Annotated in this window: 40 protein-coding genes (1 of these 40 running past the window's edge); 27 read left to right on the forward strand and 13 right to left on the reverse strand. The window is 74.2% G+C overall.

Translation table 11 applies throughout. From position 1 onward, the window contains the following. The 8 genes from NPS70_RS06335 to NPS70_RS06370 form a co-directional block, all read left to right on the forward strand. On the forward strand, positions 1 to 118 hold the end of the coding sequence (locus NPS70_RS06335; RefSeq protein WP_256523014.1) for an ATP-dependent DNA ligase. Its footprint begins 830 nt before the window's first position; only the last 118 of its 948 coding nucleotides appear in the window; the start codon falls outside the window, past its left edge; its stop codon occupies positions 116 to 118. Between the two features lie 92 nt (positions 119 to 210). Further along, on the forward strand, positions 211 to 642 hold the full coding sequence (locus NPS70_RS06340; RefSeq protein ID WP_256523015.1) for a DUF4440 domain-containing protein: 432 nt from the start codon (positions 211 to 213) through the stop codon (positions 640 to 642). A gap of 339 nt (positions 643 to 981) precedes the next feature. Continuing rightward, entirely contained in the window at positions 982 to 3,075 is a 2,094-nt protein-coding gene (locus tag NPS70_RS06345; RefSeq protein WP_256523016.1) for a PBS lyase, read from the forward strand. Between the two features lie 61 nt (positions 3,076 to 3,136). Further along, a complete protein-coding gene (locus NPS70_RS06350) occupies positions 3,137 to 3,475 on the forward strand; it encodes a zinc-ribbon domain-containing protein (protein ID WP_256523017.1) in 339 nt (112 codons plus the stop codon). A 202-nt stretch (positions 3,476 to 3,677) separates the two neighbouring features. After that, positions 3,678 to 5,060, forward strand: a complete 1,383-nt coding sequence (locus NPS70_RS06355) for an FtsW/RodA/SpoVE family cell cycle protein (RefSeq protein WP_256523018.1) — start codon at positions 3,678 to 3,680, stop codon at positions 5,058 to 5,060. Further along, positions 5,057 to 6,514 (forward strand): penicillin-binding transpeptidase domain-containing protein, encoded by a 1,458-nt coding sequence (locus NPS70_RS06360; protein ID WP_256523019.1) that lies wholly within the window; start codon positions 5,057 to 5,059, stop codon positions 6,512 to 6,514. The genes NPS70_RS06355 and NPS70_RS06360 overlap by 4 nt, the downstream gene beginning before the upstream one ends. Before the next feature lie 61 nt (positions 6,515 to 6,575). Continuing rightward, the gene (locus NPS70_RS06365; protein WP_256523020.1) at positions 6,576 to 7,652 is read left to right on the forward strand and encodes an amidase; all 1,077 of its coding nucleotides are present in this window, start codon (positions 6,576 to 6,578) and stop codon (positions 7,650 to 7,652) included. Next, positions 7,649 to 8,167 (forward strand): DUF3291 domain-containing protein, encoded by a 519-nt coding sequence (locus tag NPS70_RS06370; protein WP_256523021.1) that lies wholly within the window; start codon positions 7,649 to 7,651, stop codon positions 8,165 to 8,167. Before NPS70_RS06365 ends, NPS70_RS06370 begins: the two co-directional genes overlap by 4 nt. A gap of 108 nt (positions 8,168 to 8,275) precedes the next feature. Here the strand turns inward: NPS70_RS06370 and NPS70_RS06375 are convergent, their stop codons facing one another. Further along, the gene (locus NPS70_RS06375) at positions 8,276 to 9,391 is read right to left on the reverse strand and encodes a ferritin-like domain-containing protein (protein ID WP_256523022.1); all 1,116 of its coding nucleotides are present in this window, start codon (positions 9,389 to 9,391) and stop codon (positions 8,276 to 8,278) included. Positions 9,392 to 9,580: 189 nt separating this feature from the next. On the opposite strand from NPS70_RS06375, the gene NPS70_RS06380 reads away from it, so the two are divergent. Genes NPS70_RS06380 through NPS70_RS06390 form a run of 3 tightly spaced genes read left to right on the forward strand, consistent with a single transcriptional unit; the run spans position 9,581 to position 11,569 of the window. Further along, positions 9,581 to 10,516 carry a diiron oxygenase gene (locus tag NPS70_RS06380; protein WP_256523023.1) on the forward strand — a complete coding sequence of 312 codons (936 nt, stop codon included), beginning with the start codon at positions 9,581 to 9,583 and terminating at the stop codon, positions 10,514 to 10,516. Positions 10,517 to 10,554: 38 nt separating this feature from the next. Further along, the gene (locus tag NPS70_RS06385; protein WP_256523024.1) at positions 10,555 to 11,283 is read left to right on the forward strand and encodes a TetR/AcrR family transcriptional regulator; all 729 of its coding nucleotides are present in this window, start codon (positions 10,555 to 10,557) and stop codon (positions 11,281 to 11,283) included. A 10-nt stretch (positions 11,284 to 11,293) separates the two neighbouring features. Then, a complete protein-coding gene (locus tag NPS70_RS06390) occupies positions 11,294 to 11,569 on the forward strand; it encodes a hypothetical protein (RefSeq protein WP_256523025.1) in 276 nt (91 codons plus the stop codon). Positions 11,570 to 11,701: 132 nt separating this feature from the next. On the opposite strand, the gene NPS70_RS06395 is transcribed toward NPS70_RS06390, so the two are convergent. From NPS70_RS06395 to NPS70_RS06415, 5 genes are read right to left on the reverse strand one after another with little or no spacing between them, the layout of a single operon-like run. After that, on the reverse strand, positions 11,702 to 12,937 hold the full coding sequence (locus NPS70_RS06395) for a styrene monooxygenase/indole monooxygenase family protein (RefSeq protein WP_256523026.1): 1,236 nt from the start codon (positions 12,935 to 12,937) through the stop codon (positions 11,702 to 11,704). A gap of 27 nt (positions 12,938 to 12,964) precedes the next feature. Next, positions 12,965 to 13,678 carry an ATP/GTP-binding protein gene (locus tag NPS70_RS06400; RefSeq protein ID WP_256523027.1) on the reverse strand — a complete coding sequence of 238 codons (714 nt, stop codon included), beginning with the start codon at positions 13,676 to 13,678 and terminating at the stop codon, positions 12,965 to 12,967. Next, on the reverse strand, positions 13,659 to 14,072 hold the full coding sequence (locus tag NPS70_RS06405; protein ID WP_256523028.1) for a DUF742 domain-containing protein: 414 nt from the start codon (positions 14,070 to 14,072) through the stop codon (positions 13,659 to 13,661). The genes NPS70_RS06400 and NPS70_RS06405 overlap by 20 nt, the downstream gene beginning before the upstream one ends. Further along, positions 14,069 to 14,557, reverse strand: a complete 489-nt coding sequence (locus NPS70_RS06410; RefSeq protein WP_256523029.1) for a roadblock/LC7 domain-containing protein — start codon at positions 14,555 to 14,557, stop codon at positions 14,069 to 14,071. Before NPS70_RS06410 ends, NPS70_RS06405 begins: the two co-directional genes overlap by 4 nt. Beyond that, positions 14,554 to 17,688, reverse strand: coding sequence for a nitrate- and nitrite sensing domain-containing protein (locus NPS70_RS06415; RefSeq protein WP_256523030.1), 3,135 nt, complete (start codon positions 17,686 to 17,688; stop codon positions 14,554 to 14,556). The genes NPS70_RS06410 and NPS70_RS06415 overlap by 4 nt, the downstream gene beginning before the upstream one ends. A gap of 366 nt (positions 17,689 to 18,054) precedes the next feature. Here NPS70_RS06415 and NPS70_RS06420 point away from each other — a divergent pair, with 366 nt between their 5' ends. Then, a complete protein-coding gene (locus tag NPS70_RS06420) occupies positions 18,055 to 18,843 on the forward strand; it encodes a protein phosphatase 2C domain-containing protein (protein ID WP_256523031.1) in 789 nt (262 codons plus the stop codon). A gap of 19 nt (positions 18,844 to 18,862) precedes the next feature. On the opposite strand, the gene NPS70_RS06425 is transcribed toward NPS70_RS06420, so the two are convergent. The 3 genes from NPS70_RS06425 to lon form a co-directional block, all read right to left on the reverse strand. After that, entirely contained in the window at positions 18,863 to 19,345 is a 483-nt protein-coding gene (locus tag NPS70_RS06425; protein WP_256523078.1) for a MarR family winged helix-turn-helix transcriptional regulator, read from the reverse strand. Positions 19,346 to 19,538: 193 nt separating this feature from the next. Further along, complete coding sequence (locus NPS70_RS06430) at positions 19,539 to 20,336, reverse strand: pentapeptide repeat-containing protein (protein WP_256523032.1); 798 nt, start codon at positions 20,334 to 20,336, stop codon at positions 19,539 to 19,541. An 82-nt stretch (positions 20,337 to 20,418) separates the two neighbouring features. Further along, positions 20,419 to 22,848: an endopeptidase La gene (gene lon / locus NPS70_RS06435; protein ID WP_256523033.1), complete on the reverse strand. Its 2,430-nt coding sequence runs from the start codon at positions 22,846 to 22,848 to the stop codon at positions 20,419 to 20,421. 356 nt (positions 22,849 to 23,204) lie between these two features. On the opposite strand from lon, the gene NPS70_RS06440 reads away from it, so the two are divergent. The 3 genes from NPS70_RS06440 (at position 23,205) to NPS70_RS06450 (ending at position 24,714) form a co-directional block, all read left to right on the forward strand. Continuing rightward, positions 23,205 to 23,630 (forward strand): DUF4259 domain-containing protein, encoded by a 426-nt coding sequence (locus tag NPS70_RS06440; protein ID WP_256523034.1) that lies wholly within the window; start codon positions 23,205 to 23,207, stop codon positions 23,628 to 23,630. A gap of 46 nt (positions 23,631 to 23,676) precedes the next feature. Further along, positions 23,677 to 24,081 (forward strand): hypothetical protein, encoded by a 405-nt coding sequence (locus NPS70_RS06445; RefSeq protein WP_256523035.1) that lies wholly within the window; start codon positions 23,677 to 23,679, stop codon positions 24,079 to 24,081. 252 nt (positions 24,082 to 24,333) lie between these two features. Next, positions 24,334 to 24,714, forward strand: coding sequence for a hypothetical protein (locus NPS70_RS06450; protein WP_256523036.1), 381 nt, complete (start codon positions 24,334 to 24,336; stop codon positions 24,712 to 24,714). Here NPS70_RS06450 and NPS70_RS06455 read toward each other — a convergent pair. Next, on the reverse strand, positions 24,695 to 25,858 hold the full coding sequence (locus tag NPS70_RS06455) for a GlxA family transcriptional regulator (RefSeq protein WP_256523037.1): 1,164 nt from the start codon (positions 25,856 to 25,858) through the stop codon (positions 24,695 to 24,697). The genes NPS70_RS06450 and NPS70_RS06455 overlap by 20 nt on opposite strands. Before the next feature lie 52 nt (positions 25,859 to 25,910). Between NPS70_RS06455 and NPS70_RS06460 the strand changes: the two genes are divergently transcribed. The 9 genes from NPS70_RS06460 (at position 25,911) to NPS70_RS06500 (ending at position 37,086) form a co-directional block, all read left to right on the forward strand. Beyond that, entirely contained in the window at positions 25,911 to 26,315 is a 405-nt protein-coding gene (locus tag NPS70_RS06460) for a cupin domain-containing protein (RefSeq protein ID WP_256523038.1), read from the forward strand. Positions 26,316 to 26,498: 183 nt separating this feature from the next. Next, positions 26,499 to 27,146, forward strand: a complete 648-nt coding sequence (locus NPS70_RS06465; protein ID WP_256523039.1) for a GNAT family N-acetyltransferase — start codon at positions 26,499 to 26,501, stop codon at positions 27,144 to 27,146. A 170-nt stretch (positions 27,147 to 27,316) separates the two neighbouring features. Beyond that, entirely contained in the window at positions 27,317 to 28,015 is a 699-nt protein-coding gene (locus NPS70_RS06470; RefSeq protein ID WP_256523040.1) for a spermidine synthase, read from the forward strand. 102 nt (positions 28,016 to 28,117) lie between these two features. Beyond that, complete coding sequence (locus NPS70_RS06475; protein WP_256523041.1) at positions 28,118 to 28,855, forward strand: response regulator transcription factor; 738 nt, start codon at positions 28,118 to 28,120, stop codon at positions 28,853 to 28,855. Continuing rightward, positions 28,852 to 29,943: a HAMP domain-containing sensor histidine kinase gene (locus NPS70_RS06480; RefSeq protein WP_256523042.1), complete on the forward strand. Its 1,092-nt coding sequence runs from the start codon at positions 28,852 to 28,854 to the stop codon at positions 29,941 to 29,943. Before NPS70_RS06475 ends, NPS70_RS06480 begins: the two co-directional genes overlap by 4 nt. 269 nt (positions 29,944 to 30,212) lie before the next feature. Then, positions 30,213 to 33,974 (forward strand): multifunctional oxoglutarate decarboxylase/oxoglutarate dehydrogenase thiamine pyrophosphate-binding subunit/dihydrolipoyllysine-residue succinyltransferase subunit, encoded by a 3,762-nt coding sequence (locus NPS70_RS06485; protein ID WP_256523043.1) that lies wholly within the window; start codon positions 30,213 to 30,215, stop codon positions 33,972 to 33,974. 112 nt (positions 33,975 to 34,086) lie between these two features. Beyond that, positions 34,087 to 34,266: a DUF6104 family protein gene (locus NPS70_RS06490; protein ID WP_128557595.1), complete on the forward strand. Its 180-nt coding sequence runs from the start codon at positions 34,087 to 34,089 to the stop codon at positions 34,264 to 34,266. A gap of 971 nt (positions 34,267 to 35,237) precedes the next feature. Next, complete coding sequence (locus NPS70_RS06495) at positions 35,238 to 36,104, forward strand: DUF4097 family beta strand repeat-containing protein (RefSeq protein ID WP_256523044.1); 867 nt, start codon at positions 35,238 to 35,240, stop codon at positions 36,102 to 36,104. Between the two features lies 1 nt (position 36,105). Beyond that, the gene (locus tag NPS70_RS06500) at positions 36,106 to 37,086 is read left to right on the forward strand and encodes a PadR family transcriptional regulator (protein ID WP_256523045.1); all 981 of its coding nucleotides are present in this window, start codon (positions 36,106 to 36,108) and stop codon (positions 37,084 to 37,086) included. A 66-nt stretch (positions 37,087 to 37,152) separates the two neighbouring features. On the opposite strand, the gene NPS70_RS06505 is transcribed toward NPS70_RS06500, so the two are convergent. The 3 genes from NPS70_RS06505 to NPS70_RS06515 all read right to left on the reverse strand — a co-directional run bounded on the left by NPS70_RS06505 (position 37,153) and on the right by NPS70_RS06515 (position 41,026). Beyond that, positions 37,153 to 38,586 (reverse strand): cellulase family glycosylhydrolase, encoded by a 1,434-nt coding sequence (locus NPS70_RS06505; protein ID WP_256523046.1) that lies wholly within the window; start codon positions 38,584 to 38,586, stop codon positions 37,153 to 37,155. Positions 38,587 to 38,672: 86 nt separating this feature from the next. Beyond that, the gene (locus NPS70_RS06510) at positions 38,673 to 39,638 is read right to left on the reverse strand and encodes a zinc-binding dehydrogenase (RefSeq protein ID WP_256523047.1); all 966 of its coding nucleotides are present in this window, start codon (positions 39,636 to 39,638) and stop codon (positions 38,673 to 38,675) included. Positions 39,639 to 39,814: 176 nt separating this feature from the next. Beyond that, complete coding sequence (locus NPS70_RS06515) at positions 39,815 to 41,026, reverse strand: NADP-dependent malic enzyme (protein ID WP_256523048.1); 1,212 nt, start codon at positions 41,024 to 41,026, stop codon at positions 39,815 to 39,817. A gap of 520 nt (positions 41,027 to 41,546) precedes the next feature. On the opposite strand from NPS70_RS06515, the gene NPS70_RS06520 reads away from it, so the two are divergent. The 3 genes from NPS70_RS06520 to NPS70_RS06530 are packed head-to-tail and all read left to right on the forward strand — an operon-like array spanning position 41,547 to position 44,307. Further along, the gene (locus NPS70_RS06520) at positions 41,547 to 42,512 is read left to right on the forward strand and encodes an ABC transporter substrate-binding protein (RefSeq protein WP_256523049.1); all 966 of its coding nucleotides are present in this window, start codon (positions 41,547 to 41,549) and stop codon (positions 42,510 to 42,512) included. 41 nt (positions 42,513 to 42,553) lie between these two features. Continuing rightward, a complete protein-coding gene (locus tag NPS70_RS06525) occupies positions 42,554 to 43,534 on the forward strand; it encodes an amino acid ABC transporter permease (RefSeq protein WP_256523050.1) in 981 nt (326 codons plus the stop codon). Continuing rightward, entirely contained in the window at positions 43,531 to 44,307 is a 777-nt protein-coding gene (locus NPS70_RS06530; RefSeq protein ID WP_305885484.1) for an amino acid ABC transporter ATP-binding protein, read from the forward strand. The genes NPS70_RS06525 and NPS70_RS06530 overlap by 4 nt, the downstream gene beginning before the upstream one ends. Positions 44,308 to 44,585 lie beyond the last annotated feature (278 nt).

Consider the following 44,585-nt stretch of genomic DNA (forward strand, 5'->3'; position numbering starts at 1 on the left):
CGAGGTGGAGGCGGGGACCGCCCGGCATCCGGTGGTGACGGTGCGGCGGTTGCGGCTGCCCGAGGAGTTCGACCCCGGGGCCCCCGGTGAGCGGGCTCCCGGGAGCGAGGGAGACTAATAAAGTTTGACTAGTTGGGGCGGAGGGCATACGGTCACCGCCGCCCCCGGCCCTTCGCCGGGTGGGCCCGCCGAGCATCCCGAGGAGTTGCGATGACCCTGCTTCCCGACACCGGCTACACCCCCACCCCCGAGGACCGTGCGGGCCTGGACGCCTGGTTCGCCGCCTACGACGAGGCCAGCGCGGCACGCGACGTCGAGCGCATGGCCGATCTGGCCGTCTTCCCGCTCAACCTGGTGAGCGACGACGAGACGGGCCGCGGGGCGTGCGCGCAATGGGACCGCGGACGCTACACGGAGACCATGCGGCGGGTGCTCGCCGACGCGGGAGAGGCCGGCATCTCCTTCGAGTCGGAGCGCACCCCCGTCTTCCTGTCGCCCGCGATGGCCGTGGTGTTCACCGACTCGACCATGACGGCGGGCGAGACGGTGCAGCGGCTGCGCTACGCCGACGTCCTCGTCCGGCGGGGCGACGGCTGGGCCTTCCAGACGATGATGCAGGGCGGCTGGGGCGACGCCCTGTAGCCCGGGGCCGCAAGGGCCGTCCGGGCGGCCTGCGGGGGCCGTCCGGACGCCCGGTGGGGGACCACCCTGATCCGGCCGTTGTGCCCTCGGCACGCGGTGACAGCGACGGCGCCCGGAAGGTCCGTTACGGCACGACCCGTCCTCGGCCCCGCCCGCACTGCGGGCCCGAACTCCCGCCGCGGGCACCGCCGCGGCGGCCCCGGGGGCGGCACGGGCGCCCGGCGGGCCCGCCCGGGGCGGCAACCGCGCGGCGCGATACCGGTCGCCTCGCCCGGGACGTGGGGCACACTCTCCCCAGACACAAGGACGGGACGAGAGTTCTTGGGATGGGGGCAATTGGTGTTCGCAGGGATCGACGAGGTCGACTGGGCAGCGCTGGAGCATGCCTACGGCCCGGCCGACGGCGTGCCGGGATTACTGCGGGGACTGGCCTCCGCCGACGCCGCGGAGAGGGAGGGCGCCCTGGACTCGCTGTACGCCACGGTGCACAGCCAGGGTGAGGTCTTCGATTCCACACTCGCCTGCATCCCCTACCTGATGGAGCTGGTCGCCGACCCCCTGGTGGAGGACCGCGGCCCCGTCGTCGAGCTGCTGACCAGCATCGGCGGCATCGACCTGGACGGGGACGACGAGCTGGACCCGGAGGACGAGGAGTTCGAGGACGCCGCCAACTACGCCATGGCGGCCTCCGCGGTCGCCGCCGGCTCCGAGGTCTTCCTGCAGCTGGCGGGCGATCACGACCGCGAGGTGCGGCTGGTGGTGCCGCTCGCGCTGGCCACACTGCACCCCGACCCGGTCAGGGTGCTGCGCCTGCTGCGCGGACGCCTGCCGGTCGAGACGGACGACGAGGTCCGGCTCGCCTGCATAGAGGCGGGCGGGCGGATAGCGCTCCGGCACCGCGACCTCACCCCCGAGGTCGTCGACTGGCTCATCGGGGTGAAGGACTCGGGCTACTGCGCGGGGCTGCGCCTGGGCGCGCTGGCTCAGCTGGCGCGCTGCTCCCCCGCCTCGCTCCCCGTCGACGTGGTCCCCTGGGCGACCGGCGTGCTCCGCGAGATGCGGGCGGCGCCCGTCGTGGTGGCCGCCTCCTCGGAGCCGCCCCCGCCGCTGACCGGGGCGGCCCGCGAGATACGGGCCGCGGCGGTCGCCGGACGGGTCGCCCCGTGGACGGCCGGGCTGCTGAGGACCCTGCACGCGGGCCTGGGCGACCGGGTGGACGACCGCATCGCCCTCCTCGCCGACCAGCTGTGCAGCCCCGACCTCAGTCAGCGCATCGACGCCGTACGCATGAGCGAGGAGCTGCTGCGGACCTGGCGCGGCGCCTACGGCGAGCTGGTGGCCCTGATCGGCGAGCAGCTCGCCGACCGGGACCCGCACCTGCAGGACGCCGCCGCGGCCGTCCTGGGCGGCCTGTTCCAGCTGGCCGCACCGGCGGCCGACGCCCTGCTGGAGCAGCTGAACACCGATCCGCGCTGCTGGGTGCGCTCCGGCCCCGACGGGCGGGACGCGCTGGGCGCCCCCGTCCTCGCGCTCGCCCGGGCGGGCGACCCCCGGGTGGTGCCGATCCTGGCCGAGATCCTCCGGCAGGGCGACACCCCGGCCGACCTCGCCCGCTCCCTCGACCGGCTGGGCACGGCGGCAGCGCCGCTCGCACCCGCGCTCTGCGACCGCCTGGCGCGCCTCGGCCTCGACGGAAGGCTGCCGGAGCGGGCGGAGCCGCTGCTGCGGGGCCTGGCTGCGGTGCGGGCCGCCGACATGCTGCCCGCGGCCGTCCCCGCGGTGCTGCGCGTGCTGCGCGGGGCCCCCGCGTACGGCAGGGAGCAGGTGGTGGCCGGGGCGCTGCGCACGCTGGCCTCCTTCGGACCGGCCGCAGGGGAGGCGGCACCCGTGCTCCGGACGCTGCTCATGCCCGCACGCACGGCGGACGGCGGCCTCCCGGCGGCGCTGAACGCCCGGGCGGCCGGCGCGCTGTGGGCCATCGACCGCGACGCGGACACCGCGCTGCCGGTGCTGTGCGAGGTGCTGGGCGGCCGGGACGAGGGGGCGCGGCGCACCGCGGCGTCGGTGGCGGGACGGCTCGGCGGCGCCGGTGCCGCGGCCGCACCGCTGCTCGGCTCGCTGATGCGCTCCGCGGAGCCGTGGACCCGGGTGGAGTCGGCCGCCGCGCTCTGGCGGGTGACGGGCGACCCCGGCCGGGCCTGGCCGGTACTGCGCCGGGCGTGGGAGGAGCTGCCGTACGCACGTCCGCGGGTGGCCGCCGTCCTGGCGGAGCTGTCCACGCGGGGCGCCGAGGGCGCCGACCGGCTGGTCGACCGGGAACTCCTGTCGCCGCGACGGCACAACGCGCTGGACGGCGGCACGGGGGTTCATGACATCTTCGCGGACGAGAGGCTGCTGGCGCTGTGCCGGCAGACGGTCACCGGCGGGCCGTGAGCACGCCGCCCGGACGGCGGCGCCCGGTGTGTGCGCACGACGACGAAGGACGAGGCACCACATGATCATCTTCGGTACCAAGGGCTATCTGCACCAGCTGGCCGTCCTGACCCTCGTCTGCGGCCGCTGCGGCAACCCCGCGGCGCACACCCTGCGCAAGCGGGTCACCAGGTTCACCCTGTTCTTCGTCCCGCTGTTCCCGTTCTCGACGAAGTACGCGACGCAGTGCACCTTCTGCGGGGCCGAGCAGCAGACGACCGCCGCACAGGCGGAGCAGCTCCGGCAGCAGGCCGGGGGCGGGCAGTCGGCGCCGGGCCACCGGGCCGGGTACGGGGCGGACCCCGCGACCGGACCGCGGTACGGCCAGGCCCACGGGCAGCACAACCCCTACCAGAACTGAGGAAACGTCACTTCACGGGCGGGGCGGCCCGGCCCTGCCGGGCGCGCCACCCCTGGCCCCGCAGGCCCCCGGGGCAGCCGGCCGAGGCCCCCGCACCACCAGAAGGAAGCCCTGACGGAGAGTCACACACAACCCCGCCACCAGACCAACGCACCGTGACATAAACGGACAAGAACTCCGTACGCTTGCTACGTTGCGTGGCATGACCGCACTGACGGCGGATGCTCCCCGGCACGCGCCGCCCCGCGCCAAGCGGCGGGGGGTCGAGCTGTCCCTGCTCGTCTGCGCCGTCCTCGTCTGCGTCTACGGGTACGCCGCCGTGGGACTCGCGCGGCACGGGGCCGTCCCACCGGACACGGCGGGCTACGCGGCGGGCCTGGGCACCCTCGCGCTCCTCGGCCACCTGGTCGTCCGCCTGCGCGCCCCTTACGCCGACCCGCTCCTGCTGCCGATCGCCGTCCTGCTCAACGGCATCGGCCTGGTGCTCGTCCACCGGCTCGACCAGGAGACCCCGGGCGAGCTCGCCGCGCCCACCCAGCTGGTCTGGTCGGCCCTCGGCGCGGTCCTCTTCTGCGCCGCCGTCATCGCCGTGCACGACCACCGGCGCCTGCGCAGGCACGCCCGCGCCGGCGGGGTCGCCGCCCTGCTCCTGCTCGGCGCGCCGGTCCTCTTCCCCTCCGTCAACGGGGCCCGCATCTGGATCCGGGTGGGCGACCTGTCCATCCAGCCGGGCGAGTTCGCCAAGGTGCTCCTCACCGTGTACTTCGCCGCCCGGCTGGCCGCCCACCGGCCGAAGCTCCCGCACACGGGCCGCCGGCCGAAGGCCCCCCGGGGGCCCTTCGGCCGGACGCTGGCTCCCGCGCTCGCCGTGTGGCTGCTGAGCATGCTCGTGCTCGTCGTGGAGCGCGACCTCGGCACCTCCCTGCTGTTCTTCGGCCTCTTCGTCGTCCTGCTCTACGTCGCCACCGGCCGGATCGGCTGGATCGGCGCCGGTCTGCTGCTGGCCTCCGCGGGCGCATGGGCGGTCGGTTCGCTGGAGCCGCACGTCCACAGCCGGGTGGCGGACTGGCTCGACCCGTTCGCCTCGATCACCGCAGGGCAGGGCCCCGGCCAGCTCGCCCAGTCGCTGTTCGCCTTCGCCCACGGCGGGATGTCCGGCACCGGGCTCGGGCTCGGGCACTCGGCCCTGATCGGCTTCGCCGCCAAGTCGGACTTCATCCTGGCCACCGTCGGCGAGGAACTCGGCCTGGCCGGGCTGACCGCCCTGCTCCTGCTCTACGCGCTGCTGGTGGGGCGGGGCTTCCGCGCGGCGCTGGACACGCCCGACGCCTTCGGCACCCTGCTCGCGGTCGGGCTGTCCTCGGTCCTCGCCCTCCAGGTCTTCGTCATCGCCGGAGGCGTCACCGGCCTCGTCCCGCTCACCGGCATGGCGATGCCCTTCCTCGCGCAGGGCGGCTCCTCCGTGGTGACCAGCTGGGTGATCGTGGCGCTGCTCGTCCGGCTGAGCCACGCGGCCCGGGCGCCGCGCCCGGCGGCCGCAGGCACCGCGGACCGGCCCCCGGTGCGTCCGGCGGTACTGCGGTGAACCGCTGCACCCGGCACGTGGCCGCGGTCTGCGCGCTGCTGCTGGCCGTGCTGCTGGTGAACGCGGCCCGTGTCCAGCTCGTGCCGGGCCCGCCCCTGCGGGACAACCCGGCCGACCTCAGGGACGACATCGCCCGGTGGAGCCTGCCGCGCGGGGACATCGTGGTGGACGGGCGTCCCGTGACGGGCTCCCGGGACACCGGGCGGAGGCTGCGCTACGAGCGGACCTACCGCGACGGCGCCCTCTACGCGCCCGTCACCGGGTACGCGTCCCAGCGCTACGGCACCTCACTCGTCGAGAACCTCCAGGACGGCATCCTGGCGGGCACCGACCCGCTGCTGTCGCCGCTCCCCCTGCTCGACGGCCTCGGCAGCCGGCGGCGGCCGGGCGGGCGGGTCGTCACCACCATCCGGGACGCCGCCCAGCGGGCCGCCTTCGAGGGGCTGGACGGCCGCCGCGGGGCGGTCGCCGCGATCGAGCCCGCGACCGGGCGGATCCTCGCACTGGTCAGCAGCCCCAGCTACGACCCGTCCGCCTTCTCGGGTGCGGGCGAGGCAGCCGCCGGGGCCTGGACCCGGCTCAACGGTGCGGCCGACCGCCCCCTGCTCAACCGGGCCATCCGGCAGACCTATCCCCCCGGCTCCGCCTTCAAGATCGTGACGGCCGCGGCGGCGCTGGAGTCCGGGGTGGTGGAGGACGTCGACGCCCCGACCCGCACCCCTCACCCCTACCTGCTGCCCGGGACGGCCACCGTGCTCCCGGACGCGGCCGAGGGCTGCGAGGACGCCTCCCTCTCCTATGCCGTCCGCTGGTCGTGCAACACCGTCATGGCCCGTCTCGGAGCACGCGTGGGCCTCGCGGACATGGTCGGGACGGCGGTGGCCTTCGGCTTCAACGACACCGGGCTGCGCATCCCCGCGGCGGTCGCCCGCTCCAACTTCGACACGGACATGTCCCCCGACCAGGTGGCCCTCTCCTCCATCGGGCAGTTCAACACCACGGCGACGCCCCTGCAGATGGCGATGGTCGCGTCCGCGGTCGCGTCCGGCGGCACCCTGCGCAGGCCGTACCTGGTCGAGGAAGCGACCCGCGCCGGCGGCGACCCGGTCGCCCACTACGGGCCGGGGGCGGGTCGGCAGGCGGTGAGTGCCGCGACCGCCGCCCGCCTGCGGGAGCTGATGGTGCGGGCGGTCGAGGACGGGACGGGCGGGCGGGCCGCGATCCCGGGGGCGGTCGTCGGCGGCAAGACGGGCACCGCCCAGCACGGGGTCGGCAACGCGGGCACGCCCTACGCCTGGTTCATCTCCTGGGCGCGGGCCGAGGACGCGCCGCAGCCGCAGGTGGCCGTGGCGGTGGTCGTCGAGGACGCCACCGGGGACCGCGCGGAGATCAGCGGAGGCGGCAGCGCCGCACCGGTCGCCCGCGCCGTGATGGAGGCCGTGCTCTCCGGCTGAGCCCGCGGGAGCCCCCAGCCCGGCTGCCCGGCACCGGGCAGACTGGGGCACGGGAGGGGACATGGAGGAGATCCGCAAGGCACTGGAGGAGATCGACCGGCAAGACGCCGGGCTGAGCGCCTTCGTCGAGGTGTACAGGGAGGCGGCCGCCGCCACGCGGCGGGACCCGCCCGGCGAACTCACCGGGGTGCCGCTCGCGGTCAAGGGCCGCTCGGGGCTCCGCGCGGACACCGCCGGGAGGCTGGTGGCCGCGGGGGCGGTGCCCGTGGGCGCCACCGCCGTCCCCGGGCCCGGCACCCCCTGGCGCACCTGGGGACTCGGAGCCCATGGGCCGACCCGGAACCCGTGGCGGAGCGACCGCACCCCGGGGGGCTCCTCCGCCGGGGCCGCCGTCGCGGTGGCCACCGGCATGGCCGCCCTCGCGACCGGCGGCGACGGCGCGGGGTCCGTGCGCATCCCGGCGGCGTGGTGCGGGGTGTTCGGGTTGAAGACCAGCAACGGGCTGCTTCCCTCCCCCGACCCCACCGGGCTCGCGGCCCCCGGGCTACTGGCCCGGACGGCGGCCGATGCCCTGGCCGCGCTGCACTGCCTGCTCGGCGCTCCGGGTGCCCCGGGGCCCGCGACGGTCCCGGGCCCCGGGGCGCCGCTGCGGGCGGTGTGGTCGGCGGACCTGGGATTCGCCGACGGGGTCGACCCCGGAGTCCTCGCGGTCGCGGAGGCCGCCGTGGGGCGCCTGGAGTCGGCGGGCGTCCTGGCCACCACCGGCGCGGACCCGGTGCTGGCGGACCCGGCGGACGCCTGGCGGGCGGTGCGCGGGGGCCGCCCGGAGGAGGCACGCACCGTACGGGAGGGCAACGACCGTGTCCTGGACACCCTGTTCGACTCGGCGGAGGTCCTGGTGACCCCCACCACGCCCAACCGGCCGCACGGCCACGACGGCCCCGGACCGGACCGCTACTCCACGGCTCTCACCTGGGCCTTCAACCTCAGCGGCCATCCCGCGGCCAGCATCCCGGCGGGCTTCACCCCGGACGGCTGCCCGGTCGGCCTCCAACTCGTCGCGCCCAGGGGGTCGGACGTCTCACTGGTCGGGAGATCCGTTGCGCTGCAACGGGTGCTGACTACGCTGCGCCCATGACCTCCTACGAACTCGCGCAGGTGAACATAGCCCGGCTCAAGCACCCCCTGGACTCCCCGGAGCTGAAGGACTTCGTCGACAACCTGGAACCGGTGAACGCGGTCGCCGAGGCATCCGACGGCTTCGTGTGGCGTCTGAAGGGCGAGACGGGCGACGCCACCGAGGTGCGCGTGTTCGACGACCCCTCGATCATCGTGAACCTGTCGGTGTGGCGGGACCCGAACGCCCTGACCGCGTTCATGTACCAGGGCATGCACCGGGAACTGCTCGCCCGGCGCTTCGAGTTCTTCGAGCGCGTCAGGGAGGCCATGACCGCACTGTGGTGGGTGCCCGCAGGGCACCGGCCCTCCGCGGCGGAGGCCGAGGAGCGGCTGCGGCACCTGAGGGAGCACGGGCCGACGGAGCGGGCGTTCACCCTGCGCACCTCGTTCCCGCCGCCCCCGGCCGGCGCGGAGCGGTCCGGGGACGGCTCCGCGCCGGAGGGCGAACGGGCCGGGGCGGCGGCCTCCGGCTGACCGCGCCCGCGCGGGGCGCGGCACCCTCCGCGGGTTCCCGCACGCGGTCCCCGCGGGGTGCCGGTGCGCCCCGCCGGGACCGGCGGGGCGCACGGGAGCCGGGGTGCGCTACGCCGTCCCGTCCGCGCCGCCCTCGGCGATCGCGGTCGCCACCTCGGCGACGCGCTCGCGCTCCTCGGCGCCGAAGCGCTCGCGGTCGAGCCGGTCGGCCATCTCCTCGTCCTGGGTCATCAGCAGGTCCAGGTTGGCGTCCCCGAGGTCGAAGACGCCCATGTCCAGATACGCCTTCTGCAGGCGCTCGCCCCACAGCCCGATGTCCTTCACACAGGGCACGATCCGGCTGAAGAGCAGCTTGCGGAAGAGGTGCAGGAACTCCGACTGCTCGGTGTACTCCTCCGCCTCCTTCCGCGGCACGCCGAAGTTCTCCAGGACCTCCAGTCCGCGGAGCCGGTCGCGCATCAGATAGCAGCCCTCGATGACGAACTCCTCGCGCTCGCGGCGTTCGGCGTCGGTGAGCCCCCGGTAGTAGTCGCGCAGCGCCATGCGGCCGAAGGCCACGTGGCGGGCCTCGTCCTGCATGACGTAGGTCAGGATCTGACGCGGGAGCGGCTTGGTCGTGGTGTCGCGGATCATCCCGAAGGCGGCGAGGGCCAGCCCTTCGATGAGGACCTGCATGCCGAGGTAGGGCATGTCCCAGCGGGAGTCGCGCAGGGTGTCGCCGAGCAGGGCCCGGAGGTTGTCGTTGATCGGGTACAGCATGCCGATCTTCTCGTGCAGGAAGCGCCCGTAGATCTCGGCGTGGCGGGCCTCGTCCATGGTCTGGGTGGCCGAGTAGAACTTGGCGTCGAGGTCCGGGACGGACTCGACGATCCGCGCGGCGCACACCATCGCGCCCTGCTCGCCGTGGAGGAACTGGCTGAACTGCCAGGAGGTGTAGTGCTTGCGCAGCTCGCCCCGGTCCCGTTCGGTCAGACGAGCCCAGTGGCGGGTGTTGTGCAGGGGCAGCACCTCGTCGGGGGTGCCCAGCGGGTCCGTCGGGTCGACCTCCAGCTCCCAGTCGATGCGCTTGGCGCCGTCCCACTGCTTGTCCTTGCCCTTCTGGTAAAGGGCGAGGAGGCGGTCACGGCCGTCGTCGTACTCCCAGCTGAACCGGGCTGCCCCGTCGGCGGGCACCTGCCAGAGCAGGGAGTCGGGCGGGGTGGTGTAGCGGTCCTGTGTCGACACCGGGCGGCTCCTTCGCCTCACGATCCGTTGCGCGTTCCCTTACGTGCTCACCGCTGTGCAATTACCTGTGGGCAGCGTCACACGGGGGTAGACGGTCAGTCAACAAGTCGTGCGGAAGGGATTGACGAGCCTGCTGACAGGGAGTCTCATAACTCCCGGACCCGGTAGCCCAGTGACGAGGTGCCCGCCATGACCCCCCTCAGCACCCGCGGCGCAGAGCCGCTCCGCGACGCCCTCGGCCTCCTCCGGGACCGGGAGCAGGTCGCCGCCCGCCTGCTCGAGTCCTCCGCGAGGCACTCCTTCGACCCGGACCGGGAACTCGATTGGGAGGCCCCGGCGGAGGACGGCAAGTGGTTCTGGCCCCCCGAGCTCGTCTCCCTGTACGACACCCCGATGTGGCGGCGGATGTCCGAGGAGCAGCGCCGGGACCTCGCGCGCCACGAGGCCGCCTCGCTGGCCTCGCTGGGCATCTGGTTCGAGGTCATCCTGATGCAGCTGCTGGTCCGCCACATCTACGACAAGTCGCTGACCAGCAACCACGTCCGCTACGCCCTGACGGAGATCGCCGACGAGTGCCGCCACTCGATGATGTTCGCCCGGCTGATCAAGAAGGGAGGGACCCCCGAGTACCCCGTCCCCCGCGTCTACCACAACCTCGCCCGGGTGCTGAAGACGGTGTCCACCACGCCGGGTTCCTTCGCCGCCACGCTGCTCGGCGAGGAGATCCTGGACTGGATGCAACGGCTGACCTTCCCCGACGAGCGGGTGCAGACGCTGGTGCGCGGGGTGACCCGCATCCATGTGGTGGAGGAGGCCCGCCATGTGCGCTACGCCCGCGAGGAGCTGCGCCGCCAGATGGCGACCGCACCCCGCTGGGAGCGTGAGTTCACCCGGCTGAGCTGCGGGGAGGCGGCCAGGGTGTTCTCCGTGTGCTTCGTGAACCCCCGGGTCTACGACAACGTGGGCCTCGACCGGCGCCAGGCCGTCGCCCAGGTGAGGGCGAGCGGCCACCGGCGCGAGGTGATGCAGACCGGGGCCCGCAGGCTGACCGACTTCCTGGACGACGTCGGCCTGCTGCGCGGTCCCGGGCGCAGGCTCTGGAAGAGCTCGGGCCTCCTCGCCTGACGAGCGGTGGGCGCGGGCACGGCGGCTACCCTGCGGGCATGACCAGTCCCGCATCGGCCACCCCCGCGTACCGCAGGCTCAGTGTCGAGGAGCGCCGTGCCCAGCTCCTCGCGGCGGCCCTCGGCCTGTTCGCCCACCGGCCGCCCGAGGAGGTCTCCCTCGACGACGTGGCCGAGGCGGCGGGCGTCTCCCGGCCGCTCGTCTACCGCTACTTCGCCGGCGGCAAGCAGCAGCTCTACGAGGCGGCCCTGCGCTCGGCGGCCGAGGAGCTGGAAGGGTGCTTCGCCGAGCCCGCCGACGGGCCCCCCACCGACCGGGTCGCCCGCGTCCTCGACCGCTACCTGCGCTTCGTCGACCAGCACGACACCGGGTTCACCGCCCTGATGCGCGGGGGCAGCGTCGCGGAGACCTCGCGGACCACCGCGATCGTGGACGGGGTCCGCCGGGCGGCGGCGGAGCAGATCCTGCGCCACCTCGGCGTGACCCGCCCGGGGCCGCGCCTGGGCATGATGGTCCGCACCTGGATCGCCGCGGTGGAGGCCGCGTCGCTGATCTGGATCGACGAGGGCAAGCACCCCGGGGCGGACGACCTGCGCGACTGGCTCGTGGAACACCTGGTCGGCCTGCTGGGCGTCACCGCGGCCGGCGACGAGGAGACCGCGCGGGCCGTCGCCCGCCTGCTGCGGCAGGAGCAGCGGGGCGGTCGCATCGGGAGCCTGGCCGAGCGGCTGGGCCCCGTGGTGGGCGGCGCGGCCCACCTGCTGTGACACTGTCCGGGTGAGAAGCGAGAACACGCACTTCAGCGGCGGCCCGCTCGACGGGCGCGTCCTGCCCGTCCTGGTCGGGCCCACCGGACACCCGCCGAAGTGGTACCGGATCCCCGTCCCGAACGACGACGGCGCCCCCGACACGGTGCACGTCTACCGCCGCGTGCCCGCGGGGTACAGCAAGCGGCTCCACCTGCAGCAGGGCTGGAGGTACGAGTACGCCCCCGGGGGCGTGGAGCGGCGGGAGATCCGCTGGCCCTGGTCGAAGCCGAAGGACCCCGGGTAGGGCCCGCGGCGGCCGCCTGACGGCACCTCCCGGGCGGTGCCGACCGCGGCCCGTCCGGGCCCGCACCGCTCCGCTGCCACCTCCCGGTGGCGCCCGGGAACGCGGCCGCGGGCGGGCGCGGATCGGGGCCCGTCAGGCTCCGGCGACCGAGGCCAGGTAGGCGGCGGTCTTCTCCGGGTCGTAGAAGAACTCCTCGAAGTCCGCCGGGTCGTTGAAGCCGTTCGCGAAGCGGTCGGCGACGGGCTGGTGGGCACCGGCGGCGCCGATCAGGCCGAGCACGTGCTCCGGCGGCACACCGAGCATCGCGTTGGTCCACTTGGTCACGTGCCGCGCCGTGTCCCAGTAGCGGTCGAACGTGCCGCGCATCCACTCCTCGTCGAAGGGCCGGTCGCCGTGCGCGGTGATGGAGTCCAGGTAGGAGGCGGCGCACTTGGAGGCCGAGTTGGAGCCCTGCCCGGTGATCGGGTCGTTCGCCACCACGACGTCGGCCACACCGAGCACCAGGCCGCCGCCGGGCAGCCGGCCCACGGGCCTGCGCACGGTGGGGGCGTAGCGGCCGGCGAGGGTGCCGCCCGCGTCGGTGAGTTCGACCCGGGTGGCGCGCGCGTACTCCCAGGGGGTGTACTTCTCCATCAGCTCCAGGGTCAGCGACAGGTGCTCGGCCGGGTCCCGGACGCCCCGGAAGACGTCCAGCGGGCCGCCGGGGACGCCTTCCCAGAAGAGGATGTCGGCGCGCCCGGAGGTGGTGAGGGTGGGCATCACGAAGAGCTCCCCGACGCCCGGCACCAGGTTGCAGCGCACCGCGTCGTAGTCCGGGTGCTCCGGGCGGGGCCCGAGGCCGTGCACGTAGGAGACGGCCAGGGCGCGCTGCGGTTCTGCGTAGGGGGAGCGGTCGGCGTCCCTCTCGAAGAGGGAGACCAGCTCGCCCTTGCCCGCCGAGACGAGGACCAGGTCGTAGGCGCGGGAGAAGTAGTCGAGGTCGGAGACGGCGGCGCCGTGGATGACGAGCTGCCCGCCGCGCTGGGCGAAGGCCTCCATCCAGCCGGCCATCTTGACGCGCTGGTCCACGGACTGGGCGTACCCGCCGAGGCGGCCGACCCAGTCGACGGCGCGCCCGCCGTCGGGCCCCGCGACGGACACGCCGAGGCCCTCGATGCGGGGCGCCTGGGACTCCCAGAAGTTGATCCCCAGGTCGCGCTCGTGCTGGAGCGCCGTGTGGAACATGCACTGGGTCGACATCACGCGGCCGGACCGGATCTCGTCGGCCGTGCGGTTGGACATCAGGGTGACCTCGTAGCCCTGGGACTGGAGGCCGAGCGCGAGCTGGAGACCGGACTGCCCGGCTCCGACGATGAGTATCTTCCGCATGGCGGTGCTCCGTTGGGGTTCGGGAGGCTATTCGGGGGTTGCTTCGAGGGCGTGGCCGACGAGTGCGAGGAGCGCGTCCACGACCGCCGCCCTGTCGCGTGCGTCCATGATCACCACGGGGACGCGGGACGGGACCGTCAGGGCCTCCCGTACGTCCTCGGCCTCGTAGGCGGGAGTCCCCTCGAAGTGGTTGACGGCCACGACGTACGGCAGTCCGCAGCTCTCGAAGTAGTCGAGCGCGGGGAAGCAGTCGGGCAGCCGCCGGGTGTCCGCGAGGACGACCGCCCCGATGGCCCCGCGCACGAGGTCGTCCCACATGAACCAGAAGCGCTGCTGCCCGGGGGTGCCGAAGACGTAGAGCACCAGGTCGTCGTCGAGCGTGATCCGGCCGAAGTCCATGGCCACGGTGGTGGTGACCTTGTCCGGGGTGGCCGACAGGTCGTCGGTCTCCTCGCTGGCCCGGGTCATCAGGGCCTCGGTCCGGAGCGGGGTGATCTCCGAGACGGCGCCGACGAAGGTGGTCTTGCCGACGCCGAAGCCGCCCGCCACCACCACCTTCACCGCCGTGGGGGCGCGGGTGGTGTCGAGCTGCCAGGCCTGGAGTTCCTCTTCGGGCTCCGGTACGGGCGCGGCCGCTCCCCCGGGATGCTCCCGGGCCGCGCCGGGCGCGGGCGCCTCCGGAGCGGGACCGGAGCCGCCCTGCGGGCGGGCGGGGAGCGTGTCAGAGGCGGCGGAGTCCACTCAGCACCCTTTCGAGCAGTGCGCGGTCGGGCTGGCCGGTGCCGTGACCGGTGCCGTACACACGGATCTTTCCCTGGTCGGCGAGGTCGCTCAGCAGCACCCGGACGACGCCCAGCGGGATCTTCAGCAGCGCCGAGATCTCGGCGACGGTGCGCATCCGGCGGCAGAGCTCGACGATGGCGCGGAGTTCCGGCATCACCCGGGCGGCGAGGGTGGGGCCGCCCTTCGGCTCCCGCCGCTCCGCGGGCGCGTCGAGCGCGGCGACGAAGGTCTCCACCAGCAGGACGTGGCCGAAGCGGGTGCGTCCGCCGGTCAGCGAGTAGGGGCGCACGCGTGCGGGGCGGCGGCCCTGGCCGCGCACGGGCAGCTTCGGGGACGAGGCGGCGGCGCTCACCGGGGGCTCTCCAGCGACTTGCGCAGCTCGCTGCGGACCTCGGGGGTGAGCACATGGCCGGCGCGGCCGACGAACAGCCCCATGTGGTAGGCGACGACGCTCATGTCGCTGTCCGGCGCGGCGTGGACGCCGAGCAGGGAGCCGTCGCTGATGGACATCACCAGGACGCTGCAGTCCTCCATGGTGATCATGGTCTGCTTGACGCCGCCGCCGTCCATCAGCCCGGCGGCGCCGACGGTGAGGCTGCCGATGCCGGAGACGATGGTGGCAAGGTCGGCGCTGGATCCGCGGGGGCTCTGCGGGCGCGGGGCGGGGCCGTCCGCCGCGCCCTCCTCCGGGGCGGTGTCGGAGGAGAGCAGCAGCAGACCGTCGGACGACACGACGGCCACCGAGCGGACTCCTGGCACCTCCTCCACCAGATTGCCCAACAACCACTGCAGATTGCGGGCTTCGCTGCTCAGCCCGAAAGTGCCGGTCGCAGTCACCTGCGTGCCTCCTCGACTGTGTCCCCCGCTTCGGTACCCGTCTCCCCCGCCTCCCGACCGCGCGGTGCGGGCGATGCCCCGGCGGCACCGGCCGGTGCCGCCTCGGGCGCACCGGTGATCTCGGTCTCGGCGTCGCGCCGGCCGTCCCGCGCGCCCCGCTGGAAGCCGCCCAGGCGGCGGCGCAGCGCCTCGGCGTCCACCGCGCCCGTGCGCTCGGCCGGCCCGGAGGACTGCGCGACGATCTTCGGGGTCCGCTTGGGCAGTCCCTTCTCCGTCACGCGGTCCCAGTCGCCGGGGGCCTCCTGGTGCGGGTCCTCGGGCGCGGTGCCGGCGTCGGTCGCCGTGGCGGGCCCGGGCCCCGGGGGCGTGGGGGCGGGGTCTGCGCCGTCCGGGGTGTCCGGGGTCGGCCCCGGGGCGGCCGTGGCCGGGACGTCCTCCGGGTGCCGGGCGGCGCCGGGGGCCGGCCGGCCGCCGTCCGCCGGGAGACCGGGCTCCGGCGGCTGCGGGGGCAGTCGCATGGCGAAGGTCTCCTGGTCGACCCCGGCCCCGGCCACCGGGCCGTCCCCGTCGGGGGTCCGCTCGTGGGTCTCGACCTCCCCCCGGGCCCCGGCGTCGCCGATCGCCCGCTCGGCCGCCGCCACGAAGGGGTCGTCCCGGGGCGGTTCCTCGCCGAGCGGGTCGGCACCCGGCCCGTGCGCCCGCCCGGGCCGGGCCGGGTCCTCCGGGAGGGCCTGCGCCCCGGCGCCGAGCGGCACGGCCGGGGCCGCGGTGGCGTCCTCGGGGCGCTCGCTCCCGGCGGAGCCGCCGTCCTCCTCGTCCGGCCCGGTCGCGACCTCGGCGGGCGGCGCGGGCAGGCGGCGGTGGGCGGCCGGGAGCACGTTGGAGTTGGCCTCCGCCACCGACCCCGGCAGGCTCAGGGCCTGCCCCTCTCCCGCTCCGGGCGCCGGCTGCGCGGGCGGCGCCTGCGGCAGCAGCCCCTCGGGCACGACGACCACGGCGGTGATGCCGCCCTGCTTGTGCTCCCGCAGCTGCACCCGCACACCGTGGCGGGCCGCGAGCAGCCCCGCGACGCGCAGGCCGAGCCCCTCGGCGTCCCGACCGGCCGGAGGCTGTTGCGCGGGATCCGCCAGCAGGGCGTTGACCTCCGCGATCCGCTCCGCGGTCATGCCGATGCCCGCGTCCTGGACGGAGAGCATCACCTCGCCGCCCTCCAGCAGCCAGCCCTCCATCTCGACCTGCGCCTCCGGCGGGGAGAAGGCGGTGGCGTTCTCCAGCAGCTCGGCGACCAGGTGGCTGAGGTCGTCCGCGGCGAAGCCCGCGACCTGCGCGTGCGGCGGCAGGGACCGGATGACGACCCGGTCGTAGCGCTCGATCTCGCTGACGGCGGCGCGCAGCACGTCCACCAGCGGAACCGGCCCCACATGGCCCTGCCCGTGCTCGGCGCCCGCGAGGACCAGCAGGTTCTCGCTGTGGCGGCGCATCACCGTGGCCATGTGGTCGATCGTGAAGAGGGTGGCGAGGCGCTCCGGGTCCTGCTCCCTGTCCTCCAGCTTCTCGATGACGGCGAGCTGCCGCTCCACCAGGCCGAGGCTGCGCAGGGACAGGTTGACGAAGCTGTGGTGGACGGTGTGGCGCAGCCGCTCGACCTCGGCGGTCAGCTCCTCGGTCCGCTCGCCGAGCTCCGCGCGGGCCGCCGCGAGCTCCCCGCTGAGTGCCTCCCGGGAGCCCACCAGGTCGCTGTGGTCGCTGTCCAGGCGGCCCACACGGGTCCCGAGGTCCCGCAGCCGCCCGTGCAGCGTGTTGAGCGAGCGGACGACCTGAGCGAACTCGTCGTTGCGCCCGGTGAAGCGGACGGGCTCCCCGCTCTCGGGTTCGTCGGCCAGCCGGGCCGCGCCGAGCCGGAGCACCGCGAGCGGCCGGGTGAGCGTGCGCGAGACCGCGGCGAGCACACCCACGGCCGCCAGGAGCAGGCCGGCGGCCAGGGCGACACGCAGCTCCAGCGCCGTGACGTCGTCGTCGCGCAGCTGCTCGAAGGCCGCGATGCGGTCGCTGGCCAGCGTCGTCTCGGCGCCCCGCATCTGCTCGATGCGGGCCGTGAGGGCGGCCTGCAGTGCGGCCGCGTCGGTCGCGCGCTCCTTGGCGGAGAGCGTGGGCTGGTCGGTCAGGCGGGCGAGGTACCCCTCGGCGCTCTTGACCTCGGCCCCGGACACGGTGGCGGCCACCTTGTCGCGGACCCGCGGCGCCGCGGCCTGGTCGAAGTCGGCGAGCGCGGCGAGTTCGCGCACCCGCGCCTGCTGTGCGGCCGCGCTGAGCGCGTCGCGGGTGCGGGCCGCCTCCCCGGTCTCCTCGGCCTCGCTCTCGACGGGGAGGCCGGTGAAGGGGTCGAAGACGGTCTGCGCCGGGGGCTGGGGCACGGCCAGCGCGGCCACCAGCAGCCCGCGTGCGGCGGACGCCTGCTCGACGGCGCGTCCGAGGGCCGCGGGGGCGCGGGTCGCGTCCGCCGCGCGGGGCGGCGTCCGCTCGGCCAGGTCGTCGGCGAGCGCCTGGAGCCCGTCGACGACCGAGGTGTAGGCGCGGTGGGCGTCCATGGGGGTGCTCTTGCCGCCGAGCGCGGTACGGCGCAGGGAGGGCACCGAGGCGAGGTCGCGCCGCAGGTCGGGGTGGTCGTCGCCGAGCTCCGCGCGGATCTCGTCGATCTGCCGGTCGACACGTGCGGCGAGCGGGCCGGAGAGGCTGCGGGGCGCCGCCTCCTCGCCGTCCTCCTCGTCCTGCCCGGCGCTGCCGTCCTCCTGGGGGGCCGCCGCCCGGGAGGCGAGGTAGGCCACGACCTCGTCGCGCTCGTCGGAGAGCGAGTGGGCGAGGGTGACGGCCTGCCGGTCGAGCGAGGCGAGGTCGACCAGGCGCTGGGACTCGGTCAGGTCGGCGGAGGCGGCGAGGATGCCGGGGGCTCCGGCACCGGCCACGACCGCGGCCACGACGGCGACCGCGACGACGAGCCTGCGGCGGACGCGGACGGGGCGTCCACGGGGGGTCGGGTCCTCCCGGGAGGGAAGACCGGTGGCATCGGCCGGGGACTCCGCGCCGTCCGACGTGGCGCTGCCGCCCTTGCCCCGAGGCCGCTTCTTCTGCACCGGTGCTCGCAATCCTGCTCGACTCGTCCACCCATGAAGCAGAGATGACGACCGGTTCACACGCGAGAGCCCCACCCCTGGTACGGCTACCGACCTTCGCAGCGCCTTCCGGAGGGAGGCGCGCTTCGGCCGCTCCGCCACCCGAACGAGTGAACAACATGGCGGAGTTGGGGAACAACTTCCTCGGGCGTGCCGGGGCGGGGCGGACGGCGTGCCGGGCTGGACCTCGGGCCCCGGCTTTGGCAGGATGCCCGCCCGCACCTCCGGCCCGGGCCGGTGACCGCGGGGCGCCCGGCCTGACCAGGCGGTACGGAAGCCTCCGCGGCCCGCACGGGGGCGGGTGAAGGAGTCGTGCAGACTGGGCCCATGCGCATCGACGCCGCCACCGCCCCCGGCACCTGCGGACACCCCAACGAGGACTGGGTGTCGGCGGCTCTTCCCGTTCAGGGCCAGGGTGGATCACTTCTCGTCCTCGACGGGGTGACGCCCCCGCGGGACGGCGGCGGTTGTGTGCACGGTGTGCCCTGGTTCACGGCCCGGCTCGGCGGGGCGCTGGTCGAGCTGTGCGGTTCACGGCCCGAGCTGACCCTGCGGGCGATCCTCGCCCGGTCCATCCGGCGCACCGCGGACGCCCATCGTCAAACCTGTGACCTTTCTCACGTCCGCACGCCTCAGGCGACGGTCGCCCTGGCCCGCTGGGGCGCCCCGGACGGCGAGCTGGAGTACCTGGTGCTCTCCGACTCGGTGCTGCTGCTCCAGTCGCCGGGGGGCTCGGTCGAGCCGGTCCTGGACGACCGGCTCGGCCGGCTTCCGCGCGAGGCGCTGCGCAGCCAGGCCTCGGCGGACGCGCTGCGCAACGCCGAGGGGGGCTTCTTCACGGCCGCGGCCGACCCGGCGGTGGCCGAGCGGGCCGTGGCGGGCAGCGTGCCCCGCGGGCAGGTCCGGGCACTGGCCGCGCTCACCGACGGGGCCGCCCGCTGGGTGCAGATGTTCGCCGAGGGCGACTGGGCGGCGTGCATGAAGCTGCTCCGCGCGGAGGGCGCGCACGGGCTGATCGACCGGGTGCGGGCACGGGAGTCCGCGGCGGCCGCGCGCTCCGGGGCGCCGCGGTGGAAGCTCCACGACGACGCCACGGCGGTGCTCGCGGAGTTCTGAGCCGCCGCGCACGGGTGCCTCAGTCCTCGGCTCCGGCGTTCAGCTGGTGCAGCAGCCGCGCCAGTTCGGCCACCTCGCCGCGGTCCCAGCCGGCGAGCTTGCTGCGGTACCGCTCCCGCCGGGCGTCGCGCACGTGCCGGAAGCGGACCACGCCCTCGCGGGTGAGCCGTACCAGCGAGGCGCGGCCGTCGGCGGGGTCCGGGGTCCGGGCCACCAGGCCCAGGTCCTCCAGGGCCCGCAGCTGCCGGCTCATCGTCGCCTTGCCGACGCCGAAGTACCCGGCGAGTTCGGTGGCGCGCTGCTCGCCGGCCTCCTCCAGGCGGACGAGCAGACCGTAGGCGGCGGGCTCCAGTTCGGGGTGCACCTGCCGGGCCATCTCGCCCGACGACGCCCGCGCGCGGCGCAGGAAGACCGTCAGCTCCCTTTCGAGAGCGAGGAACTCGCGATCCACACCACTTCTCCCGTCCGGTCCGGCGGTGTCCGCCGGACCGCCCTCGCGCATGTCAGCACCCATTGCACGCTTCCTGGTCCCGAAAGTCTCCAGCGGCGGCCGGCATGTCCGCAGCTCGGCCAGTATTTCGCAGGTCCGGGCCGGGAGCGGGGCGGACGCCCGGCCCGCCCCCGGTGGAACGGGCGTGCGCGGTCGCCCGCGGGCGCGGGGCGCCGCCGGGGCGCGCCCGCCTCGGAGCGGTCCGTCAGGACCAGTGCGGCGGGCGGAGGAGGCCGTCCGGCAGCCGGGTGGCGGCGTCTCCCCGGGCCGCGTTCAGCTGGGGCTGGGTCAGGAACAGCGCCCCCGTCAGATCGGCACCGGCCAGCGCGGCGTCCCTCAGGTCGGCGCCGAGCAGGTCGGCCTGCCGGAGGTCGGCTTCCGCGAGGTCGGCGGCGATGAGGCAGGCCCCGCGCAGGCTGACACCGCGCAGGGACGCCCTCCGCAGCCGGGCCCCCACGAGATCGGCGCCGCGGCGGTCCCGCCGGCGGCCGCGGACCGCCGCGCGCGCCAGCTCGCTCGCCCGCCCGAGGAGCGGGCCCACCTCCCGGCGCCGGGCGTCCACGTCCACCTCCGCCAGCACCGCTGGCGCCAGGCGGGTCAGTGCCTCGATGCCGGCGCGGTGCTCCGCCAGCACCGGCCGCAGGGCGGCGGCCGCGGGCATGCCCTCGGCCTCCTGAAGGTGGCGCAGGAGTTCGTGCAGCTGCCGCACCACCGGGAAGACGGCGAACATCTCGGAGGCCGTCCCCGGGGCCTCGCGCCAGTCGGTCCCGCCGAAGACGACCTGCGAGACGTGCTGGCCCGCCCCGAAGCAGTCGTAGACGGTGCAGCCGCGGTAGCCGCTCTCGCGCAGCCGGGCGTGGATGCCGCAGGAGAAGTCGGCCCGCAGGTTGCCGCACGGGGTGCCCGCGGCCTTGTCGGCGGCGAAGTCGGCGGAGGCGGAGAACGGCAGGGCCGCGCAGCACAGCCCGAAGCACTGCGAGCAGTCGGCCTTCAGGGAGGTCATCCCGCCATTCTGCCCCTGCCGGCGGTGCCCGTGCCCGGCGCCTTCGCCGCCGGGCACGGGCGGGCCGCCGCACCGCCCCGCGTCAGGCCGCCGCGGGTACCGGCGCCTCGGCCGGGGCGAGGGCGAGGGCGAGCACCTGGCGGACGTCGCTGACCGGGTGGACGTCCAGCGTGCGGAGGATCTCGTCCGGGACGTCGTCCAGGTCCGCCTCGTTCCGCTTGGGGATCACCACCGTGGTGATGCCCGCCCGGTGGGCGGCCAGCAGCTTCTGCTTGACGCCTCCGACGGGCAGCACCCTGCCGGTCAGCGAGACCTCCCCCGTCATCGCCACGTCGGTGCGCACCAGGCGGCCGGAGAGCAGCGAGGCCAGGGCCGTGGTCATGGTGACCCCGGCGCTCGGGCCGTCCTTGGGCACCGCCCCCGCGGGGAAGTGGATGTGCACGCCCCGGTCCTTGAGGTCGGCGACGGGCAGCTCCAGCTCGGCCCCGTGGGAGCGCAGGAAGCTCAGGGCGATCTGCGCGGACTCCTTCATCACGTCGCCCAGCTGGCCGGTCAGCGTCAGCCCGGCCGCCCCCGTCTCCGGGTCGGCGAGCGATGCCTCCACGAAGAGCACGTCGCCCCCCGCCCCGGTGACGGCCAGCCCCGTCGCCACGCCGGGCACGGCGGTACGCCGCTCGGCGGGGTCCTGCGCGGACTCCGGGACGTGGTGGGGCCGCCCGATCAGGGCCCGCAGCTCGCCGTCGGTGACGGTGAACGGCAGCTCCCGCTCGCCGAGCTCGCTCTGCGCGGCGATCCTGCGCAGCAGCCGCGCCACGGAACGCTCCAGGTTCCGCACGCCCGCCTCCCGGGTGTACTCCCCCGCCAGGCGGCGCAGGGCGTTCTCGTCCACGGTGACCTCACCGGGCTCCAGTCCGGCCCGCTCCAGCTGCCTGGGGACCAGGTGGTCCCGGGCGATGACGACCTTCTCGTCCTCGGTGTAGCCGTCGAGGCGCACCAGTTCCATCCGGTCGAGCAGCGCCTCGGGGATGGCCTCCAGGACGTTCGCGGTCGCCAGGAAGACCACGTCGCTGAGGTCGAGCTCCACTTCCAGGTAGTGGTCGCGGAAGGTGTGGTTCTGCGCCGGGTCGAGCACTTCGAGGAGGGCCGCCGCGGGGTCGCCCCGGAAGTCGGAGCCCAGCTTGTCGATCTCGTCGAGCAGCACGACCGGGTTCATCGATCCGGCTTCCTTGACGGCACGGACGATGCGCCCGGGCTGGGCGCCGACATAGGTGCGGCGGTGTCCCCGGATCTCGGCCTCGTCGCGCACTCCGCCGAGCGCGACCCGGACGAACGAGCGCCCCATGGCGTGGGCGACCGATTCACCGAGCGAGGTCTTGCCGACTCCCGGCGGGCCCACCAGCGCGAGCACGGCACCGCCGCGGCGGCCGCCGACGACTCCCAGGCCGCGGTCGACGCGGCGCTTGCGCACCGCGAGGTACTCGGTGATCCGCTCCTTGACGTCCGTCAGCCCCGCGTGCTCGGCGTCCAGCACCCGCTGGGCGCCCGGGATGTCGTAGGCGTCCTCGGTCCGCGCGTTCCAGGGCAGTTCGAGGACGGTGTCCAGCCAGGTGCGGATCCAGGAGCCCTCGGGGGACTGGTCGCTGGCCCGCTCCAGCTTCTCGACCTCCTTCAGGGCCGCCTCGCGGACCTTGTCCGGCAGTTCGGCGGCCTCGACGCGGGCGCGGTAGTCGTCCGACTCCTCGCCCCCGGACTCGCCGTTGAGCTCGCGCAGCTCCTTGCGCACCGCGTCCAGCTGGCGGCGGAGCAGGAACTCCCGCTGCTGCTTGTCCACGCCCTCCTGGACGTCCTTGGCGATCGCCTCGGCGACCTCCTGCTCGGCCAGGTGCTCGCGCAGCTGCTCGGTGGCGAGGCGGAGGCGTGCGACGGGGTCGGCGGTCTCCAGCAGTGCGATCTTCTGCGCGGTCGTCAGGAACGGCGAGTAGCCGGCGTTGTCCGCGAGCTGCGAGACGTCCTCGATCTGCTGCACCCGGTCGACGACCTGCCACGCACCGCGCCGCTTCAGCCAGTCGGTGGCGAGCGCCTTGTACTCCTTCGCCAGCTCGGCGACCTGCCCCGGAAGCGGCCCGTCGCCGGAGGCCGCCCCCGGTGCACCCTCCTCGACGGCCGTGCCCTCGACCCACAGGGCGGCGCCCGGCCCCGTCGTCCCCGCTCCGATGCGGACCCGGCCGACCCCGCGGATCAGGGCGCCCGGGTCGCCGTCCGACAGCCGCCCGACCTGCTCGACGGTCCCCAGGACGCCGGTCGCGGCGTAGGTGCCGTCGACCCGGGGAACGAGCAGCACCTTCGGCTTGTTGCCGGAGGAGCGCGCCGCGGCCTGCGCCGCCTCGACCGCGGCCCGCACATCGGCGTCGGACAGGTCGAGCGGGACGACCATCCCCGGCAGGACGACCTCGTCGTCGAGGGGCAGGACGGGCAGCGTGAGCGGTGTACGGGCCGTGGAATCGGCAGCCATGATCTCCCCTTAGGCAGGCAAGTTGAGCTGTACCGACTCAATGCATGTGAGCCCAGGGATGTTCCCCACCTCCCGTTCGCTCTCAGCGATCGGGTGACCCACCCGTCCTGCGCGGGCCGGCCCTGCTCCTGCGGACGCACTCACCGCGCACCGCCGCCTCGCCGCCGCGTTCCGGGGTGCCCGGCATCCCTTCCGGAGCCCACACCCCCCTCCCGAGCGGGGACAGCCGCTTCAGGCCGTCCCGGCGGCGGCCCACCGGAAGAACCCGCGCGCCCCGCCCCTCCGCCCGGGGCCGGCGGCTGCTGTCGGTGGCACCTGTCACGATGCCCGGACATCGCCATGATCAGGAGGGACACATGGGCACCTGGGACGTCGGCCCCTTCGGCAACGACACCGCGGCAGACTGGTGCGGAGACCTCGACGACGCCTCCCCGGACGCGCGCCGGGGGATGGTTCGAGACACACTCGCCCGAGCAGCCGACGCCGCCGACCGCCTCGACGCGGAGACCGCCGATGAGGCCGTCGCCGCAGCCGCGCCGGTCGCCGCGCGACGCCCTGGCGGCGAGCCCGCCCACCCCCACTACGGACCGGACGAGCCCCTCCCCGATCTCACCGATCCACGCGCCCTCGCCCTCCGGGCCCTCGACCGCGTCATGACCGAGCCGTCCGAACTCCTGGAACTCTGGGCCGAACCGGACGGCGGCCCCTGGCAGGCAACCACCAACCGGCTCCGCAGCACACTCACTCCCCAGCCGCCGGGAGAACGACTCCACCCGAGCTGACCCCCCGCGGCCGTTCACCTGCCGGCTCCCCACCTGGAAGGTCCACATGAGCTGGGACGTCCTTCTCCTCCGCCTGCCCGACGGCATCGCCTCAGTGCAGGACATACCCGACGACTACACCCCGCCCCCACTCGGCCGACGGCACGAGGTCCTCGCGGCCGTGAGCCAGGCCGCCCCAGAAACCGACCTCTCGGACCCCACCTGGGGCGCACTCCCCGGACCCACCTGGTCCGTCGAACTCGACATCGGCGAGGAGGACCCCGTGGCCTCGGTCATGCTCCACATCCGCGGTTCCGGCGACGACGTGCTCACCCCCGTCTTCCGCCTCGCGGGCGCCCTCGGTTGCAGGGTGCTGGACTGCACCGCAGGAGACCTGATCACTCCACAGGAACTCTCGGGCTGGCACGCCTTCCAGGCGTTCCGCGACCGCGTGATCGGCCCTTCCCGCTGAGGCGCGGAGCCGCGACCGCGACCCGAGGGCGCAGAGCCGACCCGCACGGGTTCGGGCCGGCCAGGCCCGCTCGCCCCTCGTCCCGCGCCTCGGCGTCCGGTCACGACGCAGCGGCCGGCGCGGCCGGGCACCCGCCTCTCCCCCGGGCCGGGCCGAGCACCCGCAGGTGCCGCGGAGCCGGGGCGCCGATGCAGCGCGCCGGGGGGCTGTGATGAACTGACGTTCCATCATCACCGCACACGAGGGGGAGACTTGAGCGACGACATACCGGACGGTCAGGCGCCGGGCACCGCGGCGAGCACCGTCCAGGACCCCCGGGAGGCGCGCCGCGTCGGCAGACGGGCGCTGCTGTGGTCGGCCGTGGCCGTGGTGGCCTGGGCGTGGTTCGCCTACCTGATGGTCACCGACTACGCCTCGGCGTCCGGTGGGAGCATGTGCCGGGGGCCGCTGATCGACCCCGCGTACACCGAGTACGAGCGGTGCCGGGACTCCCTTCGCCAGTGGCCCGCGCTGCTGGGCGTCCTCGCCCTGGCGGTCATCACCAGCACGGTCGCGGCGGCCACCCTGGTGTACTCGAGAGTCCTCTACCGCCTGGCGCGCCGCGACGGGCACGTCATGTGGCCGCGGGACTGACGAGACCGGCGCGCGGGCCCTCCGGCGAACCGGCGGGCCCGCACCCGTACGCGCCCTCGCGCCCCTCGGCGGCGGGCTGCGGGCCGAAGCGGCGGCGGTAGTCGCTCGGGGAGAGTCCGGTCTCCCGGCGCATCAGCGCCCGCAGGCGGGCCGCACTGCCGAAGCCGCTGCGCCGGGCCACCGTCTCGACGCCGGTCTCCCCCCGTTCGATCAGCCGGCAGGCGAGGGCCAGCCGCTCCGCGGTCAGCCAGGCCAGCGGGGTGGTCCCGAGCTGGGCGCGGAACCGGCGGTGCAGGGTGGCGGGGCTGACCTTCGCCCGGGCGGCGAGGTCGGAGACGGTCATCGGTGCGTCCAGCCGGGCCTGCGCCCACGCCAGCACGGGGGCGAGGGACTCGTCCGGGGCGTCGGGGACGGGCCGCTCGACGAACTGCCGCTGCCCGCCGTCGCGGTGGGCGGCGAAGACGAGCCGGCGGCTGACCGCGCCCGCGACCTCGCTGCCGTGGTCGCGGCGCACGATGTAGAGCCCCAGGTCCAGCGCGGCCGCGCTGCCCGCCGCCGTCAGGATGTCGCCGTCGTCGACGAAGAGCACGTCGGCTTCGAGCCGCACGGCGGGGAAGCGGGTGCGGAACTCCTCCGCCCACTGCCAGTGGGCGGTGGCCCGGCGCCCGTCCAGCACCCCCGCCTCGGCCAGGGTGAACGCCCCGCTGCACAGGCCGACCAGGCGCGCTCCGCGGCGGTGCGCGCGCCGCACGGCGTCCAGCACCTCGGGGCGGCGGGGCACGGCGACGTCGGGCCGGTTGGGGACCACGAGGGTGTCCGCCGTCTCCGCTGCCTCCAGACCGGCGACCCCCGTGAGGGTGAAGAATCCGTCCCGCATGAGCGTCCGGGGCTCGGCGGCGCAGAGGCGGAAGTCGTACAGCTCGCGTCCGAGTTCCGGGCGGCGCAGCCCGAAGACCTCGGTGGTGCAGCCCAGCTCGAAGGGGTTGGAGTTCTCGTCCACGAGGACCACGACACGGTGCAGGCCGGACGGCCGCGCACCCGGCCCGTCGGCACGGGCCGCGGCGGGGGCCGCCGAGGAGACACGGGCCCGGTCGGCGAGCGCCGGAGGGGCGGTGGCGGGAGAGTGAGAGGATCCGGGCGACATATGCCATTCCTAGCACTCGTTCTCCCCCCGGCGGGCCGGGAACGATGGGCCCATGGACACACCCCTCTCCCTTGAAACCGCCCTGGCCTCCTTCCAGGCCCTGTGGAGCCCGCGCGTGGTCACCCGCGTCAACGACTACGACGTACGGATCGCCAAGGTGCACGGCGAGCACCTGTGGCACACCCACGAGGACACGGACGAGTTCTTCCTGGTCCTGGACGGCACGCTGCACATCGGCCTGCGCGAGCCGGCGGGCGAGCGCACGGTCCGGCTCGACCGCGGCGAGGTCTTCACCGTGCCGCGCGGCACCGAGCACCGGCCCTACGCCCCGGTCCCGACGTCGATCCTGATGTTCGAGCCGACCGGCACCGTCTCGGTCGGGGACCGGCACGAGGCGGTCCCCGAGCACGTCGACGCCACCACGGGCCACCCGCTGGAGCCCCGGACCGGACCGTGAGGAGCGGCCCGCGCCCCGGGGCCGGCACCCGCGGTGCGGGCCGGGGCGTGCGCCGGGGCGACGGGTGACCGGGATCACCCGGGCACGGTGTCGCGAGGAGTGGCCGGACACGGTCTAATGATCCACGTCAGTAATAGTCACTCATCAGATGAGTCACTTACTTCTCGTGGATCGGGAGCACCTGTGTCCCTCGGCAGCACCGCCTCCCTCGTCGAGGCATGGGTCCGCGGCTGGGTCGTCTCGCGCGGAGCGGCCGAGCCCGCGGCCCGCCCCTGGGGCTTCACCGTGGACGTCGGGCAGGCCCGCCAGGCGACCCGGCACGTGCTCACCGCCACCGACGAGGCCACCGTGCGCGAGGTGGCCGCCGCGACGGCCGCCCCGACCGTCTGGCTCAAGGTCTTCGCCGACCCGGCGCCGGTACGCCGGTGGGCCGGGCCCAAGTGGCGCGACGACGGCCCGGGCTGGCTCATGAGCTCCCCGCTGCGGCACGGCCCCCGCCCCGGCGTCCCCGAGGGCTACGCGCTCCGCGGCTGGCGGCGCGGCGGTGTGACCCGCGTGCTGGTGACCGCCCGCGACGGCTCCTTCGCGGCCCGCGGCCAGGTCGCCCCGACGGGCGGCACGGCCGTCCTCGACCGGATCGAGACGTCCGCGGCGCACCGTCGCCGCGGGCTCGGCCGGCTGGTGGTGCACGCACTGTGCGAGGACGCCCTCGCCCAGGGCGCCACCACCGGGGTGCTGGGGGGCACACCGGACGGACGGGCGCTCTACGAGGCGCTGGGATGGCGCGCGGAGGCTCCCCTGGTCAGCCTCCGCCACGCCGCCACGGACTGAACCTGCCCTCCGGCGGGAGCCACCGGGGGCGCCCCGCCCGCGGACACCGGCCCGGCACCGGGAGCCGCCGCCCCGCGGTTTGGCCGCCCCCCGGATGACCGGCCAGGATGAGGGCAGGCTCCCCGCAGTCCGACGCGCAACCGCCGCACCAGCCACCGGAGGTCCCCGCCATGCCGCTCCCCGCCGCCCCCGGAGCACCCGTCGTCCTGGAGCGGCGCGACGGCCCCCACGGCGAGGTGGTGCTGCGCCGGCGCGGGGAGGGGGCCGGGGCCGTCCACGAGATCATCGCCAACGGGTGCTTCCTGATGGACACCTCCGACGGCCGCTCCGAGCGGCTCCTCGTCGACGCCGCCCACGGCGCCCTGCGCACGGGCAACGTCGCCCCCAGCGTGCTGATCGGCGGACTCGGCGTGGGGTTCTCCCTCGCCCACGCCGCCGCGGGTTCCGACTGGCGGCGGATCGTGGTGGTCGAGCGGGAGCAGGCGATCGTCGACTGGCACCGCTCGGGGCCGCTGGCCGCCGTCTCCGGCGAGGCCCTCGGTGATCCGCGCTGCGTGATCCTTCGCACGGACCTGGTCGCGTACCTGCGCACCACCACCGACCGCTTCGACGCCCTGTGCCTGGACATCGACAACGGTCCGGACTGGACCGTCACCGAGGACAACTCGGCGCTGTACTCGCCCTCCGGTCTGGCCAGCTGCCGCCGGGCACTGAGGCCCGGCGGCGTGCTCGCGGTGTGGTCGGCCCAGCCGTCCGCCCCGTTCGAGGAGGCGCTGCGGAATGCCGGGTTCACCGCGGTACGGACGGAAGAGATCAGGGTTGCCCGGGGCGTTCCGGACGTCGTCCACCTCGCTGTTAGCCCTGCGTAGCCGTCGACGCGCGGATGCCCGTACGCTGCTGTGCACACGGGCCCCGGGGCCCGTCACCAACACCATGTCCAGGACGCAGGAAACGGGCCAAGAGGCGGGTCGATGGAGCAGACACACACGAGCCACAGCGGCGTGGCGGCGACGCCGGGCGCCCAGCGCCGGGTGCTCGTCGTCGAGGACGACGCGACGATCGTGGACGCCATCGCCGCCAGACTCCGGGCCGAGGGCTTCCTGGTCCAGACGGCGCTCGACGGCCCCGCCGCCGTGGAGGCGGCGGAGTCGTGGCAGCCGGACCTGATGGTGCTGGACGTGATGCTGCCCGGCTTCGACGGCCTGGAGGTCTGCCGCCGGGTGCAGGCGCAGCGGCCGGTGCCGGTGCTCATGCTCACCGCCCGTGACGACGAGACCGACATGCTGGTGGGCCTCGGAGTCGGCGCCGACGACTACATGACCAAGCCGTTCTCCATGCGCGAGCTCGCCGCCCGGGTGCACGTGCTGCTGCGGAGGGTGGAGCGGGCGGCCCTGGCCGCGGTGACCCCGCGCAGCGGGATCCTGCGGCTCGGGGAGCTGGAGATCGACCACGCGCAGCGCCGGGTGCGCGTGCGGGCCGAGGACGTCCACCTGACCCCCACCGAGTTCGACCTGCTGGTGTGCCTGGCCGGCACGCCCCGGGCGGTGCTCTCGCGGGAGCAGCTGCTCGCCGAGGTGTGGGACTGGGCCGACGCCTCCGGCACCCGCACCGTGGACAGCCACATCAAGGCGCTGCGGCGGAAGATCGGCGCGGAGCGGATCCGTACGGTGCACGGGGTGGGCTACGCCCTGGAGACGCCGGTTTCATGAGCCCGCGCCCGCGCGGCCGGCTGGGGTTCGGCACCCTCACGATCTCGATCAAGACGAAGCTGAGCACCCTCGTCGTCGTCTCGGTCCTGATCACCACCGGTCTGATGCTGATGGCCTTCCACAGCAAGACCGAGGTGCGGTTCATCACGATCTTCACGATGATCGCCACGCTGCTGATCACGCAGTTCGTCGCGCACGGGCTGACCGCGCCTCTGGACGAGATGAACCGGGTGGCCCGGGGCATCTCGCACGGCGACTACACCCGCCGGGTGCGGGGCGCGGACCGGCGCGACGAGCTGGGGGACCTCGCCGTCACGATCAACCGCATGGCCGACGACCTGGAGGCCGTGGACCGCCACCGCAAGGAGCTGGTGGCGAACGTCTCGCACGAGCTGCGCACCCCCATCGCCGCCCTGCGCGCGGTGCTGGAGAACGTGGTCGACGGGGTCTCCTCGGCCGACCCGGAGACCATGCGCACGGCGCTGACGCAGACCGAGCGGCTGGGCCGGCTGGTGGAGACGCTGCTGGACCTGTCCCGTCTGGACAACGGGGTGCTGCCGCTGCGGGCCCGCCGCTTCGAGGTGTGGCCGTACCTGTCCGGGGTGCTCAGGGAGGCCAACCTCGCCTCCTCGCAGCGGGGGCCGGCCTCCGGTTCGGGCCGCCACACCCGTACCGACGTGCATCTGCACCTGGACGTGTCCCCGCCGGAGCTGACCGCGCACGCGGACGCGGAGCGGCTCCACCAGGTCGTGGCCAACCTCATCGACAACGCCGTGCGGCACTCGCCCCCGCACGGCCGCGTGACGGTGCGGGCCCGGCGCGGCTTCGGGCACGAGTCGCTGGAGCTGGAGGTGCTGGACGAGGGGCCGGGCATCCCGGAGCAGGAGCGGCACAAGGTCTTCGAGCGCTTCAACCGCGGCCAGACCGCCTCCCCGCACGGTCCGGGCAGCGACGGCGGCACGGGGCTGGGGCTGGCGATCGCCCGCTGGGCGGTGGATCTGCACGGCGGCCGGATCGGCGTGGCCGAATCTGCACGAGGCTGCCGCATACGCGTCACCCTTCCGGGCATTCCGGCACCCCGGGGTTGACGTAGGGTTCGAACCGGAAGGCCTTGCCCCGCGTACTCGGGGGCGAGGCGGGAAGAAGGCTACAGGCCACGAGGGCCGCGGCCGTGAGGCCGCGTACCCTCGCCTGTGCGGAACTGGATGTGTTTCCCGCCATTCACAACCCCGAAACCCGTCTTTCGGTGTGACTTGCGCGACGATGCACCGCCCGGTCTGCACCTCCCGGCCAGGGAGGCGTAGCCTTTATTTCCGCTGTCCATCACCTTGTGAAGCGGAAGAGGGCGGTTCTCGCCGTGTCGTCTCAGTCCCCCAGTAACTCGAGCCTCCAGGCCGACCAAGGCGCCCAGGGTCAGAGCCCTGCCGCCGCCTTCGGTGCCAACGAGTGGCTCGTCGACGAGATCTACCAGCAGTACCTCCAGGACCCGAATTCGGTCGATCGTGCCTGGTGGGACTTCTTCGCCGACTACAAGCCGGGAGCCGGCGCGGCGGACAAGGACAAGGCGGCCGGCACCGCCACGGCCCCCACCCCGGCCCCCGCTGCGCCCGCCGCGCAGCCGGCGGCGGCTCCCGCGCAGGCCGCCGCCCCCGCGCCCGCCCGCCCCGCGGCCGCCCCGGCCGCTCCCGCGAAGGCCCCCGCTCCCGCGCCGAAGGCCGCACCGGCGAAGAAGCCGGCCGCCGAGGCGCCCGCGGGCACCGAGTTCGTGACGCTCCGCGGGCCGTCCGCCGCCGTGGCGAAGAACATGAACGCCTCGCTGGAGCTGCCCACGGCCACGTCCGTGCGCGCGGTGCCGGTGAAGCTGCTCTTCGACAACCGCATCGTCATCAACAACCACCTCAAGCGGGCCCGGGGCGGGAAGATCTCCTTCACCCACCTCATCGGCTACGCCATGGTGCAGGCCATCAAGGCCATGCCGTCGATGAACTGGAGCTACGCGGAGAAGGACGGCAAGCCGACGCTGGTCAAGCCCGACCACGTCAACTTCGGCCTCGCCATCGACCTGGTGAAGCCCAACGGCGACCGCCAGCTCGTCGTCGCGGGCATCAAGAAGGCCGAGACGCTGAACTTCTTCGAGTTCTGGCAGGCCTACGAGGACATCGTCCGCCGCGCCCGCAACAACAAGCTGACGATGGACGACTTCACCGGCGTCACCGTCTCGCTGACCAACCCCGGCGGCCTGGGCACCGTCCACTCCGTGCCCCGCCTGATGCCCGGTCAGTCGGTCATCATGGGCGTCGGCTCGATGGACTACCCCGCCGAGTTCCAGGGCACCTCCCAGGACACCCTGAACAAGCTGGGCATCTCGAAGGTGATGACCCTCACCTCGACCTACGACCACCGCGTCATCCAGGGCGCCGCGTCCGGCGAGTTCCTGCGGATCGTGGCCAACCTCCTGCTGGGCGAGGACGGCTTCTACGACGACGTCTTCGAGTCGCTGCGGATCCCCTACGAGCCGGTCCGCTGGCTCAAGGACATCGACGCCTCGCACGACGACGACGTCACCAAGGCCGCCCGCGTCTTCGAGCTGATCCACTCCTACCGGGTGCGCGGCCACGTCATGGCCGACACCGACCCGCTGGAGTACCGCCAGCGCAAGCACCCCGACCTGGACATCACCGAGCACGGGCTCACGCTGTGGGACCTGGAGCGCGAGTTCGCCGTCGGCGGCTTCGCCGGCAAGTCGATGATGAAGCTGCGCGACATCCTCGGCGTGCTGCGGGAGTCGTACTGCCGGACCACCGGCATCGAGTTCATGCACATCCAGGACCCGAAGCAGCGCAAGTGGCTGCAGGACCGGGTGGAGCGCCCGCACACCAAGCCCGAGCGCGAGGAGCAGCTGCGCATCCTGCGCCGGCTGAACGCCGCCGAGGCCTTCGAGACCTTCCTGCAGACCAAGTACGTCGGCCAGAAGCGCTTCTCGCTGGAGGGCGGCGAGTCGGTCATCCCGCTGCTCGACGCGGTCATCGACTCCGCGGCCGAGTCGCGCCTGGACGAGGTCGTCATCGGCATGGCCCACCGCGGCCGCCTGAACGTGCTCGCCAACATCGTGGGCAAGTCCTACGCGCAGATCTTCCGCGAGTTCGAGGGCAACCTCGACCCGAAGTCGATGCACGGCTCCGGCGACGTGAAGTACCACCTGGGCGCCGAGGGCACCTTCACGGGCCTGGACGGCGAGCAGATCAAGGTCTCGCTGGTCGCGAACCCCTCCCACCTGGAGGCCGTCGACCCGGTCCTGGAGGGCGTCTCCCGCGCCAAGCAGGACATCATCAACAAGGGCGGCACCGACTTCACCGTGCTGCCGATCGCGCTGCACGGCGACGCGGCCTTCGCGGGCCAGGGCGTCGTGGCCGAGACCCTCAACATGTCCCAGCTGCGCGGGTACCGCACCGGCGGCACGGTCCACGTCATCATCAACAACCAGGTCGGCTTCACCGCCGCCCCGGAGTCCTCGCGCTCGTCGATGTACGCGACCGACGTGGCCCGCATGATCGAGGCGCCGATCTTCCACGTGAACGGCGACGACCCCGAGGCCGTGGTCCGCGTGGCCCGGCTGGCCTTCGAGTTCCGCCAGGCGTTCAACAAGGACGTCGTGATCGACCTCATCTGCTACCGCCGCCGCGGTCACAACGAGGGCGACAACCCGCAGTTCACCAACCCGCAGATGTACAACCTGATCGACAAGAAGCGCTCGGTGCGCAAGCTGTACACCGAGTCGCTGATCGGCCGGGGCGACATCACCCTGGAAGAGGCCGAGCAGGCGCTCCAGGACTTCCAGGGCCAGCTGGAGAAGGTGTTCGCCGAGGTCCGCGAGGCCACCAGCCACCCGGCGCCGACGCACGTCCCGGACGCCGAGCCCGAGTTCCCGGTCTCGGTGACCACCGGTGTCTCCCAGGAGGTCGTCAAGCGGATCGCCGCCTCCCAGGTGAACATCCCCGACGGGGTCACCGTCCACCCGCGCCTGCTGCCGCAGCTCCAGCGCCGCGCCGCCTCCGTGGAGGACGGCACCATCGACTGGGGCATGGGCGAGACGCTGGCCATCGGCTCGCTGCTGATGGAGGGCACCCCGGTCCGCCTGTCGGGCCAGGACACCCGCCGCGGCACCTTCGGGCAGCGCCACGCGGTCCTGGTCGACCAGGAGACGGGCGAGGACTACACCCCGCTGCTCTACCTGACCGAGGACCAGGCCCGCTACAACGTCTACGACTCGCTGCTCAGCGAGTACGCGGCCATGGGCTTCGAGTACGGCTACTCGCTGGCCCGCCCGAACGCGCTGGTCATGTGGGAGGCGCAGTTCGGTGACTTCGTCAACGGCGCGCAGACGGTCGTCGACGAGTTCATCTCCTCGGCCGAGCAGAAGTGGGGCCAGCACTCCGGTGTCACGCTGCTGCTCCCGCACGGCTACGAGGGCCAGGGGCCGGACCACAGCTCGGCCCGCCCCGAGCGCTTCCTCCAGCTCTGCGCGCAGAACAACATGACGGTCGCCATGCCGTCGCTGCCGTCGAACTACTTCCACCTGCTGCGCTGGCAGGTGCACAACCCGCACCACAAGCCGCTGATCGTCTTCACCCCGAAGTCGATGCTGCGTCTGAAGGCCGCGGCCTCGAAGGCGGAGGAGTTCACCACGGGCGGCTTCCGCCCGGTCATCGGCGACGACAGCGTCGACGCGAGCGAGGTCCGCAAGGTCGTCTTCACCTCCGGCAAGGTCTACTACGACCTCGACGCGGAGCGGAAGAAGCGCGGCGCCACGGACACCGCGATCATCCGCCTGGAGCGCCTGTACCCACTGCCGGGTGCCGAGCTCCAGGCCGAGATCGCGAAGTTCCCGAACGCCGAGAAGTACCTGTGGGCCCAGGAGGAGCCGGCGAACCAGGGTGCCTGGCCGTTCATCGCGCTCAACCTGATCGACCACCTGGACCTGGCCGTCGGTGCGGACATCCCGGGTGCCGAGCGCCTGCGCCGCATCTCGCGCCCGCACGGCTCCTCGCCGGCCGTGGGCTCGAAGAAGCGCCACGAGCAGGAGCAGGAGCAGCTGGTCAACGAGGTGTTCGACGCCTGACCGGACACGGTCGCGCCGTACCCGAGGCCCGGTGCCCCCGAGCGGGGGTGCCGGGCCCCGGCCGTCCGGGCCGCCGCCGGGGGGCGTGCGGGGCGGTGGGTACGCTGTCCCCATGTACTTCACCGACCGCGGCATCGAGGAACTGGAGAAGCGGCGCGGCGAGGAGGAGGTCACCTTCGAGTGGCTCGCCGAGCAGCTGCGCACCTTCGTCGACCTGAACCCGGACTTCGAGGTCCCGGTCGAGCGCCTCGCGACGTGGCTCGCCCGCCTCGACGACGAGGACGAGGACTAGGCGGCGCGCCCCGCCGCAGGGAGCCCGGCACACCGTGGGTGTGCCGGGCTCCTGTGTGTCCGCCGGGCACGGCGCGGCTCCGCGTCAGGGGCTTGCCGCGCGGCGCGGGAGCCCGCGGGCGCCGTGGGGGCGGCCGCGGTCCGTCGGCAAGGCGCCCGCGACGCCCGGCCCGGGTTGGCGCCCGGCCCGGGGTGCGGCGGCGGAGGGCCCGGTCCGCGACCGGGAGGAGAGCGCTAGGCGGGCGGCGGACAGGAGCCGGACCGGGGGTCCGGCTCCACGGCGCCCTCTTCCGGGGCCCCGGCAGGACCGGGCCGGGCGGGGTACCCGGCACCGCGGCCGGGCGCGGGACCGGAGGCGGGCTCCGGACCGGTAGGGGCGAGCACGGCGGCGTCCCCCGCCCGGTTCCCTCCGGGCGCAGCAGCGGTGCGTGGGTCCGGGAGCCGGGCACCGGGTCGGGGCCGAGGCGGCCGCTGACGCTGCGCGTCGCCCCGCACTCCCCGCGCGGAGCCGCCACGGCGCGGCGGACGCAGACGACCGGGAGGCGGAGGCCCCGGGCCGGGACGGAGCCTGCGCGGTCGGCGTCCGGCCCCCGGGCGGGCACGGGGCCGTCGGTGCGGAGGGAGGGCGTGCCCACCCGGAGGCCGCCTCGGCGGCCTCGCCCCCGGTCGTCCACGGCCGCCCCCGGGTGGCCCTCCGCCGCGGCTTCGCAGCGAGCAGGATCCCAGCGGCGGAGCGGTCCGGCGGGCCGCGGCCGGACGGGACCGGACCGGCGCGGCACCCGCGCTCACGTGCACGGGGTCCCCGCACACGGTGCGGCACACGGCCCGTCCCGCCCGGCCTCTCCCCGCTTCGGCAGGGCCGCCGGTCCGGCGGGGCGCACCGGGGGCGCTTGACACCCGCAATCCGCGATATATCGTGTCTTGCAGAAGACGCGATATGTTGCGTCCCCGTCGGACCGGGAGGTCAGCACGATGGCAGAGACGGCATGGGAAGTCGGCGAGCCCCGCACACTCGCCTTCGACGAACCGGTGACCACCCTGCGGGTGCGCATCGTGGACGGAACGGTCAACGTCGTGGGCAGCGAGGAGGGTTCCGCCCGCCTGGAGGTCTCCGCGGTCGAGGGCCCGCCCCTCCGCGTCACCCACGAGGGCGGCACGCTGACCGTCGGCTACGACGACGTGCCGTGGAAGACCCTGCTGAAGTGGCTCGACCCCAAGGGCCCGCGGCGCAGTGCCGTGGTCTCCCTCGTGGTGCCCGCCGGGGCGCGCGTCGAGGTCGGCGCCGTCGGCGCGAACGCGGTGGTCTCGGGGATCCGCGGCACCACGGCCCTGCGCGGGGTGACCGGGGACGCCACCTTCGTCGGCCTCTCCGGCGCCGTCCAGGCCGAGACCGTCTCCGGCGGCCTGGAGGCCCAGGCCCTGACCGGCGACCTGCGCTACCAGTCCGTCTCCGGCGACCTCACCGTGATCGAGGCCGCCGGCTCCGCGGTCCGGGCGGAGTCCGTGAGCGGCGACATGGTCGTCGACGTGGGTGAGGCGGGCGGCCCGGCCGACATCCGGCTGACCACCGTCACCGGCGAGGTCGCCATCCGCCTCCCGCACCCGGCCGACGCCCGGGTCGAGGCCAGCACCGCGGGCGGGACCCTGTCGAGCGCCTTCGAGGACCTGAGGGTCGGCGGGCAGTGGGGCTCGAAGCAGATCACCGGCACCCTCGGATCGGGTGCCGGGAGGCTCCGGGCCACCACCGTCTCCGGCTCCATCGCGCTGCTGCGCAGGCCGCCGGCGGACGAGGACGGCACACCCCCGGCAGCGGACGCCCCGGCAGGAAAGGTTCTCTGAGATGCCCCCCGTCTTCGCCCACGGCAGGCTTCGCCTCTACCTGCTCAAACTGCTCGACGAGGCCCCCCGCCACGGCTACGAGGTGATCCGCCTGCTGGAGGAGCGGTTCCAGGGGCTGTACGCGCCGAGCGCGGGCACCGTCTACCCCCGGCTGGCCAAGCTGGAGGCCGAGGGGCTGGTCACCCACGCCACCGAGGGCGGCCGCAAGGTCTACTCGATCACCGCGGCCGGCCGCGCCGAACTCGCCGAGCGCAGCGGGGAGCTGGCCGACCTGGAGGTGGAGATCCGCGACTCCGTCTCCGAGCTGGCCGCCGAGATCCGCGACGACGTGCGCGGTGCGGCGGGCAAGCTGCGCAGCGAGATGCGCGCCGCCGCGGACGAGACCCGCGGCGACGGCTCCCGGGGGGCCGGGCGCGGCCTCGGGGACCTGGGCGCCCTCGGCCCCGACGGAGAGGCGTGGCGTGCCGCCAAGGAGGAGCTGCGCCGCGCCAGGCAGGAGTGGCAGGAGCAGACCCGGCGGGCGAAGGACGAGTCGCGGCGGGCCAGGGAGGACGCCAGGGCCGCACGCCGGCAGGCACGGGAGGCGCAGGAGACCGCCCGTGCCGAGATGGAGCGGATCGCCCGTCAGGTGCAGGAGCAGGTGCAGGAGCGCCTCACCAGGGGTGAGTGGCCCACCGGCATGCGCCAGGGCCTGTCCGACCTGGTCGGACAGCTCGGCGGGCTGGCACGGGGCGCCGCGGGACCCGAGGGCGCACGCCCCGCGGCGGCGGGCACCGGCCCCGGCGGGACCGAGGACGCGGCCGGCGACGGCTCCGCCGACCCGGCCCGCGAGCTGGAGCGGCTGCTGGACCGGTTCCGGGACGAGGTGCGCGACGCGGCGCGCGACCGCGGAGTGACGCGCGAGCAGCTGTCCGAGGCCCGGCGCCACCTGTCGACGGCCGCGGCGCACCTCTCTGCCGTGCTGCGCCCCGACCGGGGCTGAACGGCCCACCGGCGGGCCCGGGGCCCTTGCGCGGCCCCGGCCTCCGGCGCCCCCGTGTCCGGGGGCTCAGTCCCGCGCCCCGGCCCGCGCGGTCACCTCCACCGCGGCGCCGGGCCGGGCCAGGACGCGGACCACGGCGGAGCGCCCCGGCCGCACCACCCGGTCGGGGCTCCACGCCGGGCCGGACACGGCGATGCGCCACCCGCCCGGGTGCGGGGGCAGGGACAGCTCCGTGACGCCGGGCCGCGCCCGGTAGGCCAGCCGGTAGGTCCCCCGGTCGCGGTCGTAGGCCGCGCGCGGGTCCCGGCCGGCCAGGGCCTCCGCGTAGGGGGCGGCGGTCCGCTCCTTGTTGAGCCGGAAGCGGCCCTGCCCGTCGAGGGCGCAGTAGCCGCCCCCGTAGCACCAGACGTAGCCCGCCCAGCCGGATCCGTAGCGGGCGAGGAAGGCGAGGGCGTCCCGGTAGAAGCGGCCCATGTTCGGCAGGGCGTTGTTGAGCGGCCCCCACTCCCCCACCACCACGGGGACGCCGTGGGCGCGCGGGTAGACGGTGGCGGCCGCCTCGTAGGCCTCGATCCACCCCGCCGACGGGTCGTAGTCCGCTCCGGCCTCCATGGCCGTGTTGTAGAAGTGCGGGGCGTAGACGACCCGGGGGTCCTCGATCCGCCCGAGACCGGTCGGGACGCCCTCGCCGACGATCGGCGTCGGCTCCACGAACAACCGGGTGGTGCGGTCCACGGCACGCACGGCGCGGGCCAGCCGGTTGTACATCGGGGTGAGCTGCTCGCGCTCGATCCGCCGGGCGGCCGCGGCCAGGTCCTCGCCGGGCCGGAGTTCGCCCATGGGCTCGTTGATCAGGTCGTAGCCGAACACGGCGGGATGGCCGCGGAACCGCTCGGCCAGGGTGCGCCACATGCGCTGCTGCGCCCGCCGCAGGTCGGCGTCCTCGTAGAGGTGGGTGAAGGCGCGCTGCACGGCCGGTTCGAAGTACTCGGCGAACCAGTCGTCCGGGTGGGGCGTGAACGGCAGGCCGTCGGTGCGCGTCGCCCACGCGGGGATGCCCCGGTGCCCGAAGGCCGGTCCGAAGACGTCCTGGTGGGCGTCGATCAGCACCCTGACCCGGTGGCGGTGGGCCCAGTCGAGGATGCGCTCGATCCGGTCGAGGTAGGCGTGGCTGTAGCGGCCGGGGCGCGGCTCCAGGTCGTCCCAGAAGACGAGCAGGCGGGCGAAGCCGAACCCGTGGGCCCGCAGGTCGCGGAAGTGGCGTTCGGTGATCGCGGAGAGCGCGGCCTCGCCCCGGTTGGCCTTGTCCTCGACGTTCCAGCCGCGCAGGGTCAGCAGCCGCCCCCGCTCGTCGGTGAGCGGCGGGACACCCCCGCCCGGTGCCGCCGCGGGGGCGGGCGCGCCGGGCGGCGGGAGGCCGTCCGCACGGGCTGCCGCGGGGGCTTCGAGCAGCGTGGTGCACAGCAGCAGGGCCAGCAGCGGGAGCAGTCGGCGGTACACGGCAACCTCCGGCACGGTCGGTCGTACGAGACGCGGGACTGTGCCGGAGATCCCATCAGCCGGGCCGACGGTGCCTCAAGAGGGCGTCAGGCGCCCGTCAGGACGATCTTCCCGAACAGGTCGCCCGCCGCCAGCCGCTCGAAGCCCTCCCGGGCCCGGTCCAGGGGCAGTTCGCGGTCGATGACCGGCCGCACCCCGGTGGCGGCGCAGAAGGAGAGCAGGTCCTCCAGTTCGTCCTTGGAGCCCATGGTGGAGCCGACCACCTTGAGTTCCAGGAAGAAGATGCGGGTCAGCTCGGCGTGCGAGGGGCGGTCACCGCTGGTCGCCCCGGAGATGACCAGGGTGCCGCCGGGGCGCAGCGACTTCACCGAGTGGGACCAGGTGGCCGCGCCGACCGTCTCGATGACCGCGTCCACCCGGCGCGGCAGGCGGGCGCCGGGCTCGTAGGCGTCCTCCGCGCCGAGTTCGACGGCCCGCTTGCGCTTGGCCTCGTCACGGCTCGTGGCGTACATCCGCAGACCGGCGGCCTTGCCCAGCACCAGCGCCGCGGTGGCCACACCGCCGCCGGCGCCCTGCACCAGGACGGAGTCGCCCGGGCGCACGCCCGCGTTGGTGAAGAGCATCCGGTAGGCGGTGAGCCATGCCGTCGGCAGGCAGGCGGCCTCGGCGAAGGACAGCTCCTTGGGCTTCGGCAGGACGTTCCAGGTGGGCACGGCGACCTGCTCGGCGAAGGTGCCCTGGTAGCGCTCGGTGAGGATGGAGCGCGGCTCGTCGGGGCCCACGCCGTGGCCGCTCTGGCCGATGACGGAGTGGAGGACGACCTCGTTGCCGTCCTCGTCGATCCCCGCCGCGTCGCAGCCGAGGATCATCGGCAACCGCTCCGGCGGGAGGCCCACACCGCGCAGCGACCACAGGTCGTGGTGGTTGAGCGAGGCGGCCTTGACGGTGACGGTGGTCCAGCCGGGGCGGGTCTCGGGGGCCGGGCGCTCGCCCAGTTCGAGGCCGGTCAGGGGCTGGTCGCGGTCGGTGCGGGCTGCGTAGGCGGCGAACATGGCCCCGAGCGTAGGGCGGTGGGGTGCGTGGCGGAACCACGCAGCGGTGTGACGCGCATCCCGTGCGTGTCGCCGCGGTGCGCGGACGGGGCGGGCGGGTGGGCCCCGGTGCACGGGACGGGCAACGGGCCGCCCCCCGCACGGGGGCGGCCCGCGTGCGGGGAGCGGCAGGTCCGTCAGCGCCGGGCGACGCCCTCCGCCCGGGCGGCGGCGGCCACCGCGGCGGTGACCGCCGGGGCGACCCGCTCGTCGAAGGGCGAGGGGATCACGTAGTCGGCCGACAGGTCGTCACCGACCACGTCCGCCAGGGCGTTGGCCGCGGCGATCTTCATGCCCTCGGTGATGCGGGCGGCCCGCACCTGGAGGGCTCCGGCGAAGATGCCGGGGAAGGCCAGGACGTTGTTGATCTGGTTCGGGTAGTCCGAGCGCCCGGTCGCCACCACGGCCGCGTAGCGGTGCGCGACGTCCGGGTGGACCTCCGGGTTCGGGTTGGCCATGGCGAAGACGAACGCCCCGGGCGCCATCGACGCGACGGCCTGCTCGGGCACCGTGCCGCCCGAGACGCCGATGAACACGTCGGCCCCCGCGAGCGCGCTCTCCAGCGAGCCGCTGAGCCCGGCCCGGTTGGTGAGCTCGGCGAGTTCCCGCTTGACCGGGGTGAGGTCCTCGCGGTCGCGGCTGACGACGCCCTTGCGGTCGGCGACCGCCACGTCGCCGAGCCCGGCCGCCAGCAGGAACTTCGCGATGGCCACGCCGGCCGCGCCGGCCCCCGAGATGACCGCCCGCAGATCGCCGAGACCGCGGCCCGTCAGCTTCGCCGCGTTGCGCAGGGCCGCGAGGGTGACCACGGCGGTGCCGTGCTGGTCGTCGTGGAACACAGGGATGTCGAGGCGCTCCTGGAGCCTGCGCTCGATCTCGAAGCACCGCGGCGCCGAGATGTCCTCCAGGTTCACGCCGCCGAAGGAGGGAGCGAGGCGGACGACGGTGTCGACGATCTCGTCGGTGTCCGTGGTGGCGAGCGCGATCGGGACCGCGTCCACGCCGCCGAACTGCTTGAAGAGGATCGCTTTCCCCTCCATGACCGGAAGGGATGCCTCCGGACCGATGTCGCCGAGGCCGAGCACCGCGGTCCCGTCCGTCACCACGGCGACGACCTGGGACTTCCAGGTGTAGTCGTGGACGAGCTCGGGCCGCTCGGCGATTGCGGTGCACACCCTGGCGACGCCGGGTGTGTACGCGAGTGACAGATCATCCTTGTCCCGCACGGGCACGGTGGCCTGGACGGCCATCTTGCCGCCGCGGTGCAGGGCGAACGCCGGATCGAAGGGCTCGTCGGCACTCTCCGTGTCGGCATCGTCGCTGCGAGGATTGACGATCTCCGCTGCCATGGGTTGACCCCTTAAGTCTTCATCAGTTGAGGGTGGCCACTCCTGGTTGAGGAGGGGTGGGCGGGCACCGCGTCCGTACCCTGCGCCGGGCGGTTGGCCCGCCCGGACAGGGCGTGATTCGCACGCGCGGGCGCGCCGCACAACGCGCCCTGAGCCCCGGATGAGGGGTGTAAGGACCCTTCTTACCGGACGGAGCACACCGCAGACGAGTCGTTTGCGCCGCGGTGACGCGCTTCATAGCCGGGAACCGGGGCAAGTGCGCCGGTACGGCGGAATCCACCCAGAAGGCGCATCGGCAAGAGATCCTCCGGCGAGACGTGGCGTTTCCAGCGAAAGATGCGGCCGGGATGTGCCGCCTGCTGACGTTCGGGGGTGCCCGTTATCCGATTTTGACATGCGTGAGCCCCTGATTGGGCTAGTCCGAATGGCAAGATGCCGAAAACACACAAGGTCGCGACACTCGAAGGTGAGTGCCACGACTTCTGGCACATCCCTCTACACACGCCGGAGGACCCCGATCATGACCGCAAGCACCAAGCGCAGCGCCGGAGCCGCCAAGCCCAGGACGTCCCGTACGTCCCGGATGGTCGTGGCAGGCGCCATCGCGGTCGCCGGCGCCATGCTGATGACCGCCTGTGGCGACCAGACCGACAGCGCCGACGAGGGCACCAAGGAGACGGGCTCCACCTCCACCGCGCCGCTCGCCGACAAGCTGCCGCAGTCCATCAGGGACAAGGGCGTCATCACCGTCGGCTCGGACATCGCCTACGCGCCCATGGAGTTCATGGACGAGAACAACAAGCCCGCGGGCGTGGACATCGACCTGGCCAACGCCATGGGCGAGGTCCTCGGTGTGGAGTTCAAGTTCGAGAACGCCACCTTCGACCAGCTCGTGCTGGGCATGAACAACGGCCGCACCGACATCGTCATGTCCTCCATGACGGACACCAAGGAGCGCCAGCAGGGCGCCACCGAGGACGCCAAGGGCGGCGCCGACTTCGTGAACTACTTCAAGGCCGGCTCCGCGCTGCTGGTCCAGAAGGGCAACCCGGAGAACGTCTCCTCCCTCGACGACCTGTGCGGGCTGACGGTCGCCGCCCAGCGCGGCACCGCCAACGAGACCCTGCTCAAGGACCAGCAGGCGAAGTGCGGTGACGACAAGATCAAGGAGTTCATCTCCGACCAGGACACCGACTCGATCACCCAGCTCCAGACCAAGCGCGCGGACGTCGTGATCACCGACTTCCCCGTCGCCCTGTACAACGCGCTCAACGCGGGCGGCGGCAACCTCTTCGAGGTGGTCGGCGACCAGATCGACGCCGCGCCGTACGGCATCGCCGTGAGCAAGGAGAACACCGAGCTGCGCGACGCCCTCCAGGCAGCCGTCCAGCAGATCATCGACGACGGCTCCTACGGCGAGGTGCTGAAGGAGTGGAAGGCCGAGTCCGGCGCCATCGAGAAGGCCACGGTCAACGCCGGTCAGTGAGCCGGTGCTCCGGACCCCTCCATACGTAAGGCAGCATCTTCGTGACTGACCCCCTCGACAAGGTCCCCGCCGACGTCCCACCGGACGGCGGCGGGGGCGAGTCCCCCCGCAAGGCCCCCGCGGCGGCGCCCGACACCATCAAGGCCATCCCGGTCCGGCACTACGGCCGCTGGGTCGGCACCGCCGTGGTGCTGGTCCTCGTGGCACTGCTGGTGAAGGCCTTCGCCGGCGCGAACATCCAGTGGAGCGTCGTCGGTGAGCAGATCACCAACGGCACCTTCGCCCTGGGTGCCTGGGAGACACTCAAGATCACCGTCTACTCGATGCTGATCGGCGTCGTCCTCGGCACCGTGCTCGCGGTGATGAGGCTCTCCCCGAACCCGGTGCTCTCCTCCGTGGCCTGGGCCTACATCTGGTTCTTCCGCGGCACCCCGGTGCTGGTGCAGATCCTGCTGTGGTTCAACCTCTCCATCGTCTTCGCGACGCTGGACCTCGGCTTCATCTACAAGAACGAGATGAACCAGGTCATGACGCCCTTCGTGGCCGCGCTGCTGGCGCTGGGCCTCAACGAGGCGGCGTACATGGCGGAGATCTGCCGGGCCGGAATCCAGTCCGTCGACCAGGGGCAGACCGAGGCCGCGCACGCCCTCGGCATGAAGAGCACCAAGACCATGCGCCGCATCGTGCTGCCGCAGGCCATGCGTGTGATCATCCCGCCCACCGGCAACGAGTTCATCAACATGCTCAAGACGTCCTCGCTGGCCTTCGCCATCGGGTACGGGGAGCTGTTCCTGCGCGGCCGTGAGTTCGGCTCCCGGACGCTCGCCATCATGGAGGGCTACATCGTCGTCTCCCTGTGGTACCTGGCCCTGACGACCGTGTTCACGATCGGGCAGTACTACCTTGAGCGCTACTTCGCCCGCGGCGCGAACCGCGCGCTGCCGCCCACGCCGCTCCAGCGGCTGAAGCGCCAGCTGACCTCGTTCCGCGTGCCCAGCAAGGTGGGAGGGACGACGGTATGACGTCCACGACGGCACAGCCGATGGTGAGGGCGGAGAACGTCCACAAGTCCTTCGGCCACGTGAAGGTCCTCCAGGGCATCGATCTGGAGGTCGCCCCCCAGGAGGTGTTCTGCCTGGTCGGCCCGTCCGGCTCCGGCAAGTCGACCTTCCTGCGGTGCATCAACCACCTGGAGAAGATCAACGGCGGGCGGCTCTGGGTCGACGGCCAGCTGGTGGGCTACCGCCAGAAGGGCGACAAGCTCTACGAGCTGCGGGACAGCGAGGTCGCGGCGCAGCGCCGGGACATCGGCATGGTCTTCCAGCGCTTCAACCTGTTCCCCCACATGACGGCGCTCGCCAACGTGATGGAGGCGCCGGTGCAGGTCAAGGGCGAGTCCCGGGCGGTCGCCCGGGCGCGTGCCGAGAAGCTGCTGGACCGGGTCGGGCTGAAGGACAAGGCGGGGAACTACCCCGCGCAGCTGTCCGGCGGCCAGCAGCAGCGTGTGGCCATCGCCCGCGCGCTGGCGATGGAGCCGAAGCTGATGCTCTTCGACGAGCCGACCTCGGCCCTCGACCCCGAGCTGGTGGGCGAGGTCCTGGACGTCATGCGCGGTCTCGCCGAGGACGGCATGACGATGATCGTCGTCACCCACGAGATGGGCTTCGCCCGCGAGGTGGGCGACTCCCTGGTGTTCATGGACGGCGGCGTGGTGGTCGAGTCGGGCAACCCGCGCGACGTCCTGAGCAACCCGCAGCACGAGCGCACCCAGGCGTTCCTGTCGAAGGTGCTCTGAGCCGAGGGGCCCGCACCGGACGGGCGCGGGCCCCAGCACGAGGGGCGGTACGGGCCCGTGGCCCGTACCGCCCCTCGTGGCGTCCGGCGCGGCCGCCCCGCCCGGGCCGCGTCCGGCACACGGCGCTGTCCGCCCGCAGGGCGGGGTGCACGGAGTCCGGTGCGTGCGGTCGCACGGCGGAGGGCCATCCTCGTACGGGACGCACGTGGGCGGCTCCGGCGACGCAGCGGGTGTGCGTGCCGGACGCCGCCCGCGGGGCGGGGTGCGTCCGGCGCGGC

Source organism: Streptomyces sp. C10-9-1, from assembly GCF_024497955.1.
GTDB classification, from domain to species: Bacteria; Actinomycetota; Actinomycetes; order Streptomycetales; family Streptomycetaceae; genus Streptomyces; species Streptomyces sanyensis.

Excerpts from the sequence above, each read along its gene's own strand:
- NPS70_RS06445 (WP_256523035.1), top strand. The coding sequence starts at position 23,677 with ATGAGCTGGGACGTCCTTCTCCTCCGCCTGCCCGACGGCATCGCCTCA.
- NPS70_RS06520 (WP_256523049.1), top strand. The coding sequence starts at position 41,547 with ATGACCGCAAGCACCAAGCGCAGCGCCGGAGCCGCCAAGCCCAGGACG.
- NPS70_RS06380 (WP_256523023.1), top strand. The coding sequence starts at position 9,581 with ATGACCCCCCTCAGCACCCGCGGCGCAGAGCCGCTCCGCGACGCCCTC.
- NPS70_RS06515 (WP_256523048.1), bottom strand. The coding sequence starts at position 41,026 with ATGGCAGCGGAGATCGTCAATCCTCGCAGCGACGATGCCGACACGGAG.
- NPS70_RS06395 (WP_256523026.1), bottom strand. The coding sequence starts at position 12,937 with ATGCGGAAGATACTCATCGTCGGAGCCGGGCAGTCCGGTCTCCAGCTC.
- NPS70_RS06495 (WP_256523044.1), top strand. The coding sequence starts at position 35,238 with ATGGCAGAGACGGCATGGGAAGTCGGCGAGCCCCGCACACTCGCCTTC.
- NPS70_RS06370 (WP_256523021.1), top strand. The coding sequence starts at position 7,649 with ATGACCTCCTACGAACTCGCGCAGGTGAACATAGCCCGGCTCAAGCAC.
- NPS70_RS06500 (WP_256523045.1), top strand. The coding sequence starts at position 36,106 with ATGCCCCCCGTCTTCGCCCACGGCAGGCTTCGCCTCTACCTGCTCAAA.
- NPS70_RS06460 (WP_256523038.1), top strand. The coding sequence starts at position 25,911 with ATGGACACACCCCTCTCCCTTGAAACCGCCCTGGCCTCCTTCCAGGCC.
- NPS70_RS06365 (WP_256523020.1), top strand. The coding sequence starts at position 6,576 with ATGGAGGAGATCCGCAAGGCACTGGAGGAGATCGACCGGCAAGACGCC.
- lon (WP_256523033.1), bottom strand. The coding sequence starts at position 22,848 with ATGGCTGCCGATTCCACGGCCCGTACACCGCTCACGCTGCCCGTCCTG.
- NPS70_RS06355 (WP_256523018.1), top strand. The coding sequence starts at position 3,678 with ATGACCGCACTGACGGCGGATGCTCCCCGGCACGCGCCGCCCCGCGCC.
- NPS70_RS06470 (WP_256523040.1), top strand. The coding sequence starts at position 27,317 with ATGCCGCTCCCCGCCGCCCCCGGAGCACCCGTCGTCCTGGAGCGGCGC.
- NPS70_RS06385 (WP_256523024.1), top strand. The coding sequence starts at position 10,555 with ATGACCAGTCCCGCATCGGCCACCCCCGCGTACCGCAGGCTCAGTGTC.
- NPS70_RS06475 (WP_256523041.1), top strand. The coding sequence starts at position 28,118 with ATGGAGCAGACACACACGAGCCACAGCGGCGTGGCGGCGACGCCGGGC.
- NPS70_RS06420 (WP_256523031.1), top strand. The coding sequence starts at position 18,055 with ATGCGCATCGACGCCGCCACCGCCCCCGGCACCTGCGGACACCCCAAC.
- NPS70_RS06490 (WP_128557595.1), top strand. The coding sequence starts at position 34,087 with ATGTACTTCACCGACCGCGGCATCGAGGAACTGGAGAAGCGGCGCGGC.
- NPS70_RS06455 (WP_256523037.1), bottom strand. The coding sequence starts at position 25,858 with ATGTCGCCCGGATCCTCTCACTCTCCCGCCACCGCCCCTCCGGCGCTC.
- NPS70_RS06440 (WP_256523034.1), top strand. The coding sequence starts at position 23,205 with ATGGGCACCTGGGACGTCGGCCCCTTCGGCAACGACACCGCGGCAGAC.
- NPS70_RS06480 (WP_256523042.1), top strand. The coding sequence starts at position 28,852 with ATGAGCCCGCGCCCGCGCGGCCGGCTGGGGTTCGGCACCCTCACGATC.
- NPS70_RS06350 (WP_256523017.1), top strand. The coding sequence starts at position 3,137 with ATGATCATCTTCGGTACCAAGGGCTATCTGCACCAGCTGGCCGTCCTG.
- NPS70_RS06340 (WP_256523015.1), top strand. The coding sequence starts at position 211 with ATGACCCTGCTTCCCGACACCGGCTACACCCCCACCCCCGAGGACCGT.
- NPS70_RS06530 (WP_305885484.1), top strand. The coding sequence starts at position 43,531 with ATGACGTCCACGACGGCACAGCCGATGGTGAGGGCGGAGAACGTCCAC.
- NPS70_RS06430 (WP_256523032.1), bottom strand. The coding sequence starts at position 20,336 with ATGACCTCCCTGAAGGCCGACTGCTCGCAGTGCTTCGGGCTGTGCTGC.
- NPS70_RS06425 (WP_256523078.1), bottom strand. The coding sequence starts at position 19,345 with ATGCGCGAGGGCGGTCCGGCGGACACCGCCGGACCGGACGGGAGAAGT.
- NPS70_RS06510 (WP_256523047.1), bottom strand. The coding sequence starts at position 39,638 with ATGTTCGCCGCCTACGCAGCCCGCACCGACCGCGACCAGCCCCTGACC.